Genomic DNA, 55326 nt, shown 5'->3' on the forward strand with positions numbered 1-55326 from the left:
TGGCGGCGGGGCTCAGAAGGCTCCAAGGCCCGGCGGGGACGATGGCGGGACAGGCGGGTTGACGGGGCCGGGAGTTCAAACCGGCCTGTTCGAGGATCAGTCGGAGTCGCCGACGGCCCCTTCCGGGCGACTTTGATCCTGCCCGCCCGAGGGGAAATGTCGACCGGGATGAAACAAGCCCTCAGTCGCCGTCCCTTGAGAAGAACGGTTTCGCGGAGCGGTCAGGTCTAGCCGAAACGCACACTCAAACTCACGGTCATCCGGGCTGGGCCCGGACCGCTCCGCGCCTCCCCATCCACTCGNTGTCGGAGTCGCCGACGGCCCCTTCCGGGCGACTTTGATCCTGCCCGCCCGAGGGAGAACGTCGACCGGGATGAAACAAGCCCTCAGTCGCCGTCCCTTGAGAAGAACGGTTTCGCGGAGCGGTCAGGTCTAGCCGAAACGCACACTCAAACTCACGGTCATCCGGGCTGGGCCCGGACCGCTCCGCGCCTCCCCATCCACTCGCCGCGCAAGCTCGAGGTCGACAAGCCGTGCCTGCAACACCCTGCCCGCTAGGACTTGCCCCCACCTGGCGGCTTCGCCGCCTGTCCGCCCCCATCGGGGGCGGAGGACGCCCGCCGCGACAGGGCCGGTTGGCCATGCCGGGCGGCCATGATCTCGCCGATCACCGCCACGGCCACCTCGAACGGCGCCTTGCCGCCGAGGTCCAGGCCGATCGGCGCGCGCAGCTTTTGCAGGTCGCGTTCGCCGACCCCGGCCGCCCGCAGGCGGGCCAGCCGCTCGCCCAGCCGCCGCCGCGCGCCCAGCAGGCCGACATAGGGCGCGGCCGAGGGCAGGGCGGCCAGCAGGGCCTGGTGGTCGACATCCTCGTCGTGGCCGCAGATCGCCACCGCCGTCCAAGCGTCCAGGCCGATCGCGGCCACGGCGGCGGCGACGTCGTCACGGCGGTAGGCCACGCTGGGCAAGGGCGGCGTCGAGGTCGGGCCCTTGGGGCGCACCAGGGTGGTGTGGAAGCCCGACTGCGCCCCCAGGCTGGCCACGGCCAGGGCCGTCGGGTCGCCGCCGAACACCACCAGCCGGGGCGGCGGATCGAATCGGCGCGAAAAGGCCCCGGGCCAGGCCGGAAGGTCTTCCGAGGCCGGAGCGCAGAGCCGACGGTCGCCGTCGCTGATCCACCTCGCCGGAATCCGGGCGCCGGCCAGGGCGAGCAGTTCGCGGGCGGCCGGATCGTCGGAGGCGATTCGCTCGACCAGGATCTCGATTCGCGCGCCGCACAGCAGGCGGATGTCGGGCCAGGGGCTGCCCTCGCCATAGACCAGCCGCCGGGGCCGGCCGTCGGTCACGCAGGCCCGGGCGTGGTCCTCGACGTCGGCCTCGATGCAGCCGCCGGACAGGAAGCCGGCCCGGCTGCCCCCTCCCAATGCGTCATGCCCGAACACCATCTGCGTGCCGACCGGGCGAGGACCGCCGTCACCCAGGGAAACGATGGTCGCCAAGGCCGCCGGCCCCCGCGCCAGGGCGTCGGCCAGGGCCGGCCGCATGTCGTCCGCCAGGCCGTGGAGGGGCCAATCGGACGCGGCGGCGGCGGGGGCGAGAGACACGTCGGTGTCGGCGTGATCGGGCAGGTTCATTGCCAAGCATGTTAACGCCTCGGAAAGTTTCCAGAAACGCCTTCTTCAAACCTTGGGGCGTAGGCTTGCCGACACTGGTGTTCAGTCCGCACGGATTTCCATGTCGCTCTCCGTTTCCAAGCTCGGTCTCGCCGCCGCCCAGTTCGGACTGGACGGCATGAGCGCGTCGCCGCGCGCCCGTTCGCCGGAAACCGAAGCTCGCGACATTCTCGGCATCGCCGCCCGCGCCCGTCTGTCGGTGCTGGACGTGTCGGGCAACTACGGCCGCGCCGAGCAGGTGCTGGGCGATCTGCTTCCCCGTCCCGTGCCGTTCCGCGTCACCCTGTCGGCCGCCCGCGCCGACCGCGGTCCCGACTTCGTCGAGGCCGAGGCCCGCGCCAGCTTGCGCCGGCTGGGCGTCGAGCGCGCCGACGCGATCATCGTTTCCTCGCCTTCGGAACTGTTCGGCCCGCACGGCGCGGCCGTCTGGGACCGCCTGGCCCGCCTGCGCGACGAGGGGCTGTTCGCCAAGATCGGCGTCGCCGCCCATGCCAGCGACGATCCGGTGGGCGTGGCCCGCCGCTTCAAGCCCGACATTCTTCAGGCGCCCGCCAGCCTGCTCGACCAGCGCCTGCTGGCCGACGGCTCGCTGCAGCGCATCGCCGGCATGGGGATCGAGGTGCAGCTGCGCTCGATCTTCCTGAACGGCCTGCTGTTCCTGCCGCCCGACCGCGTTCCCGCCCAGCTGAAGGGGGCCTCGGGCCGCCTGTCGAAGGTGCGCCGGATGATCGCCGAGGGCCGTTCCGATCCGCTGCAGGCCGCCCTGGGGTTCGCCCTGTCGCGCGTCGAAGCCAGCGCCGTCCTCGTGGGCGTCACCTCGGCCGCCGAACTGTCGGCCGTGGTCGCCGCCGCCTCCAGTCCGCCGCCCGACCTCGATTGGGACGACATGGCCATCGACGATCCGGTGGCCCTGGACCCGCGACGTTGGGTCGCCTGACGACCAGGCGAATCAAAGCTCAGCCTCCGAAGAAGAGCTGAGAAACAAAAGAGGGAGCCGAACGCCATGATCCTCGCCGTCGTCCAGGCCCGCATGGGCTCCAAGCGTCTGCCCGGCAAGGCTGTGGCCACCCTCCAGGGTCAGCCGATGATCCTGCGCCAACTCGAGCGGCTGCGCGGCGCCCGGCGCCTGAACAAGATCATCGTCGCCACCAGCGACGCCGAGGACGACGACGGCCTGGCCGGGCTGGTGGTGTCGCGCGGCTACGCCGTGCACCGCGGCTCGGGCAGCGACATCCTCGACCGCATCGCCCGCTGCGCCGAGGCCGCCGGCCCGATCAGCCACATCGTGCGCATCAAGGGCGACGCGCCGTTCGTCGACCCCGCCGTGGTCGACGAGGCCGTCCGCCTGGCCCAGGTCAGCGGCGCGGCCTACACTTCCAACCGCGTGGAGCGCACCTATCCGGCCGGTCTCGAGGTCGAGGTGGTCACGGTCGAGGCCTTGCGCATGGCCGCCGCCGAGGTTCGCGATCCCCTGGCCATGATCTCGCCGACCGCCGCCATCCGCGAGCGGCCGGACCGTTTCCGCCAGGCTCACCTGAAGGCCCAACGCGACTGGTCGCACTACGACTGGCGGGTGAAGACCCCGGCCGACCTGGCGTTCGCGCGCTCGATCTACGACGCGCTGTATCCCGCCGATCCGAGCTTCTCGATGAACGACGTGCTGGACCTGGTGGAGAGCCACCAGGACCTGGGCCGTTTCGCGGCTTAAGGCCGAACCCGATAGACCCTCCCCCCGTGGGGGAGGAGGCCGAAGGCCGGTGGGGGGAGTCGTAAGGCGGTCGACGCCCGATCGCTCCCCCCTCCGTCGGCTATGCCGACACCTCCCCCACGGGGGGAGGACCTTTTGCTACTTCCAAGCCCCGTAAGGGTCCACGGACGCCTTGCCCAGCGCCTCGGCCACGGCCGGGTGGGTCAGCTGGCCCGCCAGGACGTTGAGGCCCTTGGCCAGGTGGACGTTGGTCTTCAGCGCGTCCAGGCCGTGGTCGGCCAGGGCCAGGCCGAAGGGCAGGGTGGCGTTGCCCAGGGCTTCGGACGAGGTGCGCGGCGCGGCGCCGGGCATGTTGGCCACGCAATAGTGGACGACGCCGTCGACCGTGTAGGTCGGCTCGGCGTGGGTGGTCGGATGGCTGGTCTCGAAACAGCCGCCCTGGTCGATCGACACGTCGACCAGCACCGAGCCCGGCTTCATCTTCGACAGGTGCTCGCGCTTGACCAGCTTGGGGGCCGCGGCCCCGGCGGTCAGCACCGCGCCGATGATCACATCGGCCTTGAGGATCTCGTCCTCGACCGCCGCCATCGTCGAATAGCGGGTCAGGATGCGGCCCTGATAGAGGTCGTCCAGCTCGCGCATGCGCGGGATCGAGCGTTCCAGCACCACGACCTCGGCGCCCAGGCCCGCGGCCATGCGCGCGGCGTTGGAGCCGACCACGCCGCCGCCCAGCACCGCCACGCGGGCCGGGGGAACGCCGGGCACGCCGCAGAGCAGCAGGCCCATGCCGCCATTGTGCTTGAGCAGGGTCTCGGCGGCCGAGAAGACGGCGATGCGGCCGGCCACTTCCGACATCGGGGCCAGCAGCGGCAGGCCGCCCTTGGCGTCGGTGACGGTCTCATAGGCGATGGCCGCGCAGCCGGAAGCCAGCAGGCCCTCGGTCTGGGCCGGATCGGGCGCCAGGTGGAGATAGGTGAACAGGATGTGGCGGGGCGTCAGGCGCTCCCACTCGACCTTCTGCGGTTCCTTGACCTTGATGATCAGCTCGGCGCCTTCGAACACCGCGTCGGCGTCGGGCGCGATGGTCGCGCCGGCCTTGACGTAGAGGTCGTCGCCATAGCCGGCGCCCAGGCCCGCGCCGGCCTGGACCAGGACGGAGTGGCCATGGCCGACATATTCGCGCACGGCCGTGGGGGTCAGGCCGACCCGATGTTCGCCCGGTTTGATCTCGGAAGGCACGCCAACGCGCATGATAGTCTCCTCCAGCCAAGTTTTGATTGGCAAATGGCTTTTGACGCTGGTTTACGCCTGACCGAACGCAGGTTCCTGGGGGATTTCATGCGTCCGTAACCGTGATATGCAGGATTCCATCGTGATGGAGCCTTTGCGTTGAAGAAACCTGCGGCAGACCTCGACGCCTTCGACCGCAAGCTGCTGAACCTGCTCCAGAGGCGGGGCCGGGCCAGCTATGTGGAACTCGCCGAGGCGGTGAATCTTTCCGAATCCGCCTGCCTGCGCCGCGTGAAGGCCCTGGAGGAGACGGGGGTGATCGGGCGCTATGCGGCGGTGATCGACGAGCGGGCGGTGGGCCTGCCGCTCAGCGTCTTCGTCACCGTCACCCTGTCGTCCCAGGCCGAGGCGACGCTCAGCGCCTTCGAGAAGGCCATCGCCAATGTCCGCGAGGTGGCCGAGTGCTACCTGATGACCGGCGGCTCGGACTATCTGCTGCGGCTGGTGGTGGCCGACGTCGATGACCTGGAGCGGGTGCACGCCCAGGGCCTGACCCGAATTCCCGGCGTCGTGCGGGTCAGTTCGTCGATCGCCATGCGCACCGTGGTCAAACGTGTCGAATTGCCGCTCTGAGGCCGATGTTGCGTCGTGGTTAACCCTTTGCGGCCAGAACTAGGGCCGACCTAATCGCTGTACTCGTCGGGGGATGAGATGGTTTCGAGACGAATGCTGCTGGGCGCGCTGGCGTCGGGCCTCGCCGTGCCCGCCCTGGCCTGGGCCGAGGGCGACAATCCCACGCCGTCGGTGCTGACCCGCAAGGGCCGCCGCACGCGCCGGGCCCTGAAGTCCCAGGCGACCGACAAGGCCGCGCTCGACAAGGCCCTGGCCGAGGTCAAGCCGCTGGAAGACCCCAACGCGGTCGAACCGGCCGAAGTGCACCCGCCGGCCGTCAGCCCGGACGAGGCCCTGGGCCGGCTCAAGCAGGGCAACGCCATCTTCGCGCGCGGCGGAGCCAGCATCGCCCTGCCGAGCTTGGTCCGCATCGCCGAACTCTCGAAGGGCCAGCGGCCGTTCGCGGTGATCGTCGGCTGCAGCGACAGCCGCGTCGGCCCCGAACTGGTCTTCGACTGCAATCTGGGCGAACTGTTCGTGGTCCGCGTGGCCGGTTCGACGGTCAGCCAGGAGGGTCTGGGCTCGATCGTCTACGCCGTCGAGCACCTGGGCGCGCCTCTGGTCGTGGTGCTGGGCCACACCAAGTGCGGCGCCGTCGGCGCGGCGGTGGACGTGGCCACCAAGCACGTCGATCTGCACGGCGCGCTGCTGAACATGGTGCTGCCGATCATGCCGGCGGTGCTGGAGGCCCAGGACAAGCATCCGGCCGATCTGCAGGACGCGGCCATCCGCCAGAACGTCCGCGACGTCGCCGCCCGCCTGAAGGTGGCCGACGGCACCCTGGCCGAGAAGCTGTCCGAAGGCCGTCTGAAGATCGTCTCGGCCACCTACGACCTGGCCAGCGGCGTGGTGGCGTTCGACGCATAACCTTGTTCCGCTGATCCGTTGACCCGTTGCCCGGCTTAGGCTCAAGTCTCCCGACACGCTAAAGTTGGGGGAGACTGGGATGTCGACGGACGAGACTCCGCCCAAGGGCGGTCGCGAACCCCTCGCCACCCGTCTCGCCGCCCATTGGGAAGCCCTCAAGGGCCGGATCCCGCCGCAGTTGAAGTCTCCGCTGGTCGCCGTGGGCGCGGCCGCCCTGGTCGTCGGCTTCGGCGGCGGTTTCGCGGTCGGCAAGGTCGCCGACCTCGGCTGGTTCGGCCACAAGGCCCCGACAGCCGAGGCGCCCAAGGGCCAGGCCTGGTCGCTGTTCGGCAAGCCCCGTTCGGCCAGTGCGCCCCGGCGCGGGATTCCCAAGCCCGAGGGCTTCGCCGTCTGGCGCAGCCGCATCGACAGCTCCGGCGCCGAGCCGATGGCCTGCGTCCAGATGAGCAAGCCGCTGGACCCGTCCAAGGCCTATGCCGACTTCGTGCTGCTCTCCCCGGATCTGGGCCGCCAGCCGGCCGTGCGGGTCAAGAACGATGAGCTGTGCATCGGCGGCGTCGGCTTCACCGACCATCGCGTCACCCTGCTCAAGGGGCTGCCCGGCAAGAACGGCGAGACCCTGGGCGCCAACGCCGACGTCGACTTCACCTTCGGCGAGAAGCCGCCGTACGTGGGCTTCGCCGGCGACGGCGTGATCCTGCCGCGCGAGGAATCCGACGGCGTGGCCCTGGAGACCATGAACGTCTCCAAGCTGGCCATCGAGGTCTGGCGGGTGTCGGACCGCAACCTGGTGCGCAAGTCGATCAGCGCCCCGGATCCGAGCGGCGAGGGCGACTATTCCAGCGACTACGGCGACGACAGCCCCGACGACGAGGGCCGCCAGGTCTGGAAGGGCGTGATCAGCGTCGAGGGCGCGGCCGGCCAGAAGGCCACCACCGTCTTCCCGCTGGGCGCGGTGCTCAAGGAAATGAAGCCGGGCGGCTATGTGATCAAGGCGCGCGACGCCTCGGGCGGCCGCGATCCGGACGGCGAGGGCGAGCCCAGCCCGGCCCAGGCCCGCCGCTGGATCATGTTCACCGACATGGCCCTGATCGGTTATGACGGCGCCGAATCCCTGGACGTGGTCGTCCGCTCGCTGAAGACCGCCAAGACGGTGGCCGGCGTGCGCGTGGCCCTGGTGGCCAAGGACGGCGAGGACCTGGCGGTAGCCAAGAGCGACGCCGACGGCCGGGCGCGTTTCCCTCACGCCCTGCTCGAGGGCGACGGCGCGGCGCGGGCCAAGATGGTCATGGCCTATGGCGAACAGGGCGACCTGGCGGTGCTGGACCTGGACCGCTCGCCGGTCGACCTGTCCAAGCAGGGCGTCGGCGGCCGCACCGAGTCCGACGGCGGCCGAGCGCTCAGCACCGATATCGACGGCTATCTCTACGCCGACCGGGGCATCTATCGCCCGGGCGAGACCGTGCACCTGACGGCCATGGTCCGCGACCGGCTGGCCAAGGCGGTCAACGACCGCAAGGGCTACATCCTGGTCAAGCGGCCCTCGGGCGTGGAGTTCAAGCGCTACGCCTTCAGCCGCGCCGACGCCGGCGCCGTGCTGGCCGACATCGCTCTGCCTCGCAGCGCGCCGCGCGGCCGCTGGACGGCGGTGCTGAAGATGGAAGGGGTCGAGGCCGACTCCGGGTCGTTCAGCTTCAGCGTCGAGGATTTCGCCCCGCAGCGGCTGGCGGTCACCGCCACGGGCCAGGAGTCCGTGCCGGTCGCGGCCGGCCAGGCGCGCGAGATCGACGTCTCGGCCCGCTTCCTCTACGGCGCGCCCGGCGCCGGGCTTCAAACCCAGGGGGAGGCGCGGCTGCGGCTCGACAACGATCCGTTCCCGCAGTTCAAGGGCTACGAATGGGGCGACGACCTGACGCCCTTCGACGAGAGGTTCATCGAGCTGGGCACCACCGTCACCGACGGCGACGGCCACGCCATGCTGAACCTGGCCACCACCGAGGCCGGCGACACCGCCCAGCCGCTGGTGGCGGCGGTGACCGCCTCGGTGTTCGAGCCTGGCGGCCGTCCGGTCCGCGAGGGGCTGGAGCTGAAGGTGCGCGGCAAGCCCGTGTACTACGGCGTCAAGGTCGAGCAGGGCGACGCCGGGCGCGGCGATCCGCCGGTCAGCCTGGAGATGATCGCGGTCAACGCCGCCGGGGCCCGCATCGCCTCGACCGCGACCTACACCCTGATCAGCGAGAACTGGAACTACGACTGGTTCCAGCAGGACGGCCGCTGGCAGTGGCGGCGCACCAGCCGCGACGCGGTGGTGGCCAAGGCCACGGTCAACATCGGCGCCGGCCAGCCGGCGCGCTTCAACCGCCGTCTGGGCTGGGGCGACTATCGGCTGGTGGTCGAGGGGCCCGACGGCGCCAAGACCGTGACCAAGTTCTCGTCGGGCTGGGGCTCGCCGGCCAAGGAGGGCGAGGCGCCCGACTTCGTGCGGGTCAGCGCCGGGACCAAGGCCTACGCCCAGGGCGACACGGTGGAGATCACCCTGAAGTCGCCCTATGCCGGCCAGGCCCAGGTGGCCGTCGCCACCGACCGGCTGATCGACTTCAAGACCCTGAGCGTCGGCGAGAACGGCACGACCGTGCGCCTGAAGACGTCGGCCGCCTGGGGCGGCGGGGCCTATGTGATGGTCACGGTGATCCAGCCGCGCGACCCGGTCAGCTCGCCCAAGCCCAAGCGGGCCCTGGGTCTGATCTATGTCCCGCTCGACCCCAAGGGCCGCAAGCTGACCGTCGACATCGGCACGCCGGTGAAGCTGGACTCCAAGGCCCCGGTCGAGGTGCCGATCAAGGTGCAGGGCCTGGGCTTCGGCCAGAAGGCCAAGGTCACCATCGCCGCGGTGGACGAGGGCATCCTGCGCCTGACCCGCCAGGACAGCCCCGACCCGGCCAAGTGGTACTTCGGCAAGCGGGCCCTGACCCTGAACTATCGTGACGACTACGGCCGCCTGCTCGACCCGAACATGGGCGCGCCGGCCAATGTCAATTTCGGCGCCGACGAGCTGGGCGGCGAGGGGCTGACGGTGACGCCGATCAAGACCGTGGCCCTGTGGTCGGGGATCGTCGAGACGGGCCTGGACGGCAAGGCGGTGGTCAGGCTGCCGGCCGCCGACTTCAACGGCGAGCTGCGGATCATGGCCGTGGCCTGGACCGACAACGCCGTCGGCTCGGGCTCGAAAGCCATGACCGTGCGCCAGCCGGTGGTGGCCGACCTCAACCTGCCGCGCTTCCTGGCCCCCGGCGACAAGCCGATGGCGACGCTGGAGATGCACAATGTCGAGGGCAAGCCCGGCGCCTATACGGTGGAGGCCAACGCCACCAACGGCATCGCCGTGGCCTTTAGGAAGGTGATCACCCTGGTTCTGGGGCAGCGGATCGCCGAGAAGATCCCGTTCCTGGCGCCCACCGTCACCGGGATCGGCAAGGTCGGCTTCAAGGTCGCCGGCCCCGGCTTCCAGACGGCCAAGGACTATCCGATCCAGACGCGCCTCGGCTGGGGCGACGTGGTGCGCACGACGACCGAGCTGCAGCAGCCGGGCATGAGCTATACGCCCAACGCCCAGCTGCTGTCGGGCCTGGCGGCGGGCGACATCACGCTGCAGGTCAGCTATTCGCCGTTCAAGGGCTTCGACCCCTCGGCCATCGCGGTGGCTCTGCAGCGCTACCCCTACGGCTGCACCGAGCAACTGGTCTCGACCGCCTATCCGCTGCTCTACGCCCAGAGCGTCTCCAGCGATCCCAAGCTGAAACGCAATCCGGCGATCCTGGCCGGGGCGGTGGGCAAGCTGCTGGACCGCCAGACCCTGGACGGGGCCTTCGGGCTCTGGCGCGTGGGCGACGGCGAGGCCGACGCGTGGCTGGGCGCCTACGCCACCGACTTCCTGGTGGAAGCCAAGGCCCAGGGCATCGCGGTTCCGGACGAGGCGATGGACAAGGCGCTGAACGCCATGCGCCAGATCAGCCGTCCCGACGGCTGGAGCTCGGTCTCCTACCGCCTGGAATATCCCGAATGGTGGGGCCGCTCGCCCGACGACTCCAAGAAGGCCACCGAGCGCATGCGCCGGCGCGCCAGCGCCTACGCCCTCTACGTGATGGCCAAGGCCGGGCGCGGCGACCTGGCGCGCCTGCGCTGGTGGCACGACGTGCAGATGAAGGACGAGGACCAGCCCCTGGCCAAGGCCCAGGTGGCCGCCGGCCTGGCCCTGATGGGCGACCAGGCCCGGGCCCGCTCGGCCATGCGCCAGGCGGTCCGCTCGCTGGGCTGGCGCGACGACAGCGACTGGTACCAGAGCCCGCTGCGCGACGTCGCCACGATCACCGCCCTGGCGGTCCAGGCCGGCCAGGGCGACATCGCCCGCCAGCTGCAGGGACGGCTCGAGAACGTGGTCAAGGATCCCGACGCCTTGAACACCCAGGAGCAGGCCGCGGTGCTGTTCGCGGCCTCGCAACTGTTGAAGGCGGCCGGTCCGATCACCATCGACGCCCAGGGCGTGACGGCCCTGCCGCCGGCCGCCGGGACCCCGCGCTGGGCGGTGGGCCGGCTGGCCGACGCCCGCTTCGTCAACAAGGGCAAGGGCGCCCTGTGGCGGACGGTCAGCGTGCGCGGCACCCCGGTCGCCGCCCCGGGGGCCGAGGCCAACGGCCTGTCGGTGTCCAAGCGGCTGTTCTCGATGAACGGCGGGGCGATCGATCCGTGGCAGATCCACCAGGGCGACCGGGTGATCGTGCTGGTCTCGGGCCGCTCGATGCAGGCCCGCTCGACCGCCCTGGTGGTCGACGACGCCCTGCCGGCCGGCTTCGAGATCGAAACCACCCTGGGGGCCGACGACGCCCAGAACGGTCCGTTCAAGTTCCTGGGCGAGCTGACCAATCCCGACGTCCAGGAAAGCCGCGACGACCGCTATATCGCCGCCCTGGACCTGGAGGGGAACAAGCCGTTCGCCATGGCCTACGTGGCGCGGGCCGTGACGCCGGGCGAGTTCTTCCTGCCCGGGGCGGTCGCCAAGGACATGTACCGGCCGAGCTTGAACGCGCGGTCGGATGCGGGGCGGATCAACGTGGCGCCGGGAGGGTAGGGCGAGACGCCTGAATTCGCCCCTCACCCCGAGCTTGTCGAAGGGCGGGGGGCGCTCTCCAACGCTGTGCGTCGGTCCTCGTCCTTCGACATGCTCAGGATGAGGACCGAGAATACGAGTCGATGATCACCATCTCCCGCCTCACCCGCGCCCTCGTCGCCTTCGTCGCCGTCCAGGTCGTGCTGTTCGCCCTGAGCGCCGCCTTCCCGCCCGATATGGCCCGCGCCAGACGTTCGTCGCCCGTCGTGCTGGACCATCGCGGCGCCTGGCTGCGCGCCTTGCCGGTCGAGGACGGGCGCTGGCGGGTGCGGGCGGATCTCCAGCGCACCGATCCCACGTTTCAAAAGCGGCTGATCGCCGTCGAGGACGCGCGGTTCCACGGCCACCTGGGCGTCGACCCCCTGGCCCTGGTCCGCGCCGCCGGCTCGGCGCTGATCCACGGCCATGCCAGTTCCGGCGCCTCGACCCTGACCATGCAGACCGCCCGGTTGCTGGAGCCCAGGCCCCGCAACCTGGGCTCCAAGCTGATCGAGATGGTTCGCGCCGCCCAGCTGGAGGCGCGGCTGACCAAGCGGGAGATCCTCGCCCTCTATCTGACCCTGGCGCCCTATGGCGGCAATCTGGAGGGGGTGCGGGCCGCCAGCCTGGCCTATTTCGGTCACGAGCCGACCAGCCTGACCGACGGCGAGCAGGCCCTGCTGATCGCTCTGCCGCAGTCGCCCGAGGCCCGTCGTCCGGACCGCCGCCCCGAGGCCGCGCGCGCCGCCCGCCGCGCCGTGCTCGACAAGATGGTCCGGGCCCACGTGCTGACCGAAGCCGCCGCGTCCGAAGCCGAGGCCGAGCCGCTGCCCCGGCGCGGAGCCTTCCCAGTCCTGGCCTGGCACGCGGCCGGCGAACTGGCCCTGGCGGCGCCGGCCGGCCAGCCCAGCGTGGTCTCGACGATCGACGCCGACCTGCAGACCCGGCTTGAACCGATGGCCGCCGCCGTCGCGGCCTCGCAGGGACCGGACGTCACCGCCGCCATCCTGGTGGTGCGGATCAAGGACCGCGCCGTGCTGGCCCTGGTCGGTTCGGCCGGGCGCGAGCGGCCCGGCGGCTGGATCGACCTGACCCGCGCCGTGCGCTCGCCCGGTTCGGCCCTCAAGCCCTTCATCTACGCCTTCGCCTTCGACGACGGCGCCTTGGCCCCCGACACCCAGATCGACGACGCCGCCACCCGCTTCGCCGACTACCAGCCCGAGAATTTCGACCACGTGTTCCATGACAAGGTCACGGCGCGCGAGGCCCTGGCCTATTCGCTGAACGTCCCGGCCGTCGCCACCCTGGAGAAGATCGGCCCCGACGCCTTCGCCGCCCGGCTGGAGAGCGCCGGCGTGCGGCTGGTGCGGCCGAAGGCGGCGGTCAAGGCTTCGGGGCTTGCGCTGGCCCTGGGCGGGGCGGGGATCACGCCGCGCGACATGGCGGTGCTCTACGCCGCGCTCGGCGACGGCGGCGTGGCCAAGCCCCTGGCCTTCACGGAGGCCGAGGCCAAGTCGCGCGAGCGCATGGGCGGAACCCGCATCGTCCGGGCCGAAGCCGCGGCCCAGGTGCTGGACATCCTGCGCGAGGCCCCGGCGCCGCGCGGCCGCGCGCCGTCGGCCCTGACCAAGGGCGGGCCGGCCATGGCCTTCAAGACCGGCACCTCCTACGGCTTCCGCGACGCGGTGGCGGCGGGGGTGGTCGGCGGCTATGCGATCATCGTCTGGACCGGCCGGGCCGACGGCGGGGCGCGCGGCGGCCTGACGGGGCGCGACGCGGCCCTGCCCCTGTTGTTCGACGTCGCCGACGTGATCGACGCCCCGGCCATCGCCCCGCGCCCGATCGCCCCCAAAGCCGCGCCGGGCGCCCTGCAGCGCCTGCGACAGGCCTCCGAAGGCCCCCGCCTGATCTTTCCGCCGGACGGCGCCACGGTGCAGGTCGACGACGTCGGCCCCGGCGCGCGCGGCCTGGTCATGGCGGCCGGCGGCGAGGACCTGACCTGGTACGTCGCCGGCCAGCCCCTCGCCTCCGACCCGGTCAGCGGCAAGGTCATCTGGCGTCCCGCGGCGCCCGGCTTTTACCGGCTGAAGGTGGTCGACGCCCAGGGGCGCGCGGCCTCCGCGCGGGTGCGGATCAAGGCTCCGGTCGGCTAAGATTGCCATTTGGCATCGAATATCTTATATTCAGCCAATAGGAGCATGCCCGTGACCCTCGTCACCCTGGTCGACACCGAACCCAAGGCCTTCATCCCCGAGCCGATCTCGGACGAAGAGGCCGCCGCCATGTTTCGCGCGACGGTCAACCTGCTGAAGCTGTGGGGCGTGACCGACGAGGAGGCCGCGACCCTGCTGGACCAGCCGGTGCGCAGCTATCGGCGCTGGAAGGCCGGCGAGATCGGGCGGATCAATCGCGACGGCAAGGCGCGGCTGTCCAACCTGATGGGCGTTCACAAGGCCCTGCGGCTGATCTTCCAGGAACCGCAGCGCGGCTATGCCTGGATCAAGGCGCCCAACACCGCGTTCGGCGGCCGCTCGGCTCTGCAAGTGATGCTGGGCGGCGAGCTGACCGACCTGATGCGGGTGCGGCGTTACCTGGACGCCGAGCGCGGGGCCTGGTGATCGACCCGGCCACGATCCCGCGCGCGCCGATCGCCTGGCGCGGGGCGGTCCGGATCATCCGCAGCGCCTGGCCGCCGATCGACCTGTTCGAGGACATCGCCGACCCCGCCGACTGGCCGCTGCTGATCGCCGCCGAGCAGAAGACCAATCCTCGCCTGATGGAAACGATCGGCAACCTGGATCTCGTGCCGCGGGACCGCTGGGTGGCGGGGGCCGGCGCCAGCTATCTGATGGCCCCGTTCACCCATGTCAGTCCCGATCGTCCCAGCCGGTTCACCGCCGGGGCGTTCGGCGTGCTCTATGTCGCCGACCGCTTCGAGGTCGCGCTGTCGGAGACCATCCATCACCACGCCCGGTTCATGGCCGCCACCGCCCAGGCCCCCGGCTGGACCTCGCAGTTCCGCGAGATCGTGCTGGACGTGCGGGGCGCGCTGCACGACCTGCGCGGCGATGATCCGGCCCTGGGTCCGGCGCTCGACCCCGACGACTGCCGGCCCGGCCAGGCCCTGGGCGCCCAGCTGCGCGCCGCGGGTTCGGAGGGGGTGGTCTATCCCAGCCAGCGTCACGCGGGCGGCCAGTGCGTGGGCCTGTTCTATCCCGACCTGGCCTCGAACGTCGTCCAGGGCCGGCACCTGGACTACCGCTGGGACGGCGCCCGCGTGGACCTTATCCGCGAGCCGGCGACGGGGCGGGTTTTCCGGGTGGAAGGGTAGCTGATCCGATCCTTCTCCCCTTGCGGGCGAAGTAAAGAGGCTCAGCAAGGCCCGCTGGCGACCCGCTCGTAGTCCTCCAGGCTCGAAATCCCGACGTTCAGGTCGGTGACCAGGCCGTTGCCCAGCGAATAGACCCAGCCGTGCACCGACAACTGCTGGCCGCGCGCCCAGGCGTCCTGGACGAAGACGTCGGAGGCCACGTTGCGCACCTGGCGGATGACGTTCAGTTCGCACAGGCGGTTGAGCATGGCCTTCTGGTCGCCGATGGCGTCCAGCTCGTGCTTGTGCTCGGCGTGGACCTCGCGGATCGGGTGCAGCCAGTGGTCGACCAGGCCGCGCCGCTGGCCGTCGATGGCCGCCGCCACGCCGCCGCAGCCGTAGTGGCCCACGACCATCACGTGCTTGACCTTGATCACGTCGACCGCGAACTGAAGCACGCTGAGGTAGTTGGCGTCCTGCGGCGGGGCCAGGTTGGCGACGTTGCGGTGGACGAACAGCTCGCCCGGATCCAGGCCGACGATCTCGTTGGCCGGCACCCGGCTGTCGCTGCAGCCGATCCACAGATATTCCGGGCTCTGCTGGCCCTCCAGGCGCTTGAAGAACTGGGGGTCGGCCTCGGTCTTGCGCAGCGACCAGGCCAGATTGTTGCTCTTCAGGTCTTCAAGCATGGATGGCGTCCGGCTGTTGGTTGGGATGGGCGGCCGCGAAGGCCGGGTGCTCGGCGCACCGCGCGGCGACCGCGCGGATGGCCGGGAACGGGGACAGGTCGGTCTTGAAACGCTCGGCGTTGTAGACCTGCGGGACCAGGCAGCAGTCGGCCAGGCCGGGCGCGTCGCCGAAGGCGAAGTTCCCGCCGTGCTGGACGATCAGCGTCTCCAGGGCCGTGAAGCCGTCGGTGATCCAGCGCTGGATCCAGGCGTCGCGCGCGGCCTCGTCGATCCCCAGGCCGCCCAGGGCCCGCAGGATGCGCAGGTTGTTCACCGGGTGGATGTCGCTGGCGACGATCTGGGCCATGGTCCGCACCGTGGCGCGGTCGAAGGCGTCGACGGGCAACAGGCGCGGCTCGGCAACGGTCTCGTCCAGCCATTCCAGGATCGCCAGGCTCTGGGTCAGCACCCTGCCGTCGACGTCCAGGGCCGGGACGAACCGCTGCGGGTTGAGGGCGGCGAAGGCCGGCGCCTGGTGCTGGTTTGCGACCAGGTTCACGGGCGCGGTCTCGTAGGCCAGGCCCTTGAGGTTCAGGCCGATCCGCACCCGATAGGCGGCGCTGGACCGCCAGGCGCTGTGGAGGGTGAGCTGCATGGCCGGGCCTCAGACCACGGTGAAGGCGAGCTCGCCCACGCCCTCGACTTGACCTACGACCCGATCACCCCGGCCGATGGCGGCCACGCCCTCGGGGGTGCCGGTGAAGATCAGGTCGCCGGCCGCCAGGGTCCACAGCTTGGAGGCCTCGGCGATGATCTCGGGGATCGTCCAGATCATGTCGGCGATCTGGCCGGTCTGGCGGACGTGGCCGTTGACGCTGAGGGTGATCGCGCCGTCGGGCTTGGCGCGGTCGACGGGGACGATGGCGGTGATCGGCGCGCTGGCGTCGAAGCCCTTGGCCGCGTCCCAGGGATGGCTCTTGGTCTTGGCGGCGGCCTGCAGGTCGCGACGGGTCAGGTCGACCCCGACGGCGTAGCCGAACACATGGCTCATCGCTTGTTCGACCGCGATGTTGGCGCCGCCCGATTTCAGGGCGATCACCAGCTCGATCTCATGGTGCAGGTCGTGGGTGGCGACCGGGTAGGGAACCTTGTCGCCGATCACCACGGCGTCGGCCGGCTTGGCGAAGAAGAACGGCGGGTCGCGCTCGTCGGCGCCCATCTCGCGCCGGTGCGCCGCGTAGTTGCGGCCCACGCAGAGGATCCGCCGCACGGGGAAGACGGAGTCGCCGCCTTCGACCGGAACCGTGGATTGGGCGGGCGGGGGGAAGGCGAAGTGCGTCATGGCGCCTGATTAGACCCAAACCGGTTCCGCCAAAAGTCACCTTCGTGAGGACATGATCCTGCAACACGACGGCCACGGCGCGTGTCTAAACGTTCTTTCACTTGCCCCCACCTGCGACGACAAGGCATGACGGGGAGGCAATTGTGGCGAAAACCCGCCATGTCGACGTCGAAGGGGCCCGGGACCGACGATGCTGATCATCGAGAACCTGACTCACGTCTACGCCAACGGCGTGAAAGCCCTCGACGAGGTCAGCCTGACGATACCGGGCGGCATGTACGGCCTGCTGGGCCCGAACGGCGCGGGCAAGTCGACCCTGATGCGCACCGTCGCCACGCTGCAGGCCCCGACGTCCGGCTATATCCGGTTCGGCGACATCGACGTGCTCAAGTCGCCCGACCAGCTGCGACGCACCCTGGGCTACCTGCCGCAGGACTTCGGCGTCTATCCGCGCGTTTCGGCCTACGACATGCTGGACCACATGGCGGTGCTGAAGGGGATCGCTCGGCCCAAGGAGCGCAAGGCGGTCGTCGAGAGCCTGCTCAACCAGGTCAATCTCTGGGACGTGCGCAAGAAGGCCATCGCCGGCTTCTCGGGCGGCATGCGCCAGCGGTTCGGCATCGCCCAGGCCCTGATCGGCGACCCGCGGCTGATCATCGTCGACGAACCCACCGCCGGCCTCGACCCCGAAGAGCGCAACCGCTTCCTCAACCTGCTGGCCGAGATCGGCGAGAACGTGGTGGTGATCCTGTCGACCCATATCGTCGAGGACGTCTCGGACCTGTGCCCGACCATGGCGATCATCTGCGACGGACGCATCGTCAAGGAAGGCGCGCCGCGCGACCTGGTCGGCCAGCTTTCGGGCCGGATCTGGCGCAAGGTCATCGACAAGGCCGAGCTCGAGGCGGCCAAGACGCAGCACCAGGTCATCTCCACCCGCCTGCTGGGCGGCCGCACCGTGATCCATGTCCTGGCCGACCAGGATCCGGGCGACGGCTTCGCCCCGGTCGAGGGGGGGCTGGAGGACGTCTACTTCTCCACCCTGTCCAACACCCGTCGCGCGGCCTGAGGGCTCACGGATGTTTGGCAAGATCGCCGGCTTCGAACTCCGCTACCAGCTGAAATCGCCCGTGTTCTGGGTGGTGGCGGTCATCTTCTTCCTGCTGACCTTCGGCGTCACCACGATCAGCCAGATCAGCATTGGCCTGGGCCCCAGCGACCATCGCAACGGCCCCTACGCCCTGGCCGAGAGCCACCTGATCTTCTCGCTGTTCTACATGTTCGTCACCACGGCCTTCGTCTCGAACGTGGTGGTGCGCGACGACGAGACGGGCTTCGGGCCCATCCTGCGGGCCACGCGCCTGACCAAGTTCGACTATCTGTACGGCCGGTTCCTGGGCGCCTTCGCCGCCGCGGCGATCTCGTTCTTGGTCGTGCCGCTGGCGGTGTTCCTGGGCTCGCTGATGCCCTGGGTCGACAGCGAGCTCCTGGGACCCAATCGGCTGGACGCCTATGTGTTCGCCTATGTCGTCCTGGCCCTGCCGTCGCTGCTGCTGACCAGCGCGATGTTCTTCGCCCTGGCAACCGTCACCCGCTCGATGATGTGGACCTATGTCGGCGTCATCGCCTTCATGGTGGTCTGGATCGTCGCCAACATCGCCCTGGGCAAGCCCGAGTTCGAACAGGCCTCCGCGCTGTGGGAGCCGCTGGGCACCGCCGCCTATGGTCTGGTCACCAAGTACTGGACGGCCAGCGAGCGCAACACCCTGATCCCGCCGGTCGCCGGCGCCCTGCTGTTCAACCGGGGCCTGGCGCTGGCCGCCTCCGCGGGCTTCCTGGTCCTGGCCTATAGCCTGTTCCGCTTCCAGTCCGCCGAACTTTCGGGCGCGCGTGTCGGCAAGCGCAAGGCCGCTTCGTCGTCCGAGGTCATGGCCGAGGCCCCGCCGTCCATGCCCGTGACCCGTGTCGCGCCGCGTTTCGACGCGGCCTGGGCCTGGGCCCAGCTGGTGGCTCGCACCCGGCTGGACATGGGCCAGGTGTTCAAGAGCCCGGCCTATTTCGTCCTGCTGGCCCTGGGCCTGGTCAACTGCGCCGGAGCCCTGTGGTTCGCCACCGACGTGGGGTCGTACGGCGGCGCGATCCGTCCGTTGACCCGGATGCTGTTGAGGCCCCTGGCCGGCTCGTTCAGCCTGATCCCGATGATCATCGCCATCTACTACGCCGGCGAGCTGGTCTGGCGCGAACGCGACCGCAAGACGCACGAGATCATCGACGCCGCCCCCGTCGCCGACTGGGCCTTCGTCGCGCCCAAGGTGGCGGCCATCTCGCTGGTGCTGCTGTCGACCCTGGCGGTCAGCGTCCTGGCCGCGATCGTCAGCCAGCTGGCCCACGGCTACTTCAATCTCGAACTCGACAAGTACCTGCTCTGGTATCTGCTGCCCCAGGCGGTCGACTGGATCCTGCTGGCCGTGCTGGCGGTCTTCCTGCAGGCCATCGCCGGCCACAAGTTCCTCGGTTTGGGCCTGATGGTGATCTACATCGTCAGCACCCTGACCTTCGTGAACCTCGGCTTCGAGCACAACCTCTACAACTATGGCGGGGTCACCGACGTCCCGACCTCCGACATCAACCGGCTGGGCAAGTTCTGGATCGGCGCCTGGTGGTTCCGGCTCTACTGGACCGCCTTCGCCGTGGGCCTGGTGGTGCTGACCTACGCCCTCTGGCGACGGGGAACCGAGACCCGGCTCTGGCCGCGCTTGCGCCGCCTGCCGAGCCGCCTGACCGGCAAGGCCGGCCTCACCTTCGCGGTCGCCGCGGCGGTGTTCGTCGCCGCCGGCGGCTTCATCTATGTGAACACCAACGTCTGGAACGTCTATCGGACCAAGATCGACAACGAGAAGTGGCAGGCCGACTACGAGAAGACCCTGCTGCGCTTCGAGAACACGCCGCAGCCGAAGATCGTGGCGATGAAGCTGGACGTCGATCTGCACCCGCACGATCCGCGCGTGGACACCAAGGGCGTCTACACGCTGGAGAACCGCAGCGGTCAGATCCTCAAGGAAATCCACGTTCGCTTCGATCGCGACCTGAAGGTCCGCGGTCTGTCGATCGAGGGCGCCCGCTCCAAGCAGACCTTCGACCGCTTCAACTATCGGATCTTCGTATTCGACACGCCGATGAAGCCGGGCGAGCGGCGGATGATGAGCTTCATCACCGAGCGCGCTCAGAAGGGCTTCCGCAACCGGGGCGACGACACCCGGGTGGTCGACAACGGGACCTTCATCAACAACACCGAGATCGCGCCCACCCTGGGCATGAGCCGCGACGGCCTGCTGCAGGACCGCGCCAAGCGCCGCAAGTACGGCCTGCCGCCCGAGCGGCGCATCGCCAAGCTGGGCGACATCCCCAGCCGCCAGTTCAACGGCCTGCGTCACGACGCCGACTTCGTGTCTTCCGACATCACGGTGACGACCGAGATCGACCAGACGCCGATCGCGCCGGGCTACCAGGTGTCCGACCAGGTTCGCGGCGGCCGCCGCACGGCCCGCTTCGTCACCGAGGCGCCGATCCTGCCCTACATGTCGATCCAGTCGGCCCGCTACGCCGTCGCCCGCGACCGCTACAAGGGCGTCGACCTGGCGATCTATTACGACCCGCACCATCCGTGGAACATCGAGCGGATGAAGACCGGGATGAAGGCCTCGCTCGACTACTACCAGGCCAATTTCAGCCCCTACCAGTTCCGCCAGCTGCGGTTCCAGGAGTTCCCCGGCTACGCCGACTTCGCCCAGTCGTTCGCCAACACCATTCCGTGGTCGGAGAACCTGTTCTTCATCGCCAAGTACGACGATCCCGAGAAGATCGACATGGTCACCTATGTCGGGGCCCACGAGATCGGCCACCAATGGTGGGCTCACCAGGTGATCGGCGCCGATCAGCAGGGCGGCGCCATGCTGAGCGAGACCTTCTCGCAATACTCGGCCCTGATGGTCATGAAGCGGATGTACGGCGAGGCCCAGATCCGCAAGTTCCTGAAGTTCGAACTGAACAGTTACCTGCGGGCCCGCGGCGGCGATCCCCTGGAGGAGCAGCCGCTGGCCCGGGTCGAGAGCCAGCCTTACGTCTATTATCGCAAGGGCTCGCTGGTCATGTACCGGCTGCAGCACGAGGTGGGCGAAGACACGGTGAACCGGGCCCTGCGCAAGCTGATCGCCGACCACGCCTTCAAGGGCGCGCCCTATCCGACCTCGCTGGACTTTCTGGCCGCCCTGCGCGCCGAGGTTCCGGCCGACAAGCAGGCGCTGATCACCGACCTGTTCGAGAAGATCACGCTCTACGACCTGAAGACCAAGACGGCGACCACGCGCAAGCTGCCCGACGGGCGGTTCGAAACCGTCCTGACGATCGAGGCCAAGAAGCTGTACGCCCAGGGTCGGGGCCAGGAGACCGCCGCGCCGCTGGACGAGGTGCTGGACGTCGGCCTGTTCACGATGGAGCCCGGCAAGAAGGGCTTCGCGGAGGACAAGGTCGTGGCGTTCGAGCGTCGGCGGATTCGCTCGGGAACCCAGACCCTGACCTTCGTGACCAAGGTCGCGCCCAAGGTGGCGGGCGTGGACCCCTACAACATCGTCATCGACCGCAACGGCGACGACAACACCGCCAAGGTCACGGTGCGCTGAGGAAGCGCGAGCGCGGAAGCGGCGAGGAGGCGACATGGCCGACGACACAGCGCTGAAGCTCGACGCGGCCCAGCTGAACGCCTTCCTCGCCAGGGCCTTTCCGGAGGCGGGGGCGCAGCTTCCCGAGGTGGTCGAGGCCGAGCCTGGGCGGGTGCTGGTGCGGCAGGCCTTCGCCAGCCGGGCGCTGCGGCCGGGCGGGCTGATCTCGGGGCCGACCCAGATGGCCATGGCCGACACCGCGGCCTATGCGGTGATCCTGGCCCATATCGGCGAGGTGGCGATGGCGGTGACCACGTCCCTGACCATCCATTTCCTGCGCGGCGCCAAGCCGGGCGAGCTCTACGCCGAGGGGACCCTGCTCAAGCTGGGCCGCCGGATCGCCACGGTCGACGTGCTGATCTGGTCGGAATCGCGCGAGCGAGCCGCCGCCAAGGCGACGGTCGCCTACGCGATTCCGTAGATCGAGGAGCGCGCTCGCGCGCGCTCCGGAACCAGACTTGGCTAGTGGACGAAGCCCTTCTTCAGGCCTTCGGCCTCGTTCAGGTGCTCCTGCACGGCCGGGGCCGTGGCGGCGGCGAAGGCCTTGATGGCCGCGGTGTCGCCGTCCTGGGCGTAGCGCTGCATCAGGTTCAGGGCCGCCTGGTGGACGTCGACCTGGTCGTCGGCATAGGTCTTGTCGAAGTCTTCGTTGCTGGCCTTGTTGAGGTCGTCCAGCTTGTCCTGCAGGTCGGCCGGCAGGGCGGTCGGCGGGGTCAGGGCCGCGCCCGAGGCGGCGATGGCGGCCTTCAGGTCCTCGGTGGTCTTGGTGTGGGCCTTTTCCATCATCGCGGCGAACTTCTTCACCTCGGCGTTGGTCGAGCGCTTGGCCGCGACCTTGGCGGCTTCGATTTCGTACATGTCGGTGGCGGCGGCCTTCTCGACGAAGGTGGCGGCCTTGGTTTCGTCCGACGGGGTCGGGACGGTGGCCGACGGGTTGGCGTCCGGGGTGGCGGCCTGTTCGGCCGGGGTGGCGGCGCCCTTGGTCTCGTCGGGTTTCTGGTTGCAGGCGGCGACGCTGAGGGCGGCGATGGCGGCGCCGACGATGAGAAGCTTACGAGTCATGGCTTTCTTTCCCTGCGCGTTTTTCTAGAACATTGAAGCTGTTCGGCGCCGCGCAGCGCCGAGGTGGCATAGAGAACTTCACGCACCCGTGATGGGTTCCGTGATCGCCGGGAGAGAAACGCATGGCCGAAGCGCCGCTGAACGGCCTGCGGGTGATCGAGATGGGCTCGCTGATCGCGGGACCGTTCTGCGGCCAGGTGTTGGGCGATTTCGGCGCGGAGGTCATCAAGCTGGAGGACCCCAAGGCCGGCGACCCGATGCGCCAGTGGGGCCGCACCAAGCCCAAGGGCCATTCGCCCTGGTGGCCGGTGATCGGCCGCAACAAGAGCTCGGTGACCCTGGATCTGCGCGCGCCCGAGGGCCGTGACGTCGCCCGCGCCCTGATCGCCAAGGCCGACGTCGTGGTCGAGAACTTCCGGCCCGGCACGCTGGAAAAGTGGGGCATGGGCTATGACGACCTGGCCAGGACCAATCCCGGCCTGGTGATGGCCCGCGTCTCGGGCTTCGGCCAGACCGGCCCCTATTCGCACCGCGCCGGCTACGCTCTGATCGGCGAGGCCATGGGCGGCCTGCGCCACATCACCGGCGAGCCCGACCGGCCGCCGGCGAGGGCGGGCATCTCGATCGGCGACAGCCTGGCCGGCCTCAACGCCGCCCTGGGCGTGATGATGGCCCTCCACGCCCGCCAGCGCACCGGCAAGGGCCAGGTGGTCGACGCGGCGATCTACGAGAGCGTGCTGACGGTGATGGAGAACCTGATCACCGAATACGACCTGTCGGGCTATGTGCGCGAACGTTCCGGCGCGATCCTGCCGGGCATCGCCCCGTCCAACGTCTATCCCACCCGCGGCGGAGAGCTGATCCTGATCGGCGCCAACCAGGACACCCTGTTCAAGCGCCTGTGCGAGGCGATGGGCCGGCCGGAACTGGCGACCGACGAGCGCTACCGCGATCACGCGGCAAGAGGACGAAACCAGCTGCAGCTGGACGCCACGATCGCCGGCTGGACGGTCGAGCACGACATCGAGACCCTGCTGCCGCTGCTGGAGGACGCCGGGCTGGCCGTCGGCCGGGTCTATCGCGCGCCCGACATGCTGAAGGACCCGCAATTCGCCGCCCGCGAGTCGATCGTCGAGGTCGCCCACCCGGTGTTCGGCACGGTGAAGATGCAGAACGCCTTTCCCAAGCTGTCCGACACCCCCGGCGGCGTCCGCTGGCCGGGACCGGCCCTGGGCGAGCATACCGACGCGGTGCTGAGCGCGGTGGCCGGACTGTCGAGCGAGGCGATCACCAAGCTGCGGGCCAAGGGAGTGATCTAGGATGGACGACCAGACCCTCTATACCGGCGGCTGCCTCTGCGGGGCCTTGCGCTACGAGGCGCGGGGCAAGCCGCTGTACATGGGCCACTGCTACTGCGCCGACTGTCGCAAGGCCTCGGGCTCGGGCTTCATCCCGTTCATGGCCTTCGCCGCCGCCGACCTGACCTTCAGCGCCCCGACCAGGACCTTCACCTGCGTGTCGGCGCGGGGCAGCGACGCGGTGCGCAATTCCTGCCCGACCTGCGCCAGCCTGGTGTTCGGCGGGCCGGTGGGCCAGACCGACTCCCACACGATCTATGCCGGCTCGCTGGACGACCCGTCGCTCTTCCACCCGGCCGTGGCGATCTTCGTCAAGGGCCGGCCGGACTGGGCGGTGATCCCCGAAGGGCTCGAAGCGTTCGACGGATTGCCGGATTGAGGGTCCCCCCTGTGGGGGAGATGTCGGCGAAGCCGACGGTGGGGGGGAGTGGATGGCAAACGCCACATCCCGGTCGGTCCTAAAACTCCCCCATCGGCCTTCGGCGGCCTCCCCGCGGGGAGAGGGCCGTTCTAGCGCCCTGTCACCGACGCCAGCGCCCGGGCGATCTGGTGGACGTTGTAGGGCTTTCGGACGATCGGGGCGTCGAAGCCCATCGGGGCGGCCTTGTCGGCGTAGCCGGTGGCGAACACGAAGGGCCGGCCTTCGCGGCGCAGGATCTCGGCGACCGGGGCCACCGACTGGCCGTTGAGGTCGGCGTCCAGGACGGCGGCGTCGAAGGTCAGCTCCAGCATCTGCAGGGCCTCGGACAGCTCGGCCGCGCAGCCGACCACTTCCACGCCGGAATCTTCCAGCCCGGCCTCCAGTTCCATGGCCAACAGCAGGGAGTCCTCGACGATCAGCACCTTCAGCCCCGCGATGTCGCCGGCCTTGAAACTGTCGTCCCCGCCGCCGACGGTCTCGACGATGCGGGCGTCGGGGGCCTCGACCGGTTCGGGTTCCGGCTCGTCGACCAGGGCGTCGGCGGCGCCGTGGATCATCGCCGTGACGCCGCTGCGCTTGTATTCGATGGTCGCCCGACCGCCCAGCTCGCGGCCGACCACGTCCTCGATCAGCGTCATGCCGAAGCCGCGGACGTCGGGCGGCGAGGTCATCGGCCCGCCGGTCTCCAGCCATTCCAGATTGAAGCCGCCGCCAGGCGCTTCGCGCCAGACCACCTCGACCCGGCCGCTCTCGACCGACAGCGATCCGTACTTCACGGCGTTGACGGCCAGCTCGTGCAGGGTCAGCGACAGGGCCGCGGCCGCCCGGGGCGTCAGGAACAGCTCCGGCCCGTCCCAGCGGGTCTGGTTGGGGGCCACGCCCCCCAGTTCGGCGGCGGCGATCCGGGCCAGGGTGGCGCCGCGCCAACGCGCGGCGCTCAGCAGGTCGTGGGCCGAACTCATCGACTTGAGCCGGCCGTTGAAAGCCTTGAGGAAACCATCCAGCGACGAGGCCTTGCGGGCCGATTGGCCGGCCACCGACTGCACGACGGCCAGGATGTTCTTGATGCGGTGGTCCAGCTCGGTGAGCAGGTTCTCGCGCTGGTCGTCGGCGTCCTTGCGGGCTGTGATGTCCTGGACCACGCCGATCAGCCGCAGCGGCTTGCCGGCGGCGTCCTTGACCAGCAGGCCGGCCACGCTGTTCCAGATCACCCGGTTCGGATCAGACGACACCCGCCGGAACTCGACCTCGTAGCGTCCCTGGCTCCTCAGCTGGGCCTGGACCTCGGCGCGGATCGCCTCGCGCTCGTCGGGGTGCACGAAGGCGTACAGGGTCTCGCCGCCCTGGGCGGGCGCGAGGCCTTCGGGAACCTCGGTGATGCGGGCCATCCGCGCGCTGATCCGCACGGTGTCGGTCACCATGTCCCATACGAACTCGCCGAGGTTGGCGGCGTGCAGGGCCAGGGCGATCCGATCGCTGTCCAGCGTGCGCTCGGCGACGTTGCGCGCCGTTTCAGCATCGTGCAGCAGTTCTTCCATCGCCAGGGCGGCGAGGTCGGCCAGGGCGTCGGTCAGTCCGATGTCGACGCCGTCCCGGGGGAGGGTGTCCTCGACGGTCAGCAGGCCAACGATCTCCCCCGATGGCGTCTTCAGCGGCGCGCAGGCGAAAAACCGACTGTCGGCGCACCAGGGACGCAAGGTCTGGTCCGGCGCCCCGGCGAGGTCCGGCTGCGAGACCACGCCGTCTTCGCGCAGGCGTTCGGTCAGGCCGGGAGGACGGGGCTCCTCGTCATGGTCGAAGCCGACCTTGGCCTTCAACCAGACGCGGTCCTTGCCGATCAGGCGGATCGCCGCCCGCGGGGCGCTGAACAAGCGTGAGGCCAGGCGGACGATTCGATCGAACCGGGGGTCGGCCGGGTCGCCGTCGAAGGCGCGAAGGGCGTCGAGGGCGCGCAGCCGCCGCGCCTCTTGATCATCTGCCAGCGTTCCGCCCGCATCGTCCATGATTCGAACATAGACCGGGTTCGCGCAGGGCGCGAGATCGATAAAGACGACGTCCCTCCCCGCGACCGAAGATCCCCTGTGGTGAAGCTTCGACCTTGAGGCTACAATGGAACTTGTCGCCTCGGCTTTGCGTTGTGCGGGCGCAGCTTCGCGCTGCCCGCCCCCAACAAGAACCGAGCCCGCGAACCGGAGATTCTCATGCCCGACAACAGCCTGAACCCCGCTATCAAGGAAGCCAACAAGGCGACGTCGAACGCCGGCGCGGCCCTCGATCACGCCGAGCGCAGCTTTGGCGAGGCCGCCAGCGCCGCCCGCAGCAACCTCAGCGACGCCGCCGCCTCGGCCAAGGCCAACCTGTCCGACGCCGCCAAGCGCATCGAGGCGTCCCTGACCCAGGGTCTCGAAACCCTGCGCGCCCAGACCCGCACCTATACCGACACCGCCGGCCAATCGGTCGACGAGGCCAGCCGCTACGCCAGCGAGCGGATCCGCGAGCGGCCGATCACCGCCACCCTGGCCGGCCTTGGCGTCGGCGTTCTGTTGGGCCTGCTGCTGGCCGGAAACCGTAGCGGCCGCGACAAGTGATCTTCGGCAAGACTCTGACGACCCTGGCAGCGGCCGCGGCGATCGCCGCGGCCGCTGCTGTGAGCGTGGTCTCCGCCGCCTTCGCGCTGTTCGCGGTGCTGGCGCCCCATCTCGGCTCGGCGGGCTCGGCGGCGGTGGTCGCGGCGGTCGCCGCGGCGATCGTCGGGATCGCCGGCTTGACGGCCGCCCTCAAGGCCGAGGAAAAGGACCGGCCGGCCGCCGCGCCGGACGCCCTGGCCTTCGCCGAAAAGGCTATCGAGATGGTCAAGGAGCGTCCGATCCTGACCATCGGCGCCGGTCTGGCGGCGGGCTTCATCGCCTTCCGCAACCCGGCCCTGGCCGCGATCGTCGCCAAGGCCTTGCTGGATTCCCAGAAGCCGCCGCCACGCTAGGCCGCGACGGCCGATAATCGACAAGACTAGCTTTTCCCGCCTCTGGTTTTCCGGGCCTCCCCGCCCATCTTCCGGGGGCGTTTTGCCCTGGAGCCATCATGTTCAAACTCCCCGATCTCCCCTACGCCTATGAAGCCCTGGAGCCGACCCTCTCGGCCAACACGCTTCATTTCCACCATGACAAGCACCACGCGGCCTATGTGAACGCGCTGAACGGCCTGCTGCCGGAAGGCGACAAGCGTCCGCTGGAAGCGGTGATCCGCGAGGCCGGCCCCGGCAAGGTGTTCAACAACGCCGCCCAGGCCTGGAACCATGCGTTCTTCTGGGACTGCATGAGCCCCGACAAGGCCGGCCCGTCGGCCGAGCTGACCGCCGCCATCACCGAAGCGTTCGGCGACCTGGCCGGCCTGAAGGAAAAGTTCGTCGCCGAAGGCGTCGGCCACTTCGGTTCGGGCTGGGTCTGGCTGGCCGTGCAAGGCGGCAAGCTGGTGATCCTGTCGACCCACGACGCCGACGACACCCTGACCAAGGACGGGATCACCCCGCTGCTGGTCTGCGACGTCTGGGAGCACGCCTACTATCTGGACCACCAGAACAACCGGAAGGGCTTCCTGGAAGCCTGGTTCGACGTCCTGCCCAACTGGGCGTTCGCCGACGCCCAGTTCGCCGCGGCCAAGGGGCAGGGCGCGGCCTGGACCTATCCCGAGCCGGTCTGACTGGACCTTCGGATCTAGACCTGGAGCGGCGCGACCTCGGTCGCGCCGCTTTCGTCTGGGCCCTTGGGCACGCAGCGGCGCGGAACGGACCAGGTCCGCCAGGTGACGAAGTGGGTGCGCTCGAAAGCCAGGGCGGTGATGCGGATGTCGACGTCGTCGATCTCGATCACGTTGAAGCTGGGCGGCACGCCGCGCTCGCGCACCGACAGCGTCCCTGAGCCCACCGCCTGGGTGCAGCCGTCGGCGAACGGGTAGGGGTGGACGAACGGCGCATGGATATGGCCGGTCAACACCAGGTCCACCCCGGCCTGGGAGAAGGCTTGGGCGGCCGCCGTGCCGCCATGCACCTTGGCGGTCATCGGGCCGCCGATCATCTCGATCAGGGGGTGATGGCAGACCACGATCTTCAAGGCGTCGGGCGCGGCCTGATCGAGGTCGGCGCAGACCTCGCGGACCTGCCGGCGCGACACCGCGCCCTTGGACCAGTTGAGCCGCAATTGGAAGGCGCGGGCCGAGTTCAGGGTGACGACCGTGGCGCGCGGGTCGTCCCAATCGCTGTTCATCCGCCGGCCGAACCGATCTTCATACCGCCGCCAGGGCGCCGCCAGACGGGTCAGGATCTCGCGCGGCCCCACGAAAGGGGTGTCGTGATTGCCCGGGGTGACCAGGTGTGGCCGGGGCAGGCGGTCCAGCCAGGCCTGGACGGCGTCGAACTCGCTGACCTTGCCGTCCTTGGTCAGGTCGCCGGCGGCGATCACCAGGTCGGGCCGTTCGGCCTGGATGCGCTCGACGGCCGCCTCGACGGCGGCCTTGTGCTCGCCGCCGAAGTGGATGTCGGACACCTGGACCAGCTTCAGCGGCTTCATTTGGCGGGACCCGGGCCTGCGGGAACCAGGGCGCGGAAGGCCTTGGGACGGAAACGGATGCTGACGGTGTCGTCCAGCCGCACGGGCTCGCCGTCGAGGATGGCCGGGATCCGGCCGCCGGCCCAGACCTTGCCGATCCGGCAGCGGCCGACGATCACCGAGGGATCGTTGCGCCAGTTGCCGGTCACCGTGTTGACCCCCAGGCGAAAGATGTCGAGGGCGCTGGCCGGATCCAGCGCGGCGGCCTCCAGCGCCTGCTCGTCGGCGTCCAGATCGGCGGAAACCAGCGGGCACATCAGGCTGAGCGCCTCGGTCTTGCCCTTGGGGCGGCCGTCCAGCACGTAGCGCAGCCGGCTGGAGAACGCGCGGCGGATCGCGCGCCGGGCCCGCAGGATGGCCAGGTCCGCTCGCCCGGCCCGGGCCGCCTCGCGGGCCTCGGCCCACAGGGCGGGGCTGCCGAGAATGGCGGCGACGAAGAACAGTCGGCCGTTGATCTCGCCGCCGGAGATCATGCGCTCTCGGCCGTCCTTCAGACAGTTGGCCATGGCCTCGGGCCATGGAATGGGGCCGTAGAGCGCGTGGGGCAGCATGTTCATGGTGCCGCCCGGCAGGGGCGCGACCATCGGACCGTCCGGACCGGCCATCTCGGCGGCGGCGCGGGCGGTGCCGTCGCCGGCCACCACCAGTATGGCGTCGGGCTTGGAATCGATGGCGGCGCGCAGGCAGGCGGTCAGTTCGCCTTCGCTGGGCGCGTGGACCCGTCCCGTGACGCCGTGCTCGGCCAGGATGGCCTCGGCTTGGGCCGGGGCGTCCTTGCCCACCGAACCGGAAGCGATGTTGGTGACGACTTCCACACGCATGCGAAACTCCAAAAAGCGCGGGGGCGCGGGAAAGCTCGAGAGAAACGGCGGCGCTTGGCGCGGGTTCCCGGAACCGTTGGCGGAGGCGGCCGTTTGCCTGCTTGGGACAAGCTCGAACGGAGAGCCACGATGAACAAGACCTTGATCGCCCTCTTGGGCGTCGGCGTGCTGGCCAGTGCTTGCACCGCCACGGGAAACACGGAACGAAACGCCGCGGGCGGCGCGGCCCTGGGCGCCTTGGCGGGCGCGGTGGTCGGCAACAATGTCGGCGGCGGCAGCGCCAGCACCGGCGCCCTCGTCGGCGCGGCCCTGGGCGGCACCGTCGGGGCCGTGAAGGGTTGCCGCGAGGATGGCGGTTGCGGCGCGACCACCGTTAATCGCCGTCAGTACTATGACGAGCGAGCCGGACGGTATTACTACTATGACTCGCGCAGCGGTCGTTACTACTGGGAAGACGGCAGCCCCCGTTAAATCGGGTCAAGCCTGAAATCTTCAAGGCGGCCGGCTGGTGTCGGCCGCCTTTGCGCGCCGTGACGTCAGAGAGGGCAAGCGATGAAGAAAATCGGATTGGCGATCATCGGCGTGGCGGCCTTGGGCGGTCTGATGGCGGGGTGCGGCACGAGCAATCCCTGGCCGAAGTCCCGTTCCCAGATCGTGCAGACGACGCCCAGCTGCGAGGACTTCTCGGTCCAGATCTATTTCGAGAGCAAGTCGGCCAAGTTGACCAACGAGGCGCGCTCGGTGCTCAAGGGCGCCGACGCCGTGGCCACCGGCTGCAAGGTCGCGTCGGTGAGGGTGGTCGGCCTGGCCGACGCCGTCGGCTCGCCGGACGTCAGCCTGGCGCTGTCCAAGCAGCGGGCCGACGCCGTGACGCGCGCCCTGGCCAAGATGGGCTACAGCAACGTGCAGTTCGATGTCGGCGCGGTTGGAGACGCCGGCGCGTTGACCAGCGGAGGCGAAGCCCGTCCCCTGCGGCGACAGGCCGACATCCGGTTCGATCTGGATGGAAAGCTGCGCTAGGACCTGTCCTCTTCGACCGTCGAGAGCGTGACGGGCCCCGAGGCCGGCGTCGGCTCGCGGCTGTCACGCTGCAGTCGCGCGTTGGATCGCGCGCACTAAAAAAGGCGGATCCGATGGGTCCGCCTGAAAGCTTTGAAGAGGGGTGCGGAGGCAGCAGGCTGGCTTTCACCAGCCTCAAGTCGGGGGGGCGTCGCCGCCTCCGCAATCCGAAAACGTCGCACCCCCGAGGCGGTTCCCGCCACACGGCGCTTTTTTCGCTTTTCCCGCGATTTATTTTTCCGCCCGCCGCGCTCCCCGTTCCCAGCTCGCCCGGGCCCAGGGCGAAGGGAACGTCGCCGAGGACGAGACGTTGATTTCCTGAAGGCCGCGTGGCCTGGAACTGGGGAGCAACGTCGTGATCCGCACCTATCAGGCCGAACATGGTGGACTGGCTTTCGAGCACGCGCCGACTCGTCGACAGAAGGTCGCCCGCAATCGCATGAGGGCCCTGGCGGTGATCGCCGCGGTGGCGGCTTCGGCGGGGGTTCTCCAGCACTTCAACGACAACCTCGCTCCAAGCGGTTCGGCGGCGCCGGACGCGGGAGCCTATTTCGCCGCCCGCTAAGGAGGCCCTCCCATGCCCACCGATCTCGAACATCACGGTCCCACGCTCAACGCCACCCGCGCCCGCCAGGGCCGTTGGGGCAAGCATGTTTTCTGGGTGCTGATCCTCTCGACGGTGCTGGCCGCCGCCGCGCTGTTCGGCGCCTGGGGCCTGCGCTCCGGCGATCTGGCCGGGGTCGAGCACACCAAGGGCGCGACCACCACACAGGAAGCCGAGCACTATTCGACCGAGCAGGCTCCGGTGAAGCAGACGCCCGCCGGCTGATCGCCTCCGGAACGCCTGGCGCGACGCCCACGAAAAAGGCCCCGGTGAAAACCGGGGCCTTGATCGTTTCGGAGCCTGACTTTGGTTCCTGGCCTGGGATCAGGCGGCCTTCTGTCTGCGGCGCGGATGGAAGAACAGCGCCTGGCCGATCGCCGCCTTCACCGTTTCGGGCTGGAAGGGCTTGGTGATCAGGAAGGTCGGCTCAGGGCGCTCGCCGGTCAGCAGGCGTTCGGGGAAGGCGGTGATGAAGATCACGGGCACGTCGAGGCGGGCCAGGATGTCCTTGACCGCGTCGATGCCCGACGAGCCGTCGGCCAACTGGATGTCGGCCAGCACCAGGCCGGGCGTGCGGCGGGCCACCGCGTCGACCGCTTCGCCGCGAGTGGCGGCGATGTCGATCACATCGTGCCCCAGTTCGCGCACCAGGGCCTCGATATCGGCCGCGATCACCGGTTCGTCCTCGATGATCAGGACCTCGGTGGCCAGTTCAGCGTCGATCTCGCTCTGGGCCTCGGCGATCAGGCGTTCGACCTCGCCGAAGTCGCAGTCGAGAATCTGCGAGGCCTCGGTCGGGGTGAAGCCTTCCAGGGCGGTGAGCAGGAACGCCTGGCGCGAGCGCGGCGCGATCCGCATCAGGCGTTGCGAGGCGTCATCGGCCGCGTTGATCGAGTCGTCGCGACGCGCTTCGAGCTGCGCGCCCGAAGACAGCCAAATGGCGTGGAACACGCGATACAAGGCGACGCGCGGCGACAGATTGGCGTCCAGCGACCGCTCGCCGGCCGCCAGGGCCTCGAGCGCGACGCGGACATAGTGGTCGCCAGTGGTCTGGTCGCCAGTCAGGGCGCGGGCGTAGCGACGAACATAGGGCAAGTGCGGCGCCAGCCGAGCAAGAAGACTCATGACCCCTCCCGTGTGAGTGTCTTCGAATACAAAAAAGCCTACGGTGCGGTGAAGCTGCGCCGTTCGGCTATCCGTACATAAACGCGACCCTCATGCGCCGGTTCCATGGCAGGGTTCCGAAGGCAGAAGAATTTTGCCATCATATGCCCAAGCTTGTGGAACCCCATAGGGAATCCGACGTTGTCATCCGGCGTACTCTCATTCGGCCAAAGGGGGCGGGCGCCGCGTCTTGTCGGCGTCGAGGACATGATCGAACACGTACCCATGGAAGATCACCGTAAAGGGGCGGCCGCGCTCGATGAAGCACGGCTCCGTCAGCAGGCTATCGGCGTCAAGCTTCGTCAGATGTTCGACGAGGTCGTGAACGAGCCGGTCCCCGACGAGTTTCTAGACATCCTGCGCAAGGCCGAGACGCCTTCGGGAGAGCGTTGAGCATGAGCGAAGCGCAAGTCGGCCGGTCACCGTTCGATCCGGCCCGTGACGGGACCTTCAAGAAAGAGCTCGTCACGCTCATCCCGCATCTGCGGGCCTTCGCCAGAACCCTGACAGGCGATCCCACCGCGGCCGACGATCTGGCGCAGGACGCCATGATGAAGGCCTGGGACGCCCGCGCCAGCTTCCAGCTGGGCACCAACATGAAGGCCTGGACCTTCATGATCCTGCGCAACCAGTTCTATTCCGAAAAGCGCCGATCCTGGCGTCAGAGCCAGCTCGACCAGGAAGCGGCCGAACGCACCCTGGTGGCGGTCGACGATCCCGAGGCGCCGGTGGCCCTGGACGAGCTGCGGCTCAGCCTGGCCATGCTGCCGCCGGAACAGCGCGAAGCCCTGATCCTGGTCGGGGCCGGCGGCTTCGCCTACGAAGAGGCTGCCGAGATCTGCGGCTGCGCCGTGGGCACGGTGAAGAGCCGGGTCAGCCGGGCGCGGCGAGCCCTGCAGGCGATTCTCGAGGCCGGCGCCTATGACCGCGACGGCGGCGCCGCCGGCGACGCGATGTACGCCATCCTGGCCGACGCGGAGAGACTGAGCACCCTGCGGTGAAATCTCTCCTCGGACGAGGAGCCGGGACGGTCGGCTCCATCCGGGTCCGGCTGGCCGGCGCATTGTTCCTCGCGCTCCTGCCCGTTCTGATCCTCGGCGTCCTGCAGTCGGTTTTCGCCTTCAAGGCCGAGGCCGACTCGCGCCGTCAGAGCCTGGAGCTGGCGGCCGGCCGCAGCGCCGCGATCGCCCGCGCCCGCATCGAGGCGGCCGGCGTCCTGCTCCAGACCCTCGGTCCGGGCTCGGTCGGGCTGGAATGCACCCAGCGTCTGGACAGGGTGAAGCAGCGCCTGCCGGGCTACGCCAACCTGATCCGCTTCGACGCCTATGGCCGGGTGTCCTGCGCCGCCGCCACCACGCCGCCGGACGCCACCCGCGCCAGCCGGCGCTGGTTCCAGCGCCTGGCCGCCGGGTCGCACATGGTCGTGGCCAGCAATCCCGGCGTCACCTATGCGGACGAGCCCGCGGTCCTGACGGCCGTGCGGGCCGAAACGCGGGACGGCCGCTTCGACGGGGCCATGGCCGCCGTGCTGACCCTGTCGACCATCCAGCCCGAGACCGCCAACCGCTATCTGCCGGGCGGCGCGGAGGTGGCCCTGGCGGACTCCGAGGGTCACGTCTTCGCCGCGACCAACAAGCGGGCGTTCGGCACGTCGTCCAGGGCCTGGCGGGACCAGACGGTCAAGAACGGCTCGGCCCTGTGGTCGGGCCGGGACGCCGACGATCGTCCTCGCGACTTCTCGGCCGCGCCCCTGGTCGGCGAGGAGGTGTTCGTCATCCTGTCGGCCAAGGCTCCGGGCCTGGCCTCCTGGGCCTGGCTGAATCCGATGCTGCGCCTGCTGGCGCCCCTTCTCGCCTTTGTGCTCGCCCTGGCGGCCGTGCTCTACGCCACCGAGCAGGCCGTGATCCGCTGGATCGTCTATCTGCGCCGGGTCGCCGCCATCTACGCCCGCGGCCGGTTCACCGTGCGCCCGCTGCAGGCCGAGCGCGCCCCGCCCGAGATCCGCGAGCTGGCGGCCACGCTCGACGACATGGCCGCCGCCATCGTCGCCCGCGACGCCTCGCTGCGCGACAGCCTGGGTGAGAAGGACGCGCTGATGCGCGAGATCCATCACCGGGTGAAGAACAACCTGCAGATCATCTCCAGCCTGCTGAACATGCAGCAGCGGGCCCTGACCGATCCCGCCGCCCGGATGGCCCTGAACGACACCCGCCAGCGCATCACCGCCCTGGCCCAGATCTACCGGGCGCTCTACCAGGGTCCCGATCTCAAGCGCGTGGACCTGCGGCCGTTCCTGGAAGAACTGACCGCCCTGCTGCTGGCGGGCGACATGTCGACCGGCGGTCCGATCCGCACCGAGGTCCACGCCGATCCGCTGGTCATCGATCCCGACCGTCTGGCGCCGCTGGCCCTGTTCGCGGTCGAGGCGATCACCAACGCCCAGAAGCACGCGCTGGCCGAACGCGGCGGCACGCTGACGGTCGAGTTCTTCGTGCGCGGCGAAGAGGCCGAGCTGGCGATCGGCGACGACGGCCCCGGCGCGCCGATGGGTCCGGTCGAGGGCGTGGGGCGAACCTTGATGACCGCCTTCGCGCGCCAGCTGCGCGGCAAGCTGCTGTTCGAGACCTCGCCGGCGGGCGGCCTCCTGGTGCGATTGGTGTTCCCGACGCCGCAGGCGCCGCCGAGCGACTCGGTCTCCACCGGAACCTAGCTGCGCCGCCCACGTTCTGCTGGGGCAACACCTCAGACGCCCGTTGGGGCGATCACCGGAGAAGACCCATGCGCAAGCTCATCATTCTGGCCGCGATCGCCGCCAGCCTCACCGTCGCCGCCTGCAACACCGTCGAAGGCGCCGGCAAGGACGTCTCGTCGGCCGGCAACGCCGTCAGCGACACCGCCAAGGACGCCAAGTAGTCCTGAATCGAAAATAGCTGGGCCCGGTTCCGCCGGGTCCAGGAGCAAGCCCGTCGATCCCTCTGGATCGGCGGGCTTTTTCGAGGCGGCTTCCGCAGCGGATAGCTGCCCTAGATTTTATTTCCGAAATGCAATTTCCAGCCGATTTCGCAACGCCGGGTCGGGTTTTGCGTGACGACCAATCTCGCCGGTGACGCATCCGTTACAAATCTCGTCGAAATCAGGCCTGAATCGATATTCGCCAGCCAAGCGGCGGCCTCAGCCTGTGGGTCTCTCCCATGGGTATGAGCCTCAATTGCCGCGTCCGTCCTCAGCGCCGATCTTCGTCCACAGCGGTTGGCGATGCTCCAGCACCTATGTCTGGCATCGCTTTCGCGCCGTCCCCGAGGTGATGGCCTATTACGAGCCCTGGCACGAGCAGCTGGCGCGGCTGACGCCGGAGCGGATCGAGCACGAGCGGCCGTCCACCAGCGGCCTGCGCCACCCGACCGAAGGGCTGCCCTACCTGTCCGAATTCTCCGGCCTGCTGCGGCCGGACGGCGGCGTCCACGGTTTCGAGACCCGCCTGGCCCTGGATGACTATTTCCTGCCGCCCGACCAGGAGGATCCCGGCCAGGCCGCCTATGTCGAGACCCTGATCGAGGCGGCGCGGCGCGAGGCGCGCACGCCGGTCCTGGCCTGCTGCCGGACCCTGGGGCGGATCGGTTGGCTGCGGCGACGGTTCGGCGGCACCCATATCGTGCTGATCCGCGATCCGGTGCAGCAGTGGCGGTCGTTCTATTCGCTGCGCAAGCGGCCCCGACCGACCTATTTCGAGCTCTGCCAGTACGTGATCCTGTCCGAGGCCGCGGGCGGCGCGGCGGGCGCGCGGCGGCTGGGGCTGACGGCGGCGAAGGGGGAGCTCTTCGATCGCATCCAGGCCGTGCGCAAACGCCTGAAGCGAGCCCCCGCCCGGGTGTCGTTCGCCGCCTTCCTGGCCGTCTATGTGCTGTCCTATGCGGCGGCCTTGCCGCGCGCCGACCTGGTCATCGACGTGGACCGCCTGGGCGGCGATCCGGAATATGCCCGCACCATGGCCACGGCGATCGAGGTGCTGACGGGGGTGAAGCTCGACTTCGGAGACTGCCGCACGCCCGAGCCTCACGCCGGCGGGGTCGGCGTCGACTATCGCAAGGAGGCCGTGGCGATGATCGAGGCTCTGGACCTGTCGGCGGCGCTGACGGCGCCGGGGCCTGTCCAGACCCTTTATCGCAAACTGGTCAAGGCGCTGCCCGAACGCGAAGCCGCGACCGTCTGGGATCGGATGCGGGCCGCCTGGCGCGAGCGGGGCGCGAGGCTGGGCACCGTCCGGGCCTGAGCCCGCCGCGAGCCGCCAGATCTATGCGTGTCAGGCCGCGGCGCGGGTGAAAAGGCCCGCTCGGCCGGAGACCGCGCGCACGGCGCCGGTGATCCCCTCCAGGCTTTCCCCGCTGCCGACCAGCAGCACGCCGTCGTCTTCCAGGCGGGCGGCGAGGCTCTCGATCACGCGGCCATGCACGCTGGGATCCAGGCCGGGCAGCACGTTGCGCAGCAGGATGACGTCGAACTTGCCCATCGAGGACAGGTCGGCCAGCAGGTTGATCCGCCGCCAACGCACCGACTGGCGGATGCGCGGGCTGATCGCCCACATCTCGTCCTGGTTCTCGAAATGCTCGACCAGCAGGCGGATCGGCAGACCGCGCTGCACCTCGAACTGGGTGTAGAGGCCGCTCTGGGCCTTCTCCAGGCAGCGGTCGGAAAGGTCCGATCCGAAGAATTCGAACCGTGCGCCGGGCGCGATGTCGCGAGCCTGGGCGGCGGTCATGGCCAGGGAATAGACTTCCTGGCCGGTCGAGCAGGCGGCGCTCCAGATCCGGATCGGCCGCTTGCGCACCAGCTTCGACAAGGTCGGCAGCAGTTCGTCGCGCAGCTGGGCGAAGACCTCGCGGTCGCGGAAGAACGCGGTCTCGTTCAGGGTCAGGGCCTCGACGACGGCCCAGATCAGCCGGTCCTCGCGGTGGGCGCGTAGGGCGGCGATCATCGCCTCGATCGACTCGAAGCCTTCCCGGCGCGCCAGGGGATTGAGCCGGCTTTCGATCAGATAGACCTTGTCGCTCTCGATCCGCAGACCCGCGCGCTGGCGGGCCAGGGCGGCCAGCAGGTCCATGTCCTCGGGTGTCACAGCAGGCCCGCCTCGGCGAACTTCGCCGCGATGATGTCGCCGTCGAATGGCTTCATGATGTACTCGTCCGCGCCGGCGTCCAGCGCCTCGCGAATGGCCTCGATCTTGTTCTCGACGGTGCAGAAGACCACGGTCGGGCCTTGGCCGCCCGGCTCCTGGCGCAGATGGCGCAGGAACTCGATCCCGTTCATCACCGGCATGTTCCAGTCCAGGAGCACGGCGTCGGGCATCGCCGCCCGGCACCAGGCCAGGGCTTCCACGCCGTCGGCGGCCTCGGCGATTTCGAAGCCTATGTCTTCCAGGACGCGCCGGGCGACTTTGCGGATCACCCGGCTGTCGTCGACGACGAGACAGGTCTTCACGGCACGCTCCAATACAGTCCGTCCAACTTGCGGCGGAGGGGGTTAAGGAGCGGTGACGGTGATCGCGATCTTCGGGGTTTTATCGCTCGGAAAAACTCAGGCCGGGACCCAGGCCGCCAGGCTGACCTTGTCCTCGCCCAGTTCGATCCCGACCTGGCCGCCGGCCGCGCGGACCAGGGCGTTCAGATAGGCCGCCTGCACCCACGGACCGCCCAGGCCCTCGGCCAGGGCCTCGCCCTTCAGGCCGGCCAGGACCTCGGGGCGAAGGCGGGCGCGCGGACCGACGGCGTCGGCGGTGATCGCCACTCGGCCGTCGGCGGCCACGGCCCGCAGCGTCGCCTTGCCGCCGGCCGGCAGGGCGCTGGCGGCGATCTGGGCGATGTTGAGGATGGCGCGGGCGCTGGCCTTGTTCAGGGTCGAGGGCGGGATGGCCCAGTCCATCGTCGGGCGCACGTGGGCGAACACGCCCTGGGCCAGCTTTTCCAGCTCGCGGGAGTCGAAGTTCTCGGCCGATGCAGAGGCTCCAAACGCGACACGCGTGAACTGAAGGAGGTCGGCCAGCTTGCGGGCGCTGGACGAGATCAGGCTCATGGCGTCCTCGCGCATGTCCTGGGCGGAGGGATCCTCCAGCAGGTCCAGGCCCGAGACGATGGCGCTGGCCGGGCTGATGAAGTCGTGACAGAGGCGGGCCGCCACCAGGGCGGCGAAGTCGGGACCGTTGACGTTCAGCTCGGGAGCGTCGGCCGAGGGAGCGTTTTGGGCGGGCGTGGGGGCGGCGTCGGTCATGGCGCGATCTTTGGCGTGATTTGGGACTTTGGCAAACGGCGCCGGGGCGAAACGGGGCTGGTGCGGGCCGGGGCGGCGTCCTATCAGGAGCGCGTCATGGATCCGTTTCTCGAGCCGGGCGTCCTCGTGCGCCATCCCGACCAGCCCGACTGGGGCCTGGGCCAGGTGCAGTCGGTGATCGGCCATCGCGTGACCGTCAATTTCGAAGACGCCGGCAAGCGGACGGTCGACGCGACGCGCGTCACCTTGCTGTTCGTCGGCGACGACCCCCGAGGTACCTGATGAGCTATGCGAACCTGGCTGACTACGGCCGCGACCTGGCGACGATCGTCGAGGCGGCCGCCGAGGTCATCCTGCCGTTCTGGCGCACCGAGCTGGACGTGGTGCGCAAGGCCGACGAGAGCCCGGTGACCGAGGCCGACAGGGCCGGCGAGCGGCTGATTCTGGCCAGGCTGGCCGAGCGCTTCCCCGAGATCCCGGCGATTTCGGAAGAGCACGCCAGCGAGTTCGGCGCGCCGGAGGCCATCGGCCCGCGCTTCTTCCTGGTCGATCCGGTCGACGGCACCAAGGCCTTCGTGCGCGGCGACCCCAACTTCACGGTCAATATCGGCCTGATCGACAACGGCGTCCCGGTGGCCGGCGCGATCTGCGCTCCGGCGACGGGCGAGGTCTGGTTCACCAGCGCCGACGGCGTGCTCAAGCGCGAAGGTCCCGGGGCCGCCGAGATCCGCGTCCAGGTCAGGGTCTGGCCCGAGGGCCAGGCCTTGGCCCTGATCAGCCACACCATGAAGGAGGAGCGGGCGACCGAGCTGGCGGTCCAGTACGGCTTCAGCCTACGCGCCCCGATGGACAGCTCGATCAAGCTGGTCCGCATCGCCGAGGGCGCGGCCGACATCTATCCGCGCCACGGCCCGACCATGGAGTGGGACACCGCCGCCGGCCACGCCATCCTGATCGCCGCCGGGGGGCGCTTGACCACGCCCGAGGGCGAGGCCTTCACCTACGGCAAGGCCGACCAGGGCTTCCGCAACGGCTGGTTCGTGGCGCGCGGGGCCTAGGTCCCTCCCCCCGTGGGGGAGGCGGATGAAGGCCGGTGGGGGGAGTCTTGGATCGCCGATCCTGGATCTGGTCATTGCCTCATAACTCCCCCCTCCGGCTGCGCCGACACCTCCTCCACAGGGGGAGCGCCTGGGGCGCACGGCTTCGCGACCTGACGGGATGTCCCGAAAGGCAGTGGGGAGGCGCGGAGCGGTCCGGGCCGAGCCCGGATGACCGTGAGGTTGTGTGTGCGTTTCGGCTAGACCTGACCGCTCCGCCGAACCGTTTTTACCGAGGGACGGCGATTGAGGGCCTGTTTCATCCCGATCGACGTTTCCCCTCGGACGGGCAGGATCAGGTCGCCCGGAAGGGGCCGTCGGCGACTCCGACTGATCCTGGAACAGGCCGGTTTGAACTCCCGGCCCCGTCGACCCACGCAGCTCCCGGCGAGGTTTCGCGGGTTCCCGGATCTATCCACGAACAGACCCCGACCTGCCTCGCGCGCGGCCCTGCGCGGCCCCGCTCGGTTCGATCCCCATCGCCTGCTTGGGCCGGTACCAAGAGCCCTCCCCCGCGATGGGGACCTGTTCAGTATGGCGAGGCCGTGAACGCGCCAGTGATTGTGACGCTGATTATTTTCAGAAGGTTGAAGTTGTTGATGTTCTTCGCGGCGCTGACGGGGATAGACGCCGCTCGATCCCCGCCGGGGACATGCACTCACGCCACGGCCTCGGCCAATCGCCCCCCGAACGTGGGGTGAGTGCGTGTCCCCAACGCCATCCACGACGCGTCCAGGCTGCCCCCGCTCAAAGCCGGCAAGCTCAGCGGATGACGTTGGGGACACGCACTCACGGCAGTCCTCTGCAACCCGGCCGAGCCGGGGCGTGAGTGCATGTCCCCCGCAGTCCCCCGCAGTCCCCCGCGTTCCCCGCGGCTCGCCCCTCACCCCCCGGCCAGCGCGCGGCAGAACGCCGCCGTCTCGTCGTCGGCGGGGAACATGCATTCGACCCGCAGCTCCTCCAGCGTGATGTCGCGCGAGGTCCCGAAGGTGGTCAGGGTCGAGAAGAAGGTCAGGCGCCGGTCGCCCTTGCGGAAGGTCACGGTCAGCAGCGGCAGGGGCGCGGCGCCCAGCTCACGCCGTTCCCAGCGGGCCGGCACGTCCGGATAGGCCAGCACCTCGTCGAGCAGGGCGCGGGACGTCCTGTCGGTGGCCGCCTCGTGATGCAGATGGCCGATCAGGTCGCCGGCCACCTCCTCCCAATTTTCGATGAAGGGCCGCATGTCGGCGGGGTCGAAGACCTGGCGCATGATGTTGCCGTGCGGCTGGACCCCGTCGCGCAGCCAGTCGAACACCCGCGCCAGGCCCGCATTGGCCATCAGCACGTCCCAGTGCCGGTTCGCCACGAAGGCGGGATAGGGCTCCTGCTGGGCCAGGATGAACTCGATGGCCCGCCGCACCAGAGTCATCTGCGGGTCCGACAGGGCGGTCTCGCGATAGCCCGGCGCGTAGCCGGCGACGACCAGCAGGGCGTTGCGGTCGCGCATGGGCATGTCCAGCGCCCCGGCCAGCAGGGCGACCAGCTCGCGGCTGGGCCGCGCCTTGCCGGTTTCGACATAGCTGAGGTGGCGGGTCGAGATCCCGGCCTCCAGCGCCAGGTCCATCTGGCTCATCCGGCGGGCGCTCCGCCACTGGCGCAGCAGGTCGCCCAAAGGATGGTCGCCCAAGGCGCTTGGCGAGGCGAGAGCGCCCCGAGGCGGCGGAGAAGTCATCGTGTTCATGACCTGACACTAACCGCGACGGGCATGATCGCCATAACCTCCCAGGTCATGGAGCCGCTGATCCCGCGGTCCTAGTCCTTCCGCTCATCGGGGCGCCGCGTCCCCGCCATGAGGATCGGACCATGCAAAGACGACAGTTCCTGACCGCCGCGGCGGGCCTGGGGGCCCTCACCGCCGCCGCCGCGAGGGCCGAGGGCGCCTTGCCCCGCGCCGAGGACGACATCAGGGCCGCGCGGGCCTGGAACGCCGACCGCCGCCATCTGCCCACCAAGTTCGGCGACATCGCCTATGTCGAGCGCGGAGCCGGTGCGGTCGCCCTGTTCCTGCACGGCTTTCCGCTCAACGGCTTCCAGTGGCGCGGCGCCTTCGACCGGCTGTCGCGCGACCGGCGCTGCATCGCCCCGGATTCCATGGGCCTGGGCTTCACCCGCGTGGCCGCCGGCCAGGGCGTCGCCCCGTCCGACCAGGCCGACATGCTGGCGGCGTTCCTCGACGCCCTGGGCGTCGCCTCGGTCGACCTGGTCGCCAATGACAGCGGCGGGGCGGTGGCCCAGATCTTCGTCACCCGCTTTCCGGATCGGGTCCGCACCCTGCTGCTGACCAATTGCGACGTCGAGCCCGACAGCCCGCCGCCCGCCCTGCAGCCGGTCCTGGCCCTGGCCCGCGCGGGAACCTATCCGGACGAATGGCTGGTCCCCTGGTTCAACGACCCTGGAGCGGCCCGCTCGCCGAAGGGGCTCGGCGGCCTGTGCTTCTCCGACCCCAGCCAGCCCACCGACGCGGCGATCGCGATGTATTTGGGTCCGCTGGTCGCCAGCCCGGCCAGCAAGGCCCTGGTCAACGCCTACACCCTGGGCCTGGACCCCAATCCCCTGGCCGGGATCGAGGCGGCCCTGCGCCGGTGCGAGGTTCCGACCCGCATCGTCTGGGGCATGGCCGACGACATCTTCGCCAAGGAAAGTCCGGACTATCTGGACCGCGTGCTGCCGAACGCGAAGGGCGTGCGCCGGCTGCCGACCGCCAAGCTGTTCTGGCCCGAGGAGTATCCGGACGTCGTCGCCGAGGAGGCGCGGAAGCTTTGGGGCGTGTGAAGGCGGTCGCCGGATATGGAAACGGCCGCTCCCTTTAGGGAAGCGGCCGTTTTGGTGGAGCTAAGCGGAGTCGAACCGCTGACCTCTTGAATGCCATTCAAGCGCTCTACCAGCTGAGCTATAGCCCCAAGGTTCGAAGATCTCCGGCGGGAAATCCAAGAATTCCTGAGTGTCTTCGGCGGTTCCCGGTGGGTGGCCCCCGAAGAGGCGCGGAACCTATGCCGGGAGGATTTTTGGATCAACCCTCCCGGCATACTTTTTTCGGAAAATTTTTCGGACCGTTGTTCGATCAATTTTCCGGCGGGTGCGGATGACGTCAGTCGTCGTCGTCCGCGCCCGGCAAGCCCTCGATTTCGTCTTCCAGGACGTCCTCGTCGTCTTCGTCCTCGAGGAACGGAACGTCGTCGGCTTCGTCCTCGGCGAGATCCTCGTCTTCCGAGAAGTCGACGCCCAGGTCGTCGGCGGCCGGGGCCGGGGCGACGGTCGGGTCGGTGTCGTCGTCTTCGGCCTCGACGACTTCCTCGGCGGCCGCGTCGATTTCCGGGGTCTCATCGACCTCGTCCTCGTAGCCATCCTCCTCCTTGGGAGCGGGGGCGGGCTTCTCGTCCTCGGCGTCGTAATCCGGCGTCACGGCGCGAGCCCGGACGCGGCGCGACTTCAGCGCCTCTTCAGGATCGAACGACTCGCCGCACTTGGGACAAACGGCCGGGCGGCGGCCCAGGTCGTAAAATTTCGATTGGCAGTTGGGGCAAATTTGTTTTGCGCCCAGTTCGGGATTGGCCAAGTTGGCGACCCTTTGATCCAGATGGGGAAAGCGGCCGGTCACTTGCCATGGCCGAGGGCCGCTGTCAAAAGCAAACCCCTCGCGAAAAGCTCATGATACGGAGGCCGGTGGCGGCATGACGGCGGCTGGATTGAAGAGCACCCCCGGTGGGCCCCTCCGTGGAACGGTTCGCGCGCCCGGCGACAAGTCGATTTCGCACCGGTCGATGATCCTCGGCGCCCTGGCCTCGGGGACCACCACGGTGGAAGGCCTGCTCGAGGGCGCCGATGTTCTGGCGACCGCCCAGGCCATGCGGTCGTTCGGCGCGCGGGTCGAACAGGAAGGCGGCGGCCGCTGGCGGATCGAGGGCCAGGGCGGCTTCGTCGAACCCTTGGACGTGGTCGACTGCGGCAACGCCGGCACCGGCGTGCGGCTGATCATGGGCGCGGCGGCGGGTTTCCCGCTGTGCGCCACCTTCACCGGCGACAATTCCCTGCGCGGCCGTCCGATGAGCCGGGTCCTGGACCCGCTGGCCAGGATGGGCGCCACCTGGCTGGGCCGCGACAAGGGCCGCCTGCCGCTGACCCTGAAGGGCGGCAACCTGCGTGGCCTGTCCTACAAGCTGCCGATGGCCTCGGCCCAGGTGAAGTCGGCCGTGCTGCTGGCCGGTCTGCACGCCGAGGGCGGGGTCGAGGTGATCGAGCCGGAAGCCACCCGCGACCACACCGAGCGCATGCTGCGGGCCTTCGGGGCCGAGGTGATCGTGGAAGACAAGGGCGGCGTGCGGCATATCCGCCTGCCGGCCGGCCAGAAGCTGACCGGAACCCACGTGGCCGTGCCGGGCGATCCGTCGTCGGCGGCCTTCCCGCTGGTGGCCGGCCTGATCGTCCCCGGTTCGGAAGTGACGGTCGAGGGGGTGATGCTCAACGAACTGCGCACGGGGCTGTTCACCACCCTGCGGGAGATGGGCGCGGACCTGGTCATCTCGAACGTGCGCGAGAGCAGCGGCGAGCAGGTCGGCGACATCACCGCCCGCTACTCGCCCGACATGAAGGGCGTCCTCGTGCCGCCCGAGCGCGCGCCGGCGATGATCGACGAATATCCGATCCTGGCGGTGGCCGCGGCCTTCGCGACGGGCGAGACGATCATGCGCGGCGTCGGCGAGATGCGCGTCAAGGAAAGCGACCGCATCGCCCTGACCGCCGCTGGCCTGGAGGCCTGCGGCGTCGATGTCGAGGAAGAGCCCGAGGGCTTCATCGTCCGAGGAACGGGCCAGGCGCCGCGCGGCGGGACCATGGTCGAGACCCATGGCGACCACCGGATCGCCATGAGCCACCTGGTCCTCGGCATGGCCGCCCAGGCGCCGGTGTCGATCGACGAGCCCGGCATGATCGCCACCAGCTTCCCCGGCTTCGCCGACATGATGCGCGGGCTGGGCGGGACGATCGAGGAAGCCTGACCATGGCCCCCAAGAATGCGGCCTTCGTCATCGCCGTCGACGGTCCCGCCGCCTCGGGCAAGGGCACGGTCGCCAGCCGGCTGGCCAAGCTCTACGGCTACCCGATGCTGGACACCGGCCTGCTCTATCGAGCCGTCGGCATGCGCCTGCTGAACGCCGACGGCGACCTGGACGACGCGATCGCCGCCGAAGCCGCCGCGCGGGGCCTGGAGCTGGCCGAGCTGGAGATGCCGGAAGTCCGCACCCGGCAGGCCGGCGAGGCCGCCAGCCGGGTGGCCGTGCATCCGGGCGTCCGCGCGGCCCTGTTCGACCTGCAGCGCGACTTCGCCCTGCGCGAGCCGGGGAGCGTGATCGACGGGCGCGACATCGGCACGGTCATCGCCCCCGAGGCGCCGGCCAAGCTGTTCGTCACCGCCAGCCCCGAGGTCCGCGCCGACCGGCGCTGGAAGCAGCTGGTCGGCCAGGGCGAGGCCGTGACCTTCGACGAGATCCTGGCCGACATCCGCAAACGTGACGAGCGCGACGGCGGCCGGGCCAGCGCGCCGATGACCCAAGCTCCCGACGCCGTCTTGCTTGATACGTCGGAAATGACTATAGAGCAGGCCTTCGATGCGGCCCGCCGCATCGTCGAGACGGCGCGCGCCCGGTGGGGAAACCCCAAGGGCTAATCCACCGCCCGCCTCGCCGCCGCTCAGGACGCGACGGATCCGCATCAAAATCACCCAACCCGGAATCCCGAGAACCGTCATTCGACGGCGCTCATCGCAGGGCTTCCCTCAACACGAGACTAAACATCAGCATGGCTGACGATATGAGCTTCAACCCGACGCGCGACGATTTCGAAGCGCTGCTGAACGATTCCATGGGCGGCCGCGACTTCCAGGAAGGCACCGTCGTCAAGGGCATCGTTGTCGGGATCGAGAAGGACTTCGCGATCATCGACGTCGGTCTGAAGACCGAAGGCCGCGTTCCCCAGAAGGAATTCGGCGTCGACGAAACCGGCAAGCCCACCATCAAGGTCGGCGACTCGGTCGAAGTCTTCCTGGAACGCCTGGAAAACGCCCTGGGCGAAGCGGTCATCAGCCGCGAAAAGGCCAAGCGCGAAGAAGCCTGGACCCGTCTGGAAGGCGTCTACGCCAAGAACGAACCCGTGCTCGGCGCCATCGTCGGTCGCGTCAAGGGCGGCTTCACCGTCGACCTGGGCGGCGCCTCGGCCTTCCTGCCCGGCTCGCAAGTCGACATCCGCCCGGTGCGCGACGTCGGCCCGCTCATGGGCAAGGAACAGCCCTTCGCCATCCTCAAGATGGACCGTCCGCGCGGCAACATCGTCGTCTCGCGTCGCGCCATCCTGGAAGAAGCCCGCGCCGAGCAGCGCACCGAACTGGTGTCGCAGCTGCAAGAGGGTGAAATCCGCGAAGGCGTCGTCAAGAACATCACCGACTACGGTGCGTTCGTCGACCTGGGCGGCATCGACGGCCTGCTGCACGTCACCGACATGAGCTGGAAGCGCGTCAACCACCCGAGCCAAGTGCTCGCCGTGGGCGACACCGTGAAGGTCCAGATCGTCAAGATCAACCCGGACACCCAGCGCATCAGCCTCGGCATGAAGCAGCTGCAGTCGGATCCGTGGGATGGTGTCGAAGCCAAGTACCCGGTCGGCGCCAAGTTCACGGGCCGCATCACCAACATCACCGACTACGGCGCGTTCGTTGAGCTGGAAGCCGGCGTTGAAGGCCTGGTGCACGTCTCGGAAATGTCCTGGACCAAGAAGAACGTCCACCCCGGCAAGATCGTCTCGACCTCGCAAGAAGTCGACGTGGTCGTGCTGGACGTCGATCCGTCCAAGCGCCGCGTTTCGCTGGGCCTGAAGCAGGCCCTGGCCAACCCGTGGGATTCCTTCCTGGAAACCCACCCGGTCGGCTCGACCGTCGAAGGCGAAGTCAAGAACGCGACCGAATTCGGTCTGTTCATCGGCCTCGACAACGACATCGACGGCATGGTGCACCTGTCGGACATCGACTGGAGCGCCTCGGGCGAAGAAGCCATGGCCCGCTACAAGAAGGGCGACATGGTCAAGGCGAAGGTTCTCGACGTCGACGTCGAGAAGGAACGCATCTCGCTGGGCATCAAGCAGCTGGGCGGCGATCCGATGTCGGGCGACACCTACCGCAAGAGCCAGACCGTGACCGTCACGGTGACGGAAGTCACCACCGGCGGCATCGAAGTGCGCTTCGGTGAAGACGACGCCCTGATGACCGCCTTCATCCGCAAGTCGGACCTGTCGCGCGACCGTCAGGAACAGCGCCCCGAGCGCTTCGCCGTGGGTGACCGCGTCGACGCTCAGATCACCAACATCGACAAGGCGGCTCGCCGCGTTTCGATGTCGATCAAGTCGCTGGAAATGGCCGAAGAAAAGGAAGCCATCGAGCAGTTCGGCTCGTCGGACTCCGGCGCTTCGCTGGGCGACATCCTGGGCGCGGCCCTGCGCGAGCGGGCCACCAAGGACTAAGGCTTCGCCTCATCGCGAGCAAAAGAGCGGCGGCCGGAGCGATCCGGCCGCCGTTTTCTTTGGGTCCGCCGTTAACCCAATGGGTCGTAAACCCGACTCGGATATCAAGCTTTCCCCTTGAAGACTCAGGCTTGCTTGGGCAAAGGTCGCACGCGCGCCGGGTCCTGCCTCCCCAGGGCCGCTTTGCCGCGTCGGGGATATCGATGATCAAGTCCGAACTCATCGCCAGGCTCGCGAACGAAAATCCGCACCTGACCCAGAAGGACGTCGAACGCGTTGTCGGCGTCATTCTTGAACGCATGATCGGTGCGCTCGAGGAGGGCGGCCGCGTGGAGCTCCGCGGCTTCGGCGCCCTGTCCGTGCGCTCGCGCCCGGCCCGCGCCGGTCGCAACCCTCGCACCGGCGAGACCGTCGACGTGCGCGCCAAGCACGTGCCGTTCTTCAAGAGCGGCAAGGAACTGCGCGGACGCCTGAACGCCGACGAATAGGGCCGTCTCCAGACGCTCGACTCCCTCTGATTCTCGCCCCCTCCGAGCCTTGACCCAGGGGCGCGAACGCGTTCAGCCTTTCCGACCTTGATCGGAAGAGGTCCCGCATGAGCATCATCCAGGAATTCCGCGAGTTCATCGCGCGCGGCAACGTCATCGACCTGGCCGTCGGCGTGATCATCGGCGCGGCGTTCAACTCGATCGTCAAGAGCCTGGTCGACCAGGTGGTCATGCCGCCGATCGGCTTGGCCATGGGCGGGCTGGACTTCTCCAAGATGGAATGGGTGCTCAAGCCCGAGGACCCGGCGACGACGGCGGTCGAGAAGGTCGCCGTGCAGTACGGCGCCTTCATCAACACCGTGATCCAGTTCCTGATCGTGGCGGTGGTGGTGTTCCTGCTGGTCAAGCTGGTCAACCAGCTCCGCCGCGCCGAGGCCGCCGAACCCGCGCCGGAAGCCCCGGCGGCCCCGACGCCCGAGGAAAGGCTGCTGACCGAGATCCGCGACCTGCTGGCCAGGCCGGCGGCGTCGGCCAAAGTCCCGGCTAGGCCGAAGCCCAAGGCCTGACGCCACAGCTCCTCCGCCTGTGGGGGAGGTGTCGGCGAAGCCGACGGAGGGGGGAGTGATCGGCCGGTTCGGCCCAATCCCCCCACCGGCCTTCGGCCGCCTCCCCCACGGGGGGAGGGCCTAGAGCAGCGCCGCCAGCACCTCGCTCGCCGCCCGCTCGCCCGTCTCCCAGGCGCCGTGGGCGGTCGAGAAGGCGTGCGGCGAGCAGGCCTCGCCGGCGAAGAACAATCGCCCGTCGACCGGCGCGGCCAAGACGGCGCGTTCGCCGGCCCGGCCGGGCAGGGCGTGGGAATAGGAGCCCCGCGCCCAGGGATCGGCCGCCCAGGCGGTCTGGGCCAGCACCGAGACCCGCCGCCGGAGCCCCGTCCCGTAGATCCCGACCAGCTCGTCGATCGCGAACGCCGCCGACCCGCCGGGACCTTCGGCCTCGAGGGCGCGGGCGTGGGCGCCGCCGAAGAACGCCTCGATGACCGGGCGGCCCAGGGGGCGCAGGTGATAGGCCCCCGTCGCCGTCCGCCCTGGCGCTCCGTAGACCATCGACTCCGCCGCGAAGGCGTCCGGTTCCTCGAGCTTCAGGAACACCTTGTCGGCCAGGCCGAGCGGCAGGCCCTCGGCGGCGGCCAGCTTGTCGGGCAGCTCGGGCAGGATCCGCAAGCCCCCGGCGGCCAGGACGGCGGTGGGGACGCAGACGATGGCCGCCCGGGCCCGGACCACGCCCTTGGGCGTCTCCAGGCTCAGCAGAGCCCCGTCATGGCGCAGCACCGACACCGGGCAGTTGTCGATGATCCGCGCGCCGCGCGGCGCCAGTCCGGCGATCCCCGCGCCATAGCCCTCGGCGACCCGCCAGTTGAGCTCGCTGTCGTCATAGGCGGCGTAGTCCTTGACCGAGACCTGGTCGAACTCCGCGCCGTTGTAATAGGCGCTGAAGGCGTTCAGCAGCGGGGTCCAGCGGTCGCCGAGCTCCAGCAGGTCCGAGGCGGGTCGGTCCCCCGCCTCGCCGGCCGCCGTCTCGATCCGCTCGTCGAACGCCGCGAAGGCTTCGCCATAGGCCTGACGCTCGGCGGCGCTGAAATTGGCGGTGGCGCCGGGATTGGCCCAGGGCGGCGGGGTCTTGTCGATCGTCAGGCCCAGGGCGGCGATTTTCTCGACCAGCGGGTTGCGGTCGGCCGAGTGCAGCCACTCGCACCCCAGGTCCAGCGGCAGGCCGTCCAGCGATACGGTGTGGGCCCGGCCGCCGATCCGGCCCTGGGCCTCCAGCACCACGACGCGCAGCGGCGCGGCCGCCAGGACCGAGACGGCGGCCAGGCCGGCGGCCCCGGCCCCGATGACGGCGACGTCGACCTCTGTCATGGGGCGGGGGTCACGGGATGGGCGGCTCCGTGGGCGGGACCTGATCGCGCGCCAGCTCGATCGACTCGCCGGGCTTCAGACCGCAGGCCAGCAGGTTGGACCACACCGCCTCGGCGCTTTCGGCGAAGCGGAAGAGCTCCAGGTCGTCGGCGTTGATCATGCCGTGCTCAACCAGGCTGTCGAAATTGACCACCGAGCGCCAATAGGTCTCGTCGAACAGCACGATGGGAATGCGCGCCGCCTTGTCGGTCTGGCGCAGGGTCAGGATTTCGAACAGCTCGTCGAAGGTGCCGAAGCCGCCGGGGAACACCACCAGGGCGTTGGCCCGCATCGCCAGGTGCATCTTGCGCATGGCGAAGTAGTGGAAGCGGAACGACAGGTCCGGCGTGGTGTAGCGGTTGGGCTTCTGTTCGTGCGGCAGGGTGATGTTGAAGCCGACCGAGGGAGCGCCGGCCTCCCAGGCCCCGCGGTTGGCCGCCTCCATCACCCCCGGCCCGCCGCCGGTGGCGATGACGTTGTCGCGGACCCCCTCCGTGGCGTGGACGGCCCCGCCGCGCTCGGAGGCGATGACGCCGAAGCGCCGGGCCTCCGCATACCAGTGGGCCTGACGCCCGGGGCCGTCCTCGCGGACCCGGGCGCTGCCGAACACCACGATGGTCGAGCGCACGCCCCAGGCCCGCAGAGCCTCGTCGGCCTTGGCGAACTCCAGCAGGAACCGCACGCCCCGCATCGAGTCGCCCAGCAGGAAGTCCTGGTCCAGCGCCGCCAGGCGATAGGAGGGCGAGGCGAGCTGGGCCTGGCTATGAAGATCGGCCTGGCGGTCGTCGGTCACGCGTCTACTTGGCCTTCCTGAGGGTCGGGCTGTCGAGGTCCAGCTGGTCGATCGGGATCTGCACGGCGGCCGGCAGGGCCGTCTTGACGCCGTCGCCCATCGTCTTGGCGTCGCCGACCACGATGACGCTGGTCTGGGTCGGATCCAGCACGGCCTTGGAGAAGGCCTGGACGTCGGCGGCGCCGACCGCCTCGACCTTGCCGGTATAGGCCTGGATCTCGTTCAGCGGGATGCCGTAGATCGCCAGGTTGCCCAGGATGTCGGCCAGGCCGCCCGAGGTGCCCAGGTCGCGGCCGAAATCGCCGACCAGCACCGACTTGCGCGCCGCCAGCTCGGCGGCCGAGGTCGGCTCGGCGGCCAGGCGGGTCAGCTCGTCCTTGATCAGGCCCACCACCTGGGCGGCGGACTCGTTCTTGGTCTGGACGGTGGCGGTGAAGCCGCCGATGGCCGCGCGCGGCGACAGGCTGGAGCCGGCCCCGTAGGACAGGCCGCGCTTGATGCGGATCTCCTGGTTCAGGCGGGACGAATAGCCGCCGCCCAGCACGCCGTTGGCGACGAGGCCGGCGTAGTAGCGCGGATCGGCGCGCAGGATCGCCGGCTTGGTCACCACCACCGCGGCCTGGCCGGTGCCCGGCAGGTCGACGATGACGTTCTTGGCCGCGTAGCCGGTGGGACCCTTGACCGGAGCCGGCGGCGGGCCGGCCGGCTTGGCCCAGCCGCCGAACGCCTTCTCCGCCAGGGCGAAGCCCTGCTCGGGCGTCAGGTCGCCGGTCAGCACCAGAATGGCGTTGTCCGGGCGCCAGTTGGCGGCGTGGGTCTTGACCAGGGCGTCGCGCTGGATCTTCGGCAGCGAGCCCGGCGTGCCGTTGGCGACATGGCCGTAGCCCGAACCGGCATAGATCACGGTCGGGACCACGAAGCCCGCGACCGCGCCGGGCCGCTGATAGCTGACCGACAGGCCGTCCAGGGTCTCGGTCTTCACGCGCTCCAGCTCGTCGGCCTTGAAGGTCGGGTTCTGGGCGACGTCGGCCATGATCGCCAGGCCTTGCGGCGCCTTGTCGGCGATGACGCTGAGCGTCAGGGACGAGGCTTCCCAGCCCGAGCCGGCCTCCAGATTGGCGCCCAGGGCCTCGGTGGCGGCGGCCACCTGGGTGGCGGTGCGGGTCTTGGTGCCCTCGGTCAGCAGTTCGGCGGTCAGGCTGGAGACGCCGGCCAGACCGGCCGGGTCGGCGCCCGAGCCGCCGCGCACGGTCAGGTCGGCGGTGATCAGCGGCAGGTCGCTGGACTTGGCGACGATGACCCGCAGGCCGTTGGCCAGGGTCTTCTCGACCGGCGAGGGCAGGACCGGCGAAACCGGCTTTCCAGGCGTGGGCGGGGCCGCGCGCTCGGCTTCGGCGGCCAGGGTGGTGACCGGTCCGCTGTAGGTCACCGACGGGACCGCCTTGGGAGCCTCGAACGGATCCTTGGCGCCGGCCGGCTTGGCCGAGTCCGGCAGGTAGCGGACGGTCACCTTCCGGTCGTCGGCCAGGTACTTGGCGGCCACGCGCTGGACGTCGGCGGCGGTCACCGCCTGCAGGGCGGCCAGATCGGTGTTGGCCCGCTCGGCGTCGCCTTCGGTGCGCAGGGCGTAACCTAGCGCGAAGGCCCGGCCGTCGATGGTCTCGCGGCCGCGCACGGCGTCGGCCAGCAGGCCGGCCTTGGCCTCGGCCAGTTCGGCGGCGGTGGGCGGGGCGGCGCGCAGCTTGGCGACCTGGGCGCTCAGCGACGCCTCGCCCTGCTCGACCGTTTTGCCGCCGGCCATGATCGCCCCGACGTAGAACAGGCCCGGCTGGGCGTTGGTGGGGGCCGAGGAGAAGATCTGCTGGGCGATCTTCTGATCGTAGACCAGGCTGTCATAGAGGCGCGACGACTTGCCGGCCGACAGGATGGCGTCCAGCACGGCCAGGGCCGGGACGTCCGGATCGGCGGCGGCGGGCGCCAGCCAGGTCATGGCCACGGCCGGCAGCGGCACGTTGGGGCCGTAGGTGGTGACGATCTTGGAGCCGGTGCGGGCCGGCTCGACCGTGGTCACCTGCTTGATCGGGGCGGCGGGCGCCTTCAGGCCGGTGAAATACTGGTCGATCCAGGCGTTGAGCTGGGCCTCGTCGAAATTGCCGACCACGATCAGGGCGGCGTTGTCGGGGCGGTAGTATTCCTGGTGGAAGGCGCGCACGTCGTCGACCGTGGCGGCGTCCAGCTCCTCGATCGAGCCGATGCCCGGACGCTTGTAGGGATGGTCGGCGAACGAGGCCTGGGTGATGTTCAGGGCGAAGAACCGGCCGTACGGATTGGCCAGCACGCGCTGGCGCAGCTCTTCCTTGACCACGTCGCGCTCGGACTTGAACACCGCCTCGTCGATGACCAGCGAGCCCAGGCGCTCGCTCTCGGCCCACAGCAGGCGCTGCAGGTGGTTGGCCGGCACCACCTCGTAATAGTTGGTGAAGTCGTCGTAGGTGGAGGCGTTGTTGAAGCCGCCGACGTCCTCGGTCAGCCGGTCGAAGAACTCGTTGGGCATGTTGCGCGTCGACTTGAACATCAGGTGTTCGAACAGGTGCGCGAAGCCCGAGCGGCCCTCCGGGTCGTCCTTGCTGCCGACTCCGTACCAGACCTGCACCGTCACGTTGGGCGTGGTCGCGTCGCGCGAGGTATAGACCTTCAGGCCGTTGGCCAGGGTCCGCTGCTTGTAGACGATCGGCGGCACCGCCACGCCGGCCGCTGCGGGGGCCGCCGCGGGGGCGGGCTTGGCCTGGGCCTGGGCGAGCGGTGAGAGGGCGGTGGTCGAAAGGGCCAGCGCGACGAGGGCGGCCTTGGCGGCGGGACGGATCATGAGGACGGCGCTCCGAAAGCTTGAGGGTGCGACCCTAGCATCCGGGTCCGGGGCGCCAAGCTTACCGTCTTGTCATGAAGCGCGAGGATTGCCCGGCAAGCTCAACCATGCATCCTCTGGTGGACGGATGATCAGTGGGGAAGCATCATGAAATCTCTGTCCGTCGCGTGCGCCCTGGCGGCGCTCGCCATCGCCGTCGCCCCGGCCCAGGCCCGTCAGTCGGGGTTGGAGGAGGTGGTGGTCACCGGTTCGCGGGTGACGGAATATGATCCGGTCAAGACGCCGTTCGTGACGCTCAACAAGCGCGCCGACAACCTGATCACCACGGTCCGCGTCGTCTGCGACACGCGCGACCTTTCCCAGCGCAAGCAGGAGCTGAAGGCGACGCTGCGCAACATGATCAAGGCCGCGCCCGCCGCCGGGGTCGAGCTGGGCCTGGAGGGCGAGGAGGTGATCGGCCGCTTCGACGACACCATGCTCGACGCGGTGATCCGTCCGGACGGCAAGCCCGACACCAGCGTCGCCCTGCTGATCGTCAAGACCCGCGTGGCGCCCGCCGACACCTTCGACGCCGCCACCGGCCGCATCAAGGCCTTCGCCGAGAAGACCGCCAAGGCCGGCCGCACCGAGATCCTGCCGACCGAGGACTGGAACCTGACCTTGATCGGTCCCCAGCGTTATCGCGGCGAGGTGCTGACCCTGGTGGCCGAGGACGCCCGCAAGGTGGCGGGGACCTTCGGGCCCGACTACGCCGTGGCCGCCGAGGGGCTGCAGTTACCGCTGTCCTGGTATCAGTCGGGTCCGCTCGAGCTGGCGCTCTACGTGCCCTACAAGCTGACGGTCACGCCTCGCCCGAAGTGAGGGCCCCCGAAGTGAGCCGGCCGGCATAGCCGAAGATCACGCCCAGCCAGGGATGGGCGACCAGGACGCGGAAGCGGTAGCCGCCGTCCCCGGTCTTGCTTGCAGCGCCGAAGGTCCGGGCCCGGATGCGCGGCGCCCAGGCGCGGGGCAGAGGGATCGGGCCCAGCCGCCAGCCCTCGAAGGTCCAGGAGAAGCCGCCCGGATCGGGCGCGGCCGCGAAGCGGAAGGTCAGGGCCCCGGCGGCCTCCTCGAACGTCCAGGGATCGTCGCGGGCCGGGGCGATGGTCGAGGCGAAGGCGCGGTCGCCGAACCGCCGGACCCAGCGCTCGCCGTCCGCCGTCGGGGTGATCGTCACGGACGTCGGGTGCCGGCCGGGGGGCGGCAGGCCCTGCAGGCGGCGCAACAGGGCGGCCAGGCCGGGCGCTCCCCAGGCGCGCGCCGCGCCGGTCAGGGTGACGGGATCGAGGCCGGCGTGGGCGCGGCGAACGCTGTCGGGCAAACCCTGCCAGGCCGCGCCCAGCAGGCGCGGGAACAGGCCGGGCGTGTCCGGGTCCTGGCGCTCCAGCCGGGTGCGGATCGGCAGGTCGCGCAGCTCCCGCAGGATGGCGTCCAGATCGACCAGGCCGACGCAGGGCGTGGCGCGCGGCTCGCCCGGCTTGCCGTCGAGCAGGGCGCGCAGGGCCGCCGCCGCCGGGGCGGCCGGGGTGTGGGGTCCGGCGCCGGCCTCGGCGCACAGACTCCAGCGCGCCAGGCGTCGGACGCCGTCGGCGTCCAGCCCCTCGGCGCTGACCACCATGCCGCCGCGATCCGACCCCAGCGGCGCGACCAGGCCGGCCGCCTCGCCCAGCAGCACGGCCAGCGGCTCCAGCGTGGAAAGCAGCCGCGCGCGGCGAAGCAGGCTCAGCGCCCACAGGCCCAGATGCAGGATCGGCAGCTCCAGCCCGGCCCGGAACACCGCGTCGCGGCGAGGGTGGAACCGGGCCGGCAGCAGGTCGAGGTCGGGCGTCTCGGCCAGGCTGGTCCAGCGCCGACCCAGGCCCGG

The 55326-nt window shown here is 69.7% G+C and carries 53 protein-coding genes and 1 tRNA gene (1 of these 54 only partly in view); 34 read left to right on the forward strand and 20 right to left on the reverse strand.

All coding sequences use genetic code 11. The annotated features are described in order from the left end of the window. Positions 1 to 554: 554 nt before the first annotated feature. On the reverse strand, positions 555 to 1544 hold the full coding sequence (locus tag ASD21_RS05875) for an XdhC family protein (RefSeq protein WP_235524847.1): 990 nt from the start codon (positions 1542 to 1544) through the stop codon (positions 555 to 557). 190 nt (positions 1545 to 1734) lie between these two features. Between ASD21_RS05875 and ASD21_RS05880 the strand changes: the two genes are divergently transcribed. Further along, on the forward strand, positions 1735 to 2610 hold the full coding sequence (locus ASD21_RS05880; RefSeq protein ID WP_056438130.1) for a bifunctional regulator KidO: 876 nt from the start codon (positions 1735 to 1737) through the stop codon (positions 2608 to 2610). Between the two features lie 66 nt (positions 2611 to 2676). Beyond that, positions 2677 to 3381, forward strand: a complete 705-nt coding sequence (locus tag ASD21_RS05885; protein ID WP_056438133.1) for a glycosyltransferase family protein — start codon at positions 2677 to 2679, stop codon at positions 3379 to 3381. 138 nt (positions 3382 to 3519) lie between these two features. Here ASD21_RS05885 and ald read toward each other — a convergent pair whose 3' ends face one another. After that, on the reverse strand, positions 3520 to 4632 hold the full coding sequence (ald, locus tag ASD21_RS05890; protein ID WP_056438136.1) for an alanine dehydrogenase: 1113 nt from the start codon (positions 4630 to 4632) through the stop codon (positions 3520 to 3522). 138 nt (positions 4633 to 4770) lie between these two features. Here ald and ASD21_RS05895 point away from each other — a divergent pair, with 138 nt between their 5' ends. The 6 genes from ASD21_RS05895 (at position 4771) to ASD21_RS05920 (ending at position 14624) form a co-directional block, all read left to right on the forward strand. After that, entirely contained in the window at positions 4771 to 5244 is a 474-nt protein-coding gene (locus tag ASD21_RS05895) for an Lrp/AsnC family transcriptional regulator (RefSeq protein WP_056438139.1), read from the forward strand. 78 nt (positions 5245 to 5322) lie between these two features. Further along, positions 5323 to 6150: a carbonic anhydrase gene (locus tag ASD21_RS05900; RefSeq protein WP_056438141.1), complete on the forward strand. Its 828-nt coding sequence runs from the start codon at positions 5323 to 5325 to the stop codon at positions 6148 to 6150. Positions 6151 to 6229: 79 nt separating this feature from the next. Next, on the forward strand, positions 6230 to 11275 hold the full coding sequence (locus ASD21_RS05905; protein WP_056438143.1) for an alpha-2-macroglobulin family protein: 5046 nt from the start codon (positions 6230 to 6232) through the stop codon (positions 11273 to 11275). A gap of 122 nt (positions 11276 to 11397) precedes the next feature. Further along, complete coding sequence (gene pbpC, locus ASD21_RS05910) at positions 11398 to 13446, forward strand: penicillin-binding protein 1C (RefSeq protein WP_056438146.1); 2049 nt, start codon at positions 11398 to 11400, stop codon at positions 13444 to 13446. A 45-nt stretch (positions 13447 to 13491) separates the two neighbouring features. Next, positions 13492 to 13911 (forward strand): MbcA/ParS/Xre antitoxin family protein, encoded by a 420-nt coding sequence (locus tag ASD21_RS05915; protein WP_056438148.1) that lies wholly within the window; start codon positions 13492 to 13494, stop codon positions 13909 to 13911. Beyond that, positions 13908 to 14624 carry an RES family NAD+ phosphorylase gene (locus tag ASD21_RS05920; protein WP_056438151.1) on the forward strand — a complete coding sequence of 239 codons (717 nt, stop codon included), beginning with the start codon at positions 13908 to 13910 and terminating at the stop codon, positions 14622 to 14624. The genes ASD21_RS05915 and ASD21_RS05920 overlap by 4 nt, the downstream gene beginning before the upstream one ends. A gap of 41 nt (positions 14625 to 14665) precedes the next feature. Here the strand turns inward: ASD21_RS05920 and ASD21_RS05925 are convergent, their stop codons facing one another. From ASD21_RS05925 to ASD21_RS05935, 3 genes are read right to left on the reverse strand one after another with little or no spacing between them, the layout of a single operon-like run. Then, positions 14666 to 15292, reverse strand: coding sequence for a carbonic anhydrase (locus tag ASD21_RS05925; RefSeq protein ID WP_056438154.1), 627 nt, complete (start codon positions 15290 to 15292; stop codon positions 14666 to 14668). Beyond that, positions 15285 to 15926 carry a maleylacetoacetate isomerase gene (gene maiA / locus ASD21_RS05930; protein WP_056438157.1) on the reverse strand — a complete coding sequence of 214 codons (642 nt, stop codon included), beginning with the start codon at positions 15924 to 15926 and terminating at the stop codon, positions 15285 to 15287. The genes ASD21_RS05925 and maiA overlap by 8 nt, the downstream gene beginning before the upstream one ends. A 9-nt stretch (positions 15927 to 15935) precedes the next feature. Then, a complete protein-coding gene (locus ASD21_RS05935) occupies positions 15936 to 16613 on the reverse strand; it encodes a fumarylacetoacetate hydrolase family protein (RefSeq protein WP_056438160.1) in 678 nt (225 codons plus the stop codon). 190 nt (positions 16614 to 16803) lie between these two features. Here ASD21_RS05935 and ASD21_RS05940 point away from each other — a divergent pair, with 190 nt between their 5' ends. The 3 genes from ASD21_RS05940 to ASD21_RS05950 are packed head-to-tail and all read left to right on the forward strand — an operon-like array spanning position 16804 to position 21752. Beyond that, on the forward strand, positions 16804 to 17682 hold the full coding sequence (locus tag ASD21_RS05940) for an ABC transporter ATP-binding protein (RefSeq protein ID WP_056438163.1): 879 nt from the start codon (positions 16804 to 16806) through the stop codon (positions 17680 to 17682). A 10-nt stretch (positions 17683 to 17692) separates the two neighbouring features. Next, a complete protein-coding gene (locus ASD21_RS05945) occupies positions 17693 to 21292 on the forward strand; it encodes an ABC transporter permease/M1 family aminopeptidase (protein ID WP_056438166.1) in 3600 nt (1199 codons plus the stop codon). A 34-nt stretch (positions 21293 to 21326) separates the two neighbouring features. Continuing rightward, complete coding sequence (locus ASD21_RS05950) at positions 21327 to 21752, forward strand: PaaI family thioesterase (protein WP_056438169.1); 426 nt, start codon at positions 21327 to 21329, stop codon at positions 21750 to 21752. 41 nt (positions 21753 to 21793) lie between these two features. Here the strand turns inward: ASD21_RS05950 and ASD21_RS05955 are convergent, their stop codons facing one another. Further along, the gene (locus tag ASD21_RS05955; RefSeq protein ID WP_056438172.1) at positions 21794 to 22393 is read right to left on the reverse strand and encodes a DUF4142 domain-containing protein; all 600 of its coding nucleotides are present in this window, start codon (positions 22391 to 22393) and stop codon (positions 21794 to 21796) included. A 122-nt stretch (positions 22394 to 22515) separates the two neighbouring features. Here ASD21_RS05955 and ASD21_RS05960 point away from each other — a divergent pair, with 122 nt between their 5' ends. Then, positions 22516 to 23712, forward strand: coding sequence for a CaiB/BaiF CoA transferase family protein (locus ASD21_RS05960; RefSeq protein WP_056438175.1), 1197 nt, complete (start codon positions 22516 to 22518; stop codon positions 23710 to 23712). A 1-nt stretch (position 23713) separates the two neighbouring features. Further along, positions 23714 to 24130 carry a GFA family protein gene (locus ASD21_RS05965; protein ID WP_056438178.1) on the forward strand — a complete coding sequence of 139 codons (417 nt, stop codon included), beginning with the start codon at positions 23714 to 23716 and terminating at the stop codon, positions 24128 to 24130. 131 nt (positions 24131 to 24261) lie between these two features. On the opposite strand, the gene ASD21_RS05970 is transcribed toward ASD21_RS05965, so the two are convergent. Next, positions 24262 to 26175 carry an HWE histidine kinase domain-containing protein gene (locus ASD21_RS05970; protein WP_056438180.1) on the reverse strand — a complete coding sequence of 638 codons (1914 nt, stop codon included), beginning with the start codon at positions 26173 to 26175 and terminating at the stop codon, positions 24262 to 24264. A 198-nt stretch (positions 26176 to 26373) separates the two neighbouring features. On the opposite strand from ASD21_RS05970, the gene ASD21_RS05975 reads away from it, so the two are divergent. The 3 genes from ASD21_RS05975 to ASD21_RS05985 all read left to right on the forward strand — a co-directional run bounded on the left by ASD21_RS05975 (position 26374) and on the right by ASD21_RS05985 (position 27868). Further along, complete coding sequence (locus tag ASD21_RS05975) at positions 26374 to 26760, forward strand: hypothetical protein (RefSeq protein WP_056438338.1); 387 nt, start codon at positions 26374 to 26376, stop codon at positions 26758 to 26760. Further along, positions 26757 to 27152: a hypothetical protein gene (locus ASD21_RS05980; protein WP_056438182.1), complete on the forward strand. Its 396-nt coding sequence runs from the start codon at positions 26757 to 26759 to the stop codon at positions 27150 to 27152. The genes ASD21_RS05975 and ASD21_RS05980 overlap by 4 nt, the downstream gene beginning before the upstream one ends. A 98-nt stretch (positions 27153 to 27250) precedes the next feature. Continuing rightward, positions 27251 to 27868: a superoxide dismutase gene (locus ASD21_RS05985; RefSeq protein ID WP_056438185.1), complete on the forward strand. Its 618-nt coding sequence runs from the start codon at positions 27251 to 27253 to the stop codon at positions 27866 to 27868. Positions 27869 to 27882: 14 nt separating this feature from the next. Here the strand turns inward: ASD21_RS05985 and ASD21_RS05990 are convergent, their stop codons facing one another. Next, positions 27883 to 28734 (reverse strand): metallophosphoesterase family protein, encoded by an 852-nt coding sequence (locus tag ASD21_RS05990; RefSeq protein WP_156398303.1) that lies wholly within the window; start codon positions 28732 to 28734, stop codon positions 27883 to 27885. Beyond that, a complete protein-coding gene (locus ASD21_RS05995) occupies positions 28731 to 29594 on the reverse strand; it encodes a diacylglycerol/lipid kinase family protein (protein ID WP_056438188.1) in 864 nt (287 codons plus the stop codon). The genes ASD21_RS05990 and ASD21_RS05995 overlap by 4 nt, the downstream gene beginning before the upstream one ends. Before the next feature lie 129 nt (positions 29595 to 29723). Here ASD21_RS05995 and ASD21_RS06000 point away from each other — a divergent pair, with 129 nt between their 5' ends. From ASD21_RS06000 to ASD21_RS06015, 4 genes are all read left to right on the forward strand, one after another. After that, positions 29724 to 30065, forward strand: coding sequence for a glycine zipper domain-containing protein (locus ASD21_RS06000; protein WP_056438190.1), 342 nt, complete (start codon positions 29724 to 29726; stop codon positions 30063 to 30065). 81 nt (positions 30066 to 30146) lie between these two features. After that, complete coding sequence (locus ASD21_RS06005; protein WP_056438193.1) at positions 30147 to 30614, forward strand: OmpA family protein; 468 nt, start codon at positions 30147 to 30149, stop codon at positions 30612 to 30614. Between the two features lie 394 nt (positions 30615 to 31008). After that, positions 31009 to 31218, forward strand: coding sequence for a hypothetical protein (locus tag ASD21_RS06010; RefSeq protein ID WP_235523733.1), 210 nt, complete (start codon positions 31009 to 31011; stop codon positions 31216 to 31218). 12 nt (positions 31219 to 31230) lie between these two features. Further along, positions 31231 to 31482 carry a hypothetical protein gene (locus tag ASD21_RS06015; RefSeq protein WP_056438200.1) on the forward strand — a complete coding sequence of 84 codons (252 nt, stop codon included), beginning with the start codon at positions 31231 to 31233 and terminating at the stop codon, positions 31480 to 31482. 99 nt (positions 31483 to 31581) lie between these two features. On the opposite strand, the gene phyR is transcribed toward ASD21_RS06015, so the two are convergent. Continuing rightward, positions 31582 to 32382, reverse strand: a complete 801-nt coding sequence (phyR, locus tag ASD21_RS06020) for an anti-anti sigma factor/receiver protein PhyR (protein WP_056438203.1) — start codon at positions 32380 to 32382, stop codon at positions 31582 to 31584. Between the two features lie 246 nt (positions 32383 to 32628). Between phyR and nepR the strand changes: the two genes are divergently transcribed. The 5 genes from nepR to ASD21_RS06045 all read left to right on the forward strand — a co-directional run bounded on the left by nepR (position 32629) and on the right by ASD21_RS06045 (position 36691). After that, entirely contained in the window at positions 32629 to 32814 is a 186-nt protein-coding gene (gene nepR, locus ASD21_RS06025; protein ID WP_028040104.1) for an anti-sigma T factor NepR, read from the forward strand. Between the two features lie 2 nt (positions 32815 to 32816). Beyond that, positions 32817 to 33422: a sigma-70 family RNA polymerase sigma factor gene (locus tag ASD21_RS06030; protein WP_056438207.1), complete on the forward strand. Its 606-nt coding sequence runs from the start codon at positions 32817 to 32819 to the stop codon at positions 33420 to 33422. Then, the gene (gene phyK / locus ASD21_RS06035) at positions 33419 to 35131 is read left to right on the forward strand and encodes a sensor histidine kinase PhyK (RefSeq protein ID WP_056438210.1); all 1713 of its coding nucleotides are present in this window, start codon (positions 33419 to 33421) and stop codon (positions 35129 to 35131) included. The genes ASD21_RS06030 and phyK overlap by 4 nt, the downstream gene beginning before the upstream one ends. 68 nt (positions 35132 to 35199) lie before the next feature. Continuing rightward, positions 35200 to 35334, forward strand: a complete 135-nt coding sequence (locus tag ASD21_RS06040) for an entericidin A/B family lipoprotein (RefSeq protein WP_056438213.1) — start codon at positions 35200 to 35202, stop codon at positions 35332 to 35334. 295 nt (positions 35335 to 35629) lie between these two features. Next, positions 35630 to 36691, forward strand: a complete 1062-nt coding sequence (locus tag ASD21_RS06045; protein WP_056438216.1) for a hypothetical protein — start codon at positions 35630 to 35632, stop codon at positions 36689 to 36691. A 30-nt stretch (positions 36692 to 36721) separates the two neighbouring features. Here ASD21_RS06045 and ASD21_RS06050 read toward each other — a convergent pair whose 3' ends face one another. The 3 genes from ASD21_RS06050 to chpT form a co-directional block, all read right to left on the reverse strand. Beyond that, complete coding sequence (locus ASD21_RS06050) at positions 36722 to 37534, reverse strand: CheR family methyltransferase (protein WP_056438219.1); 813 nt, start codon at positions 37532 to 37534, stop codon at positions 36722 to 36724. After that, positions 37531 to 37908, reverse strand: a complete 378-nt coding sequence (locus tag ASD21_RS06055) for a response regulator (protein ID WP_162250210.1) — start codon at positions 37906 to 37908, stop codon at positions 37531 to 37533. Before ASD21_RS06055 ends, ASD21_RS06050 begins: the two co-directional genes overlap by 4 nt. An 84-nt stretch (positions 37909 to 37992) precedes the next feature. Beyond that, positions 37993 to 38682 carry a histidine phosphotransferase ChpT gene (gene chpT, locus ASD21_RS06060; RefSeq protein ID WP_056438225.1) on the reverse strand — a complete coding sequence of 230 codons (690 nt, stop codon included), beginning with the start codon at positions 38680 to 38682 and terminating at the stop codon, positions 37993 to 37995. Positions 38683 to 38778: 96 nt separating this feature from the next. Between chpT and ASD21_RS06065 the strand changes: the two genes are divergently transcribed. Continuing rightward, positions 38779 to 38964 carry a DUF3553 domain-containing protein gene (locus tag ASD21_RS06065; RefSeq protein WP_056438340.1) on the forward strand — a complete coding sequence of 62 codons (186 nt, stop codon included), beginning with the start codon at positions 38779 to 38781 and terminating at the stop codon, positions 38962 to 38964. Beyond that, positions 38964 to 39740 (forward strand): 3'(2'),5'-bisphosphate nucleotidase CysQ, encoded by a 777-nt coding sequence (gene cysQ / locus ASD21_RS06070; protein ID WP_056438228.1) that lies wholly within the window; start codon positions 38964 to 38966, stop codon positions 39738 to 39740. Before ASD21_RS06065 ends, cysQ begins: the two co-directional genes overlap by 1 nt. Positions 39741 to 40662: 922 nt before the next feature. Here the strand turns inward: cysQ and ASD21_RS06075 are convergent. Continuing rightward, a complete protein-coding gene (locus ASD21_RS06075) occupies positions 40663 to 41445 on the reverse strand; it encodes a helix-turn-helix domain-containing protein (RefSeq protein ID WP_235524846.1) in 783 nt (260 codons plus the stop codon). A gap of 176 nt (positions 41446 to 41621) precedes the next feature. Here ASD21_RS06075 and ASD21_RS06080 point away from each other — a divergent pair, with 176 nt between their 5' ends. Continuing rightward, positions 41622 to 42590, forward strand: a complete 969-nt coding sequence (locus tag ASD21_RS06080) for an alpha/beta fold hydrolase (RefSeq protein ID WP_056438231.1) — start codon at positions 41622 to 41624, stop codon at positions 42588 to 42590. Positions 42591 to 42642: 52 nt separating this feature from the next. Here ASD21_RS06080 and ASD21_RS06085 read toward each other — a convergent pair. Next, a tRNA-Ala gene (locus ASD21_RS06085) sits at positions 42643 to 42718 on the reverse strand. A 188-nt stretch (positions 42719 to 42906) separates the two neighbouring features. Continuing rightward, positions 42907 to 43374, reverse strand: a complete 468-nt coding sequence (locus ASD21_RS06090) for a TIGR02300 family protein (protein ID WP_056438342.1) — start codon at positions 43372 to 43374, stop codon at positions 42907 to 42909. A 115-nt stretch (positions 43375 to 43489) separates the two neighbouring features. On the opposite strand from ASD21_RS06090, the gene aroA reads away from it, so the two are divergent. The 5 genes from aroA to mscL all read left to right on the forward strand — a co-directional run bounded on the left by aroA (position 43490) and on the right by mscL (position 48375). Next, on the forward strand, positions 43490 to 44812 hold the full coding sequence (gene aroA / locus ASD21_RS06095; RefSeq protein WP_056438234.1) for a 3-phosphoshikimate 1-carboxyvinyltransferase: 1323 nt from the start codon (positions 43490 to 43492) through the stop codon (positions 44810 to 44812). A gap of 2 nt (positions 44813 to 44814) precedes the next feature. Next, positions 44815 to 45480 carry a (d)CMP kinase gene (cmk, locus tag ASD21_RS06100; RefSeq protein ID WP_056438237.1) on the forward strand — a complete coding sequence of 222 codons (666 nt, stop codon included), beginning with the start codon at positions 44815 to 44817 and terminating at the stop codon, positions 45478 to 45480. A 131-nt stretch (positions 45481 to 45611) separates the two neighbouring features. Then, the gene (gene rpsA, locus ASD21_RS06105; RefSeq protein ID WP_056438241.1) at positions 45612 to 47321 is read left to right on the forward strand and encodes a 30S ribosomal protein S1; all 1710 of its coding nucleotides are present in this window, start codon (positions 45612 to 45614) and stop codon (positions 47319 to 47321) included. A gap of 203 nt (positions 47322 to 47524) precedes the next feature. Then, positions 47525 to 47809 carry an integration host factor subunit beta gene (locus tag ASD21_RS06110; RefSeq protein ID WP_007676040.1) on the forward strand — a complete coding sequence of 95 codons (285 nt, stop codon included), beginning with the start codon at positions 47525 to 47527 and terminating at the stop codon, positions 47807 to 47809. Positions 47810 to 47916: 107 nt separating this feature from the next. After that, complete coding sequence (mscL, locus tag ASD21_RS06115) at positions 47917 to 48375, forward strand: large-conductance mechanosensitive channel protein MscL (RefSeq protein WP_056438243.1); 459 nt, start codon at positions 47917 to 47919, stop codon at positions 48373 to 48375. A 120-nt stretch (positions 48376 to 48495) separates the two neighbouring features. On the opposite strand, the gene ASD21_RS06120 is transcribed toward mscL, so the two are convergent. Genes ASD21_RS06120 through ASD21_RS06130 form a run of 3 tightly spaced genes read right to left on the reverse strand, consistent with a single transcriptional unit; the run spans position 48496 to position 53423 of the window. Next, positions 48496 to 49725 carry a flavin monoamine oxidase family protein gene (locus ASD21_RS06120; protein WP_056438246.1) on the reverse strand — a complete coding sequence of 410 codons (1230 nt, stop codon included), beginning with the start codon at positions 49723 to 49725 and terminating at the stop codon, positions 48496 to 48498. A 10-nt stretch (positions 49726 to 49735) separates the two neighbouring features. After that, a complete protein-coding gene (locus tag ASD21_RS06125; protein WP_056438248.1) occupies positions 49736 to 50557 on the reverse strand; it encodes a TIGR00730 family Rossman fold protein in 822 nt (273 codons plus the stop codon). Positions 50558 to 50561: 4 nt separating this feature from the next. After that, entirely contained in the window at positions 50562 to 53423 is a 2862-nt protein-coding gene (locus ASD21_RS06130) for a M16 family metallopeptidase (protein WP_056438250.1), read from the reverse strand. 147 nt (positions 53424 to 53570) lie between these two features. Here ASD21_RS06130 and ASD21_RS06135 point away from each other — a divergent pair, with 147 nt between their 5' ends. Further along, positions 53571 to 54284, forward strand: coding sequence for a hypothetical protein (locus ASD21_RS06135; protein WP_056438253.1), 714 nt, complete (start codon positions 53571 to 53573; stop codon positions 54282 to 54284). Here the strand turns inward: ASD21_RS06135 and ASD21_RS06140 are convergent. After that, positions 54265 to 55326, reverse strand: the 3' portion of a protein-coding gene (locus ASD21_RS06140) for a DUF4166 domain-containing protein (RefSeq protein ID WP_056438256.1). The gene runs 648 nt beyond the window's last position; only the last 1062 of its 1710 coding nucleotides appear in the window; the start codon falls outside the window, past its right edge; the stop codon is at positions 54265 to 54267. The genes ASD21_RS06135 and ASD21_RS06140 overlap by 20 nt on opposite strands.

Origin of the sequence: Caulobacter sp. Root1455 (genome assembly GCF_001426905.1) — a bacterium.
Taxonomy (GTDB): domain Bacteria; phylum Pseudomonadota; class Alphaproteobacteria; order Caulobacterales; family Caulobacteraceae; genus Caulobacter.

Coding starts and splice junctions, on each gene's coding strand:
- ASD21_RS06030 (WP_056438207.1), top strand. CDS start 32,817: ATGAGCGAAGCGCAAGTCGGCCGGTCACCGTTCGATCCGGCCCGTGAC.
- ASD21_RS05940 (WP_056438163.1), top strand. CDS start 16,804: ATGCTGATCATCGAGAACCTGACTCACGTCTACGCCAACGGCGTGAAA.
- ASD21_RS05975 (WP_056438338.1), top strand. CDS start 26,374: ATGCCCGACAACAGCCTGAACCCCGCTATCAAGGAAGCCAACAAGGCG.
- ASD21_RS05990 (WP_156398303.1), bottom strand. CDS start 28,734: ATGAAGCCGCTGAAGCTGGTCCAGGTGTCCGACATCCACTTCGGCGGC.
- aroA (WP_056438234.1), top strand. CDS start 43,490: ATGACGGCGGCTGGATTGAAGAGCACCCCCGGTGGGCCCCTCCGTGGA.
- pbpC (WP_056438146.1), top strand. CDS start 11,398: ATGATCACCATCTCCCGCCTCACCCGCGCCCTCGTCGCCTTCGTCGCC.
- ASD21_RS05915 (WP_056438148.1), top strand. CDS start 13,492: ATGCCCGTGACCCTCGTCACCCTGGTCGACACCGAACCCAAGGCCTTC.
- ASD21_RS06110 (WP_007676040.1), top strand. CDS start 47,525: ATGATCAAGTCCGAACTCATCGCCAGGCTCGCGAACGAAAATCCGCAC.
- ASD21_RS05900 (WP_056438141.1), top strand. CDS start 5,323: ATGGTTTCGAGACGAATGCTGCTGGGCGCGCTGGCGTCGGGCCTCGCC.
- ald (WP_056438136.1), bottom strand. CDS start 4,632: ATGCGCGTTGGCGTGCCTTCCGAGATCAAACCGGGCGAACATCGGGTC.
- ASD21_RS06005 (WP_056438193.1), top strand. CDS start 30,147: ATGAAGAAAATCGGATTGGCGATCATCGGCGTGGCGGCCTTGGGCGGT.
- ASD21_RS05995 (WP_056438188.1), bottom strand. CDS start 29,594: ATGCGTGTGGAAGTCGTCACCAACATCGCTTCCGGTTCGGTGGGCAAG.
- nepR (WP_028040104.1), top strand. CDS start 32,629: ATGATCGAACACGTACCCATGGAAGATCACCGTAAAGGGGCGGCCGCG.
- rpsA (WP_056438241.1), top strand. CDS start 45,612: ATGGCTGACGATATGAGCTTCAACCCGACGCGCGACGATTTCGAAGCG.
- ASD21_RS05960 (WP_056438175.1), top strand. CDS start 22,516: ATGGCCGAAGCGCCGCTGAACGGCCTGCGGGTGATCGAGATGGGCTCG.
- ASD21_RS05925 (WP_056438154.1), bottom strand. CDS start 15,292: ATGCTTGAAGACCTGAAGAGCAACAATCTGGCCTGGTCGCTGCGCAAG.
- ASD21_RS05935 (WP_056438160.1), bottom strand. CDS start 16,613: ATGACGCACTTCGCCTTCCCCCCGCCCGCCCAATCCACGGTTCCGGTC.
- ASD21_RS05965 (WP_056438178.1), top strand. CDS start 23,714: ATGGACGACCAGACCCTCTATACCGGCGGCTGCCTCTGCGGGGCCTTG.
- cmk (WP_056438237.1), top strand. CDS start 44,815: ATGGCCCCCAAGAATGCGGCCTTCGTCATCGCCGTCGACGGTCCCGCC.
- ASD21_RS05905 (WP_056438143.1), top strand. CDS start 6,230: ATGTCGACGGACGAGACTCCGCCCAAGGGCGGTCGCGAACCCCTCGCC.
- phyR (WP_056438203.1), bottom strand. CDS start 32,382: ATGAGTCTTCTTGCTCGGCTGGCGCCGCACTTGCCCTATGTTCGTCGC.
- ASD21_RS06080 (WP_056438231.1), top strand. CDS start 41,622: ATGCAAAGACGACAGTTCCTGACCGCCGCGGCGGGCCTGGGGGCCCTC.
- mscL (WP_056438243.1), top strand. CDS start 47,917: ATGAGCATCATCCAGGAATTCCGCGAGTTCATCGCGCGCGGCAACGTC.
- ASD21_RS06065 (WP_056438340.1), top strand. CDS start 38,779: ATGGATCCGTTTCTCGAGCCGGGCGTCCTCGTGCGCCATCCCGACCAG.
- ASD21_RS06015 (WP_056438200.1), top strand. CDS start 31,231: ATGCCCACCGATCTCGAACATCACGGTCCCACGCTCAACGCCACCCGC.
- ASD21_RS05955 (WP_056438172.1), bottom strand. CDS start 22,393: ATGACTCGTAAGCTTCTCATCGTCGGCGCCGCCATCGCCGCCCTCAGC.
- maiA (WP_056438157.1), bottom strand. CDS start 15,926: ATGCAGCTCACCCTCCACAGCGCCTGGCGGTCCAGCGCCGCCTATCGG.
- cysQ (WP_056438228.1), top strand. CDS start 38,964: ATGAGCTATGCGAACCTGGCTGACTACGGCCGCGACCTGGCGACGATC.
- ASD21_RS06135 (WP_056438253.1), top strand. CDS start 53,571: ATGAAATCTCTGTCCGTCGCGTGCGCCCTGGCGGCGCTCGCCATCGCC.
- ASD21_RS05875 (WP_235524847.1), bottom strand. CDS start 1,544: ATGCGGCCGGCCCTGGCCGACGCCCTGGCGCGGGGGCCGGCGGCCTTG.
- ASD21_RS05880 (WP_056438130.1), top strand. CDS start 1,735: ATGTCGCTCTCCGTTTCCAAGCTCGGTCTCGCCGCCGCCCAGTTCGGA.
- ASD21_RS05945 (WP_056438166.1), top strand. CDS start 17,693: ATGTTTGGCAAGATCGCCGGCTTCGAACTCCGCTACCAGCTGAAATCG.
- ASD21_RS05970 (WP_056438180.1), bottom strand. CDS start 26,175: ATGGACGATGCGGGCGGAACGCTGGCAGATGATCAAGAGGCGCGGCGG.
- ASD21_RS05885 (WP_056438133.1), top strand. CDS start 2,677: ATGATCCTCGCCGTCGTCCAGGCCCGCATGGGCTCCAAGCGTCTGCCC.
- ASD21_RS06120 (WP_056438246.1), bottom strand. CDS start 49,725: ATGACAGAGGTCGACGTCGCCGTCATCGGGGCCGGGGCCGCCGGCCTG.
- ASD21_RS06040 (WP_056438213.1), top strand. CDS start 35,200: ATGCGCAAGCTCATCATTCTGGCCGCGATCGCCGCCAGCCTCACCGTC.
- ASD21_RS05985 (WP_056438185.1), top strand. CDS start 27,251: ATGTTCAAACTCCCCGATCTCCCCTACGCCTATGAAGCCCTGGAGCCG.
- ASD21_RS05950 (WP_056438169.1), top strand. CDS start 21,327: ATGGCCGACGACACAGCGCTGAAGCTCGACGCGGCCCAGCTGAACGCC.
- chpT (WP_056438225.1), bottom strand. CDS start 38,682: ATGACCGACGCCGCCCCCACGCCCGCCCAAAACGCTCCCTCGGCCGAC.
- ASD21_RS06000 (WP_056438190.1), top strand. CDS start 29,724: ATGAACAAGACCTTGATCGCCCTCTTGGGCGTCGGCGTGCTGGCCAGT.
- ASD21_RS06130 (WP_056438250.1), bottom strand. CDS start 53,423: ATGATCCGTCCCGCCGCCAAGGCCGCCCTCGTCGCGCTGGCCCTTTCG.